Here is a 57671-nt window from a genome sequence, read left to right as displayed (position 1 = left end):
TATGTATTTGGTGAAGAACACGTTTTTCAATCACCTTTTCTTCAAGCATTTTTTACGACAAGCTTTTTAGAAGAATTTTTCAAATGGTTCATTTTATATTTCACGATTTATCAGCATGTGGAATTTGATGAGCATTATGATGGAATTGTTTACGGGGCAGCTGTTTCATTAGGTTTTGCTACCGTTGAAAATATTTTATATTTATTTGCAAATGGTTTAGAATCAGCGCTAGGAAGAGCCTTTTTACCCGTATCTAGTCATGCTTTATTCGGCGTCATTATGGGGTATTATTTAGGGAAAGCAAAGTTTTCTGAAGGAAAGGAAAAAACGAAGTGGACGCTGTACTCCGTATTTGCGCCGCTCATTTTACATGGAACATATGATTATATTTTAAAAACAATGGATCATTGGGTATTTATTATTATTCCATTTATGATTTATTTATGGTGGCTGGCGTTAAGAAAAGTAAAAAAGGCCAAACAGCCATCGATTGTCTAGGCTCAGCTTGTAAATCTTTTTTGAGAGATTTACGAGCTGAGTTTTTTTCATTTCGGTAAATTTTGCGCATCTTGTATAAAAAAACAACCTTTACAAAAAATACTCCTATCATCTTATCAGTTACATACGATGTAGGAGGTTTTGTCATGTTATCATTTCGATGTTTTAAAAAGTATGCATGTCTCATATGCATATGTTCATTTATTGCAGCATCCGTTGTGAGTCCAAAGGCCGCTCACGCGTTTTCAAATCAAGTCATTCAACACGGAGCAGTTGGAGATGACGTTATTGAGCTGCAGTCGAGACTTCAGTATTTAGGTTATTATAATGGGAAAATTGACGGTGTATTTGGATGGAGCACATACTGGGCACTGCGCAATTTTCAATATGAATTTGGCATTAAAAAGATTGACGGTTTAGCAGGCTGGCAAACAAAGATTAAATTAGCCAACGCAACAAAATATCACGAAAACTATGTGAAAAATCAAATTAGAAAAGGGAATAAGTTTACGCACTATGGCGGTCAGCCTCTTGATCAACAGTCTAAAGGAAGCGGTAGCAGTGGGAAAAGCAGGGTGAACAATGGTCAGCAAAAAGCACAAAGCGGATCTTCTCAAGCAAAAAAACCTGCCAGTCAGCCGCAGCGTAATACGTCTAAAGGAAATTCTGAACAACAGAAAGAAAAAGCACAAAAGCCAACAGCGGTGAATGTACCAAGCGGTTTTTCACAAAACGATATTCAGCTCATGGCAAATGCCGTGCATGGTGAAGCACGGGGTGAACCATATAATGGCCAAGTAGCCGTAGCGGCCGTTATTTTGAACCGAGTTAACAGTCCGTCATTTCCAAATACAGTCGCTGGAGTTATTTTTGAACCGCGTGCATTTACTGCCGTAGCAGATGGGCAAATTTGGCTTGAACCCAATCCAACATCTAAAAAAGCGGTTATGGATGCGATTAACGGATGGGATCCTACTGGGAATGCTATTTATTACTTTAATCCGGATACAGCAACAAGCGCATGGATTTGGTCACGTCCTCAAATTAAGCAAATCGGGAAACACATTTTCTGTCGATAAAGAGAGGTGAAGGAAACATGATTCGAACAATTTTAATTGTATTATTAGCTATTGGTGTTGTAGGTGTAGGGTATTGGGGGTACAGCGAACATCAAGAAAAAGATGCTGTGCTGCTTCAAGCGGAGAATACGTATCAACGAGCATTTCATGATTTGTCATATCAGCTAGATTTATTAAATGATAAAATTGGTGGCACGCTCGCCATGAGTTCGAGAGATCAGCTTTCGCCCGCGCTTGCAGAAGTATGGCGTTTAACTTCTGAAGCTCATAACAATGTAGGACAGCTGCCTTTATCGCTTTTACCGTTCAATAAAACAGAAGAGTTTCTTTCAGATGTTGGTGACTTTACGTATAAAGTGGCGGTAAGGGATTTAAGCAAATCCCCCCTAACAGATAAAGAGTATAAAACGTTAAATTCGCTTTATGATCAGTCAGGCGAAATTCAAAATGAAATGCGCCAAGTACAGCATCTAGTCATTGATAACAACTTGCGCTGGATGGATGTTGAGCTAGCCTTAGCCACAAAAGAAAAGCAAGGGGACAATACGATTATTGACGGATTAAAAACCGTTGAAAAAAGTATGGATTCTTTTGCCGAAACAGATTTAGGCGTTATGAATGCAACGAATGAGCAGGAAAAAAACGCTTTTCATCAATTAAAAGGTAGAGAAGTTAGTGAAGATGTTGCAAAACAAGTGGCGCGTTCGTTTTTGAATTTAAAAGGAAATGAACAAATTCATATTGTAAAGAGCGGAAAAGATGCCGATTATGAGGTGTACAGCTTAACCATTACAGATCCAAAGACTAAACAAGAGACGTATATGGATATTACACAAAAAGGTGGATATCCGCTTTGGGTGCTCGAAGATCGAGATATTAAAAAACAAAATATTAGTTTAAACGATGCTATGAACAAAGCGACTAAGTTTTTAAAAGATCATCGTTTTGAAAGCCTAGTGATGGCTGAAAGCGCTCAATATGATAACATGGGAGTCTTTACATTCGTAGAGCAAACGGAAAGTGGAGTTCGGATTTATCCGGATTCAGTTAAAATGAAAATGTCTTTAGAAGATGGATCTGTGATTGGTTTCTCAGCTAAAGACTTCTTATTAAAACATCGTACAAGAGATATTCCAAAACCTAAAATTTCGAAAGAACAGGCAAAAACCAAGCTGAACTCGAATGTAAAAGTGATGGAAGAACGCTTGGCAATTATTACGAATGATTTAAACGAAGAAGTGCTATGCTATGAGTTTTTAGGGACAATAAAAAATGATACGTATCGTATTTTCATCAATGCCGATACGGGTTTTGAAGAAAAAGTCGAAAAACTGCAAAACTCAGAACCTTTATATAATGAAGTGTAAAGTTGATAAAAACCGGTGTCTATAGACACTGGTTTTTGTGTTTTGTAATATTTTATTGAGTCTAAATAACTAATTTATATTTACAAAATAAACATATTTGACTATGTTTAAATAAAGGGAAAAAGTGTATATAGTGGAACTGAAGGAGAGAGAAGATGATAAAAGCGGGAATGAGGTTGACGTTAGAGAGCGGGCACAGAGAGTCTACATTACAACAAACATATCGATGTAAAGTAGTTTAGTTTACCGAAGACGTGATTTATATTAGCTATCCGCTAAATGAAGAAACGCAGCGAAGTGCTTTTTTACTAAAAGGTACAAAATTGCTTGCTACGTTTATTGGATATGATCAAAATGTATATACCTTTCCAACTGAAGTAACAGGGCGTGAAATAAAAGGCATGCCTGTTGTGAAGCTCTTTTACCCGGGCGATAAAAAGTTAAAATCCATCCAAAGAAGAAATTTTTTCCGTGTGCCGCTTACAGTGAAGGCGGTGATAGAAAGTGAACAAGAACAGCAGGATGTAATGGAAATCATGACTAAAAACATCAGTGCAGGTGGAATAGCCGGCTCCTTCCATCACTCGCTGCTTTTTAATGAGAAAGATTCGGTTGTTGTACGATTAAGTCTTCCTAATCGTGAGGGAGCTTTGCAGCATCTTGAATTAAAAGGGGAAGTTGTACGAATTACCGCCCCGACTTCTTGTAAAGTAGGTCAGCTATCTATTAAATTTATGAATATGGAAAAACAAACGAAAGAAATGATGATTCGTTATACCTTAAAGCGTCAGCTCGACCTAAGAAGAAAAGGTCTTCTTTAGCGTATAAAAAAAACTTCTCTTTCCTAAACTGTAAGCAAAGGTATTACTTCTTACAAAAGGAGAAAAAAGGTGAATCGAATAGAACGAATTTTAATTAAATTAGTGGTTATTCAATTTGTGTTTTTAATAATTGCCCAATGTATTTTACTATCTAGCAGTCACAGTACATATTTCTCAAAGGTTATTCAGTATGAGGGAGTTAGCAAAAATAATTTTAATAAAATTATTGAAACATTCGACCAGTAGTCGGACGTATGGTAGAATAACTAGGAAAGAAACATGCAGTGAACACCAGGCAGGAGAAGACCCCCTGCTCTTTTTTTCGTTTATAAACGCTTCATATAAAATGGCTCATTGTATAAAAGATGAAAGTGGTTTGTTCCTGTTTTGAAATTAAGGGAGGCACTTATGGAAAAACAAATTTCAATCGCGATTGACGGTCCTGCAGCTGCTGGGAAAAGTACAGTGGCAAAGATTATAGCAGAAACCTTATCATATATTTATGTTGATACAGGAGCGATGTACCGTGCTCTAACGTATCAAGCGCAGAAAAACCAGGTAGATTTGCAAAATGAAGAAGAGCTATTGCATTTGCTTAACGAAACAGTAATCGATTTAAAACCGTCTGAATCTGGACAGGTAGTCATCTTGAATGGACAGAATGTTACAAGTGAAATTCGTTCCGCAGAAGTAACTAACTCTGTATCCATCGTAGCGAAACATCGTGCAGTTCGTGAAGAGATGGTAGCGAGACAGCAGGGCCTTGCTAAAGATGGAGGCGTTGTAATGGATGGACGTGATATCGGTACACACGTGCTTCCTCACGCAGAAGTTAAAATCTTTTTATTAGCGTCTGTGGATGAAAGAGCACAGCGACGCCACGACGAAAACATAAAAAAAGGTTTTGAATCAAATTTAGAGCGTTTAAAAGAAGAAATTGCCCGCAGAGACAAGCTGGATTCTGAGCGCGAAGTAGCACCTCTTAAAAAAGCTGAAGATGCAATTGAAATCGATACAACTTCCTTATCGATTGAAGGAGTTGTAGAAAAAATCCTTTCTATTACAAAAGAAAGGATTGGATGATTTTGAGCTTTTATATGTTTGCACGTGCCATTGTAAAAGGCATTTTAACACCAGTTTATCGTTATGAAGTAATCGGTGCAGAAAATATCCCTTCAGAAGGCGGAGTGTTGCTTTGTTCAAATCATATTGACAACTTAGATCCGCCTACTGTAGGTGTGACATGTCCAAGGCCTATTTCGTTTATGGCAAAAGCAGAGCTGTTTAAAGCACCTTTTCTGAAGACGGTTCTGCCAAAGTTAGAAACATTCCCTGTAAAGCGCGGGATGGCAGATCGTGAAGCTTTGCGCCAAGGGTTAAAGATTTTAAAAGAAGGAAAAGTGCTTGGATTATTTCCCGAAGGAACAAGAAGTAAAGATGGGAAATTAGGAAAAGGGATGGCTGGAGTAGGCTTTTTTGCTTTGCGTTCAAAAGCAGCTGTTGTGCCTTGCGCTGTTATTGGTCCATATAAGCGTTTTGCAAGGTTAAAAGTAGTATACGGACCGCCAATTCAGATGGATGAGCTTCGCGAACGAAAAGCATCAGCCGACGAAGTAACCGAAGTTATTATGAAAAGCATTGGTAAATTAATTGAAAAATATCAATAGTTTGTAACCTTATGACTTGACAAAAGATTCTATTTATTAGAAGTTAGTAACAAAGAGAGTTTTTTCTATACAGAGCTATATACAATAATGATGAGCTAAAAGAGTGAAGAACTCTTACAAGGGAATACATATTGTAGATGGATATTGGAGGAGGAAAAGACGATGACAGAAGATATGAATCAAGTAGAGGTAACGTCATTAGAAGTAGGAGAAACAGTAAAAGGTACTATTACAAAAGTAGAAGAAAAGCAAGTGTATGTAGATGTACCTAACAGCAAACTAGACGGTATTATTCCAATTAGTGAATTAGCGAGCTTACATATTGAAAAAGCAGGCGATGTAATCCAAGAAGGTGCCGAAGTCGAAGCGAAAGTAATTAAAGTGGAAGACGATTTGCTTGTGCTATCTAAACGGGCTGTAGATGCTGAAAAAGCATGGGATGGTTTAGAAGCAAAACTTTCTTCAGGTGAAGTGTTTGAAGCGGTAGTCAAAGAAATTGTCAAAGGCGGATTAGTAGTAGATATTGGTGTAAGAGGGTTCATTCCAGCTTCTCTTGTTGAAACTCATTTCGTTGATGATTTTGCAGAGTATCAAGATCAAACTCTTACGGTCAAAGTAGTGGAATTAGATAAAGAAAAAAATCGTGTGATCCTTTCGCATCGTGCAGTTGTAGAAGAAGAGCTTGTACAACAAAAAGAAAATGTTCTTGAGTCATTAAAAGAAGGTCAGGTTTTAGAAGGAACCGTTCAGCGCTTAACAGACTTTGGTGCGTTTGTAGATGTAGGCGGAGTAGATGGGTTAGTGCACATTTCTCAGCTTTCACACACGCGTGTAGAAAAACCTTCAGACGTAGTAGCTGAGGGAGATGCTGTGAAAGTCAAAGTATTGTCTGTTGACAAATCAACGGGGCGTGTTTCATTATCTATTAAAGATACTTTAGAAGGTCCATGGTCCAACATTTCTACGAAGCTTCGCCAAGGTGATGTAGTAGATGGAACCGTTAAAAGACTTGTATCTTTTGGAGCTTTTGTGGAAGTTCTACCTGGAGTAGAAGGACTTGTACACATTTCTCAAATTTCCCATAAGCATATCGGGACACCGCATGAAGTGCTTTCTGAAGGCGAAAAAGTGACGGTGAAAGTACTTGATGTGAATGAACAAGAACGACGCGTTTCGTTAAGCATTCGGGATCTTGAGGAAGAAGAACAAGAAGATTACGGTGACTATGAATTACAAGAAGAGTCAAAAGGTTTCCAATTAGGTGATATGATTGGGGATCAATTAAAAAAATTAAGATAAGTAATGGTGATGATTTGTGAGCAGAGCAAAACGTAAAATTGATCACATTCATCATGCGATTCAAACGGGACAGCATCGGCTGCACGGGCTAGATGATATTCGCTTCGTTCATAATAGCTTACCAAATACAGGCGTGCAAGATGTTCATATTGATACAAAAATTGGCGAACTTTTGTTAAGTTCGCCAATTTTTATAAATGCTATGACGGGTGGAGGCGGACAAGAAACGGAACGGATTAACCGTTCGTTTGCTCAAATTGCTCATCATGGTCAATTAGCAATGGCCGTTGGATCGCAGATGGCTGCGATTAAAGATGAAAAGGAAGAACAATCATACAGAGTAGTGCGTCAAGAAAACCCTAACGGAATTATTTTTGCCAACCTAGGCAGTGAAGCTACAGTTGAACAAGCTAAAAAAGCGGTTGATATGCTTGAAGCAAATGGACTTCAAATTCATTTAAATGTTATACAAGAACTGGTCATGCCAGAGGGAGATCGTGATTTTACCGATGCATTACGTCGTATTGAACGCATTGTCCGAGAAGTAACCGTTCCTGTAATTGTCAAAGAAGTAGGTTTTGGGATGAGCGCTCAAGCAGTGCAAAAACTTAAAGATGTTGGTGTTGAAATCGTTGATATTGGTGGGTACGGCGGTACCAATTTTTCGAAAATCGAAAATGAAAGACGAGCAAAACATTTTCACTTCTTTAATGATTGGGGAATTTCCACAGCAGCTTCTTTAGCGGAAGTATCTCAGCACGTAGAAGGTATGTCCATTATTGGTTCAGGAGGTATTCAAACCTCTATGGATATTGCTAAGTCTATTGCGTTAGGAGCTTCTGCAACGGGAATGGCAGGATATTTTTTATCCATTTTAATGAAGTCTGGTTTAGAAGCAGTTGTAGAAGAGATAGCCGAGCTGCATGAGGAGTTAACGTTCATCATGGCTGCGTTAGGAGCAACTTCTATTGCTAAGCTTCAGCAAATGCCTCTAGTTATTACAGGGGATACCCATAGCTGGCTGACTCAGCGAAATGTATCTATAGAAACATTTAATAACAGATCATAAAAAAGCATGCAGTTGACTGCGTGCTTTTTTATTTCTTTAGAAGATGAATGATCGCGTTTTCATTTTGAAAAACAAAAAATGTTGGCAGAAGAAGTGACAAAAAGCATGAAATCCCAAACGTTAGCCCCTTATAATAAGTTAAATGAACAGAAAAATCAGAAAAAAGAGGTGGCGTAATGAAAAAGGGACATCCTATATTTACAATTTTTCTTTTCTTTTTAGGCTGGGTTTTCATGTATGCAGATCGTAATATTTTATCTCCGGTTATGGGAGATATCGGTGCGCAGTGGGATCTTAATAAAGCTGAACTTGGACTAATGTCTACCGTGTTTTTTGCAGCGTATGCAGCTATGCAAATTCCAACGGGTTTTTTGGCAGATCGATTTGGTCGCGTTAAGATCTTAGTAGCTGGATACATCTTGTTTGGAGTTGCCACATTTTTCACAGGACTTACAACTACTTTCGGTATGTTCTTACTCATGCGGGCGCTGACAGGGCTTGGAGAAGGAACGTATTATGGTTCACAATACGGAATTTCTTCAAGCATCACGTCCGAACGATACCGAGGTTTAGTGTCTGCGCTCATTAATAGTGGAATGGCTTTTGGTATATCACTTGGTTTTATCGGTTCTACATACATTACATATACGTTAGAAAAAGACTGGCAGTTTACTTTTTACTTATTTGCTATTCCGACTATAGTAATAGCTATTTTAATAGCTTTCTTTGTAAAAGATAAGCAAAGGGATCAAGAAAAAAATGCGCCAAATAAAGAAACAAAGCAGTCGCTAAAAGTATTATTTACAAGAAATCATATTTTCGTATACATTTTAATCTTCTGCTCTCTTTACGGATTTTTTGGGATGCTGACGTGGCTTCCGTATTATTTACAGCACTCGCGAGGCTTAGAAGGGTCTCAAACAGGCATCATAGCATCTTTAGTACCTTGGGCGTCTATTCCAGGAGCAATCTTCTTTGGGTATATATCTGATCGAATTGCAAATAAAAAAGCATTAATTGTGAGTTTGTCAGTAGCGGGCGCTTTATGTCAATTTTTTATTCCCTATACAGAGAGTTATTCTTGGCTATTAATCGGCTTAATTGTGTACGGTCTGATAGGTAAATTAGCATTAGATCCGATTTTGATTTCGTATATGGCGGATATTACTCCATCGTCCATGTACTCTAAAGTGTACGGTTTTTTCAACTTCAGCGGCATGCTGTCATCCATCTTTGCACCTTACATTACCGGATATTTTGCAGATAAACTTGGAAGTATGGAATTCGGATTTTATTTGTCAGGAGCACTATTGTTAGTGGGAGGAGTTCTCTTTTTGTTTACAGGAAAGAAAGAACGTTCCTATCCTGTTTCACATCCAGTTTTAAAATAAAAAATGCGCTGACTAAGTCAGCGCATTTTTTTATTTGTGCTCATTTAACTCGCGCGCTTCTTCAGGACTTTGCAAGCTAGTTGCTCCCGGATAGTGAAGTCCTTGATCACGGTCAGATTCAACTCGTTTTGATTCTTTTAATTTTTTCTCTTGACGATCTTTTCCCATTTTAGTTTCCCTCCTTTTTTCTGATAGGTTGTCCAAAATAAAGGGTTCTATTCTAAAACTCCGATTAAGTTTTACCAAATTGATACATACTGATGACAGGTAGAGGAGGTGCCATATTCAGTGGACGGAATTTTCTTTTATTGGCTTTCGTGGATGGGATGGATTGTTGCGACTTTTCTTATGCCCAAAACACCTAGGCGTTGGAAGGTAGCAGCCATTATATTAATCAGTATACTCCTAAGCGGAATGAACATGCATATGGTTCAGTTTTCATGTAGCTACACCGCTTTGTTTTTAGTGGGAGTAGCGTGTGTTTATGCTTCAGGCTACAGCAGGTTTCAGCAGTTATATTATGTTATTGTATGCGGCATTATAATAATTGCCTATGCTGGTTTTTGTTTACTTGAGCTCTATGATCCTGTATGGATTTTTATTGATCGTAAGTGGATTTTGACTGGACTTATCTTATATATTTGCTTTATGGTGATTAAAGATGCTGAAAAAAGATTCGCAGCGATCATTTTAGGTGTAGTTGGAGGAGATTTTTTATACGCAGTTGTTATTCGAGATATTGCATCTTATGAAGTAGGGTCTCTTCGGACACTCGACGTTTTAGCAACAGCAGTAGGAACTATGTTTATTTGGGAGATGCTGGTTTATTTTTCTGCTTATTTAGATTTGTACGTGCTGAAGTCTCACAGGCAAAAGCAAAGTACTTACAAATAGAAGAAGAGATTTCGTAAAATTATATTGTTGTTAACGGTGATTTTTGATAAAATTGTTTGATTGAAAGAGTAATGCTTATTCAGCGGATAGGCAGTTAATCAGCTTGGTGTAAAATAGAGCTGATAAAAAGCCTGCTTTATCGCTTATGATCGATTAGTAGAGGTCATGCCACGCTGCATGGCCTCAATTTTTGAAAAAAGAATGATCTTATTTATTTGTACATGTAGATAAATACCTTTAGTCGATTAAAGACTGGTTGCCGATACATAAAAAAGATCAAGGAAAGGGAAGAATCGTATGCCAAAACCAATTATTGCGATTGTTGGTCGTCCCAACGTAGGAAAATCAACAATTTTCAACCGAATTGTAGGAGAGCGAGTATCTATTGTAGAAGATATTCCGGGTGTAACTCGTGATCGTATCTATAGTTCAGGTGAGTGGCTGAATGTGGACTTTAACATTATTGATACTGGCGGTATTGATATTGGAGATGAGCCATTTTTAGAACAGATCAAACAGCAGGCAGAAATTGCAATTGATGAAGCGGACGTAATCATTTTTCTAGTGAATGGACGCGATGGAATTACTGCAGCTGATGAAGAAGTGGCGAAAATTTTATACAAATCCAAAAAGCCTGTGGTCCTAGCTGTTAATAAAGTAGATAATCCTGAAATGAGAGAATTAATCTATGATTTCTACGCACTAGGATATGGAGAACCGTTCCCAATCTCAGGAACGCATGGTTTAGGTTTAGGTGACCTGCTAGACGAGGCAGCTAAGCACTTTCCAAAAGAAAAAGACGAAGACTACGGAGAAGACGTCATTAAATTTTCATTGATTGGTCGTCCTAACGTAGGGAAATCTTCATTAGTTAATGCTCTTCTAGGTGAAGACCGTGTTATTGTCAGTGATCTTGCCGGCACGACACGCGATGCCATTGATACAAAGTTTACAAAAGAAGATCAAGAATATGTTGTTATTGATACAGCTGGAATGAGAAAGCGTGGAAAAGTGTACGAGAGTACTGAAAAATACAGCGTACTGCGCGCATTAAAGGCAATTGAACGCTCAGATGTTGTCTTAGTTGTATTAAATGCTGAAGAGGGTATTATTGAACAAGATAAGAAAATTGCCGGCTATGCACAAGAAGCTGGAAAAGCTGTTGTCATCGTTGTGAACAAATGGGATACAGTAGAAAAAGATGAAAAAACAATGAAAAAATTTGAAGAAAATATACGTGAGCATTTTCAGTTCTTAACATATGCTCCAATTGTATTCCTTTCAGCTAAAACGAAAAAACGTACGCATACGCTATTGCCAATGATTGATCTTGCAAGCGAAAGCCATGCGGTACGTGTAGAAACAAGCATCTTAAATGATGTGATTATGGATGCAGTAGCAATGAACCCTACGCCTACTCACAACGGCAACCGCTTAAAGATCTATTACACAACTCAAGTAGCAATCAAGCCGCCAACTTTTGTTGTGTTTGTAAATGATCCTGAGCTAATGCATTTTTCATATAAACGTTTCTTAGAAAATAAGCTTCGTGAAGCTTTTGGATTCGAAGGAACTCCAATTAAAATTATTGCAAGACCAAGAAAATAACAGAGGATGTGATCGGCGTGGAAAGAATAGCTGTACTAGGAGCAGGAAGCTGGGGAACTGCATTAGCTTTCGTATTGGCGGAAAATGGACACGATGTTCGCATTTGGGGACATAGACAACAAGTCATTGATCAAATCAACGAGACGCATCAGAATGAAAAATATTTGCCTGGTGTAGAGCTTCCTCATCAGATTAAAGGTTTTACGTCATTAGAAAAGGCAATAGAGGGTGTTGAAACCCTTATTTTAGCTGTTCCAACGAAGGCCATTCGTGAAGTGTTGCAGCAGCTAAAATCCCTTACCGATGAACTGTTTACAATTGTTCACGTGAGTAAAGGGATTGAACCGGATTCTCTTTTACGTATATCTCAAATGATTCAACAAGAAATTGATACAAAAGACATCGTTGTCTTATCAGGTCCGAGTCATGCTGAAGAGGTAAGTAGAAGGCAACCGACAACCGTGACGTCAGCTTCAACAAATATACAAGCAGCAGAAAAAGTACAGGATTTATTTAATAATCAACAGTACTTCCGTGTTTATACAAATCCTGATGTGATTGGTGTGGAAATTGGGGGAGCGTTAAAAAATATTATTGCTCTTGCTGCTGGTATCACGGATGGACTTGGATATGGTGACAATGCGAAGGCCGCTCTTATGACTCGTGGCTTAGCTGAAATCGCTCGTTTAGGTACTGTGCTTGGCGCCAATCCTCTGACGTTCTCAGGTTTAACCGGGATTGGGGACTTGATTGTAACGTGTACAAGCGTTCATTCTCGAAATTGGCGCGCTGGTAATCTTCTTGGGAAAGGCAAAAATTTAGACGAAGTATTAGAAAATATGGGAATGGTTGTAGAAGGTGTACGCACGACGAAAGCAGCTTACCAGCTATCTCAAAAATATGACGTAAAAATGCCGATTGCTGATGCTTTATATAATGTACTGTTTAATGATGTGAAGGCAAAGGATGCAGTAGACGCGCTTATGTCTCGTACTAAAACACATGAAATGGAAGATTTAGCGAATGTTTTAGGAGAAAAATTAAATTAAGTGCAAAGAAATATGAAAAAATAGGCAATTGGCGATACCCAAAATCATTTACTTGCATAAAATAACGTGTAAATAAAGATGAGTAGAACTGTTAGTATGGGAATATTTAGTTACGATCGAAGCGAAGAGCCCCCTTCGCTTCGATTTTTTTTATGTGAAAAAGCAGGAATTTGTCAATTTAATAGGAAAGTAATTACTATAGAGCATGAATCACTGGAAGGTAAATAAATAGTGAATTTAGAAAGTTCTATCAATATCCATCTTAACTATAAGTCCTTATGTTATAATAACGGTGAAAAAAGGAGTGGATGCAATTTGTCGCCAGGTTTGTTAAAGATGTGGATTTCATTGGGTTCCATTGTATTTATGTTTATTTCGGTATTTTCTATTTACTTTAGTCGTTATAAAATTACTAACCGCATTGGTAAAATTGTACTCGCTTTCATTGCCTATTCGCTTATGATTGTAGCAGGTCTTATTATGGTAATTGTTGTATTCAGCGGGCCGACAGATGCTTAATGTACATATGGTAGGGTGAGAAAAATGAAAAAATTCATGCTAACGTCTATTGTTGGGTTAACCATTTTTATATTATCCGGTTGTTTGTACCCGGCGGAAAGAATGTCTCAAAATCAAGTTCCTTATAAAGATCAAGTTGCTTCCGTGCAAACGGCGGTTGATCAATTTAAACAAGAAAGCGGAGGCTTATTGCCGATAAAAACGAAAGATATGGACACTCCGATTTATCAAAAATATCCGATTGACTTTACGAAAATTGTTCCTAGATACATGCAAGACGCACCTGGGAATTCGTATGAAAGCGGAGGGATATTTGCGTACGTGCTTGTGGATGCAGAAACAAAGCCGACGGTTAAATTATTAGACTTACGGATGGCGGATACGATTCAAGATGTTAACGTACATTTGAATATATACCGTCAAAATCATAAAGGGTACGTACCGTTTAAAGACGTCATCGCTCCCGGCGTATTCTCTATTAATTATAAAAAATTGAATATGAAAGAGCCTCCTGTCGTTACTAGCCCATATACAGGGAATAGTCTTTCTTTAATTGTTAATGGACAGGGAGATGTATTTGTAGATTATCGCCCTGATTTGTATGATGCCATTCAAAAGCATAAAAGCTCCTACAAACCTGGTGAAGATATACGAAAGCTCCTTGTGGAAAACAGTGATTTTGTACCTGCTTACTCTCTTCCTTATACAGTCAACGATAAGAATGAACCAACATTTTTTAAAAAATAAGTCATGAACCCCTTCTCCTTGAATAATATTCAGAGAGAAGGGGTTTTCTCTTTCTTGTACACCAATAATGATAATCAGAATGACTAAGTCAGCATGTGCATGAAAAAAATCATAAATTTTTCTATCAAAAGTCATATTTTAATAGGACAACGTCATAACTATATAGTGTCCTAATTTACTCTCGCAATGGATGTCATATTCCATGAACTCATAGATCGGAGGGGATCTTTTGGAAAAGGTGGATGTATTTAAAGATATCGCTGAACGTACAGGAGGCGATATATATTTAGGTGTGGTGGGAGCAGTTCGAACAGGAAAATCTACATTTATTAAAAAATTTATGGAGCTGGTGGTCCTGCCTCACATCGAGAACGAGGCAGAAAGAGCTCGCACACAAGATGAACTACCACAAAGTGCAGCTGGAAAAACGATTATGACAACTGAGCCGAAATTCGTACCGAATCAAGCAGTTAATGTTTTGGTAGATGACGGGCTAGAAGTTAACATACGGTTAGTAGATTGTGTAGGATATACGGTGCCTGGCGCTAAAGGGTACGAAGATGAAAACGGACCTCGAATGATCAATACACCTTGGTATGAAGAACCAATTCCATTTCACGAAGCGGCTGAAATTGGAACGAGAAAGGTAATTCAAGAACACTCAACGATTGGTGTCGTCATTACAACAGATGGCTCAATTGGAGATATACCTCGTCAAGATTACGTGGAAGCAGAAGAGCGCGTCATTAATGAGCTAAAAGAAGTAGGCAAACCATTTATCATGGTTATTAATACCGTACAGCCATATCATCCTGATACAGAAAAGCTTCGTGCAAAGCTTAATGAAAAATATGATATTCCAGTATTAGCGATGAGTGTGGAAAGCATGCGCGATACTGATGTGATGAACGTATTAAGAGAAGCACTCTACGAGTTCCCTGTATTAGAAGTCAACGTTAATCTACCAAGCTGGGTAATGGTTTTAAAAGATAAACATTGGCTGCGTGAAAGCTATCAAGAAGCCGTTAAAGAAACGGTAAAAGATATTAAGAGGCTGAGAGACGTTGAACGGGTAGTAGAGCAATTTAGCCAGTTTGAGTTTATCGATCAGGCTCGATTAGCCGGAATTGAGATGGGGCAGGGAATTGCCGAAATTGACTTATATGCTCCAGATGACTTATACGATCAGATTTTGAAAGAAATCGTGGGAGTAGAAATTCGCGGAAGAGATCATTTGCTGCAGTTAATGCAAGATTTTGTGCATGCAAAAACCGAGTATGATCAAGTCTCTGATGCCCTTCGTATGGTTAAACAAACGGGTTATGGTGTAGCTGCACCTTCGCTTTCGGATATGAGCCTTGATGAACCTGAAATTATTCGCCAAGGATCGCGTTTTGGGGTTCGTTTAAAAGCAGTGGCACCTTCTATACACATGATTAAAGTGGATGTAGAATCAGAATTTGCGCCGATTATCGGAACGGAGAAGCAAAGCGAAGAATTAGTTCGTTATTTGATGCAAGACTTTGAAGATGATCCGCTTTCAATTTGGAATTCAGATATATTTGGCCGCTCTCTAAGTTCAATCGTAAGAGAAGGGATTCAAGGAAAGCTGTCGCTGATGCCTGAAAATGCGCGATATAAGTTAAAAGAAACGCTAGAACGGATTATTAACGAAGGATCTGGAGGTTTAATCGCGATTATTTTATAAGAATGTAACGTTAGGCTCCTGATAAAGGAGCCTCTTCTTTTTGGATAGAACATACAAAACTTTACATATATTGTGATAGATCGCGTGGTTATCCTATTCCTGCGTTATTTTCTGCTTGCTATGCCTTGTTCAATATGTTAATCTTTTAACAGAAATCGATCGATCATACTGTTTTCATTACATACATACGGCAGATGAATGAAAAACATTGAATTATTTAGTTCAATCGTTTATGATTAGGCTTGTCGATACATAGGTTATGTATAATATCCATTTGTTTTGTTAAAGAATGAGATATAACGAATTACTAGATTCCTTTTCTAACAAGGTTTTTAGTTATTATATGATCCGATTTTGGGAGGAGGTGAATGGCATGAACAAGACAGAATTAATTAATGCTGTTGCAGAAGCAAGTGAGCTTTCAAAAAAGGATGCTACAAAAGCAGTTGATGCTGTTTTCGATACAATTTTAGAAGCTTTAAAAGCTGAGGACAAAGTTCAACTTATCGGTTTTGGTAACTTCGAAGTACGTGAACGTGCTGCTCGTAAAGGACGCAATCCACAAACTGGCGAAGAAATCGAAATTCCTGCTAGCAAAGTTCCTGCATTCAAACCAGGTAAAGCTCTTAAAGATGCTGTAAAATAATATCTACATAAAATGGCTTTATTCATAGCCGTTGATGAAGAGCTTTGAAAGGTCGCACATTTGCGACCTTTCTTTTTTGCCTTTGGTATATACATATGCTAGAATTTTTTTCATAAAGTCGTAATGCAACGAATTGGAGGGCAACAACATGTCATCTGTAAATAAACCACAGATCGAACAAGCCGTGAGACTAATTTTAGAAGCAATTGGCGAAGATCCAAACCGTGAAGGATTATTAGATACCCCAAAGCGAGTAGCTAAAATGTATGAGGAAGTCTTTTCCGGGTTGAATGAAGATCCAAAAGAGCATTTTAAAACAGTTTTTGGAGAAGACCATGAAGAGCTAGTGCTTGTAAAAGATATTCCTTTTTACTCTATGTGTGAACATCACTTAGTGCCTTTTTATGGAAAAGCTCATGTTGCGTATATTCCAAAAGGCGGACGAGTGACCGGTTTAAGTAAGCTGGCAAGAGCGGTAGAAGCTGTTGCGAAACGTCCTCAGCTTCAGGAGAGAATTACATCTACAGTGGCGGATTCTATTGTAGAAACATTAGAGCCGCACGGGGTAATGGTAGTAGTGGAAGCAGAGCACATGTGTATGACCATGCGAGGCATTAAAAAGCCTGGAGCTATGACAATCACTTCTGCTGTACGTGGAGTGTTAGAACACGATGCAAGTTCTAGAGCTGAAGTTTTATCACTGATTAAATCATAATGTGGATGATGAAGGAGAAGAGAATATGACACAAAAAGGAACGCCGGAGTATATTGTCATTAAAGCGGTCGAAGATGGAGTTAACGTAATTGGATTAACGCGAGGAGCAGATACGCGATTTCATCATTCAGAAAAACTAGATAAAGGCGAAGTAATGATTGCGCAGTTTACTGAGCATACATCCGCAATTAAAATTCGTGGCAAAGCTGTCATTCAGACTGTTCACGGAGAAATTGAATCCGATACGAAAAAATAAGCAGGGATTTTCCTGCTTTTATTTATATTTAAAATAAATGAATAAGAACAGGAAAAACATGGTGAAACTAAAAGCAATATCTTAAATTACTGTCTGAGAAATCCAGATGGTATGTAGATGAACGGTGTTCAAGCGGATGAGCAGCTAAATGATTTAAACCGTGAAAAAGCTTCAAAAGAATTTAAAGGATATTTTATAATGTAATTATGTTATAATTGACACTATCGATTTGGAGTTAAAAGAACTTTAAACAAATAGTGATGGAAAGGGAGACAAGGATGATGAGCGTAAAAACCATCTATGATATTGTGGCCAACATGAAAGAACAGCTTCATGTTGAATTAAGTCATCCATATGTAAAAAAATATATTCATCATCCGCGTATTGATGAAAATAGATTACTGTACATGTGTTCGTTCTTAGATACTCTTTCAATGGAAGAAGAAAAAAAGAACAGCTCTGTGCTATCTGTGATGCTCGTTCAAACCGCACTTGATACCCACGATCTAGTCTCCACTCAAAATGTTAGCGGAAATGAAGGAAAGCTGCATGAGCGGCAGCTGGTAGTTTTGGCCGGAGATTATTACAGCGGCCTGTACTATTACTATTTAGCTCAAAGCAACCAGCTGAATTTAATGAAAGTTATAGCATCTGCTATTAAAGAAATTAATATCGCTAAGATACACATTTATAACAATCGCTCTACTAATCCACACGACGTTATGAATAGTTTTTTAGCAGCAGAATCATCGTTTGTAAGATGCTTATGTGACTATTTTGAACGTGAAGAGTGGAAAGAACTTTTAAAACATGCAGCGTATTTGAACGGGATATTAAAGCAATTAAAGTCATTACAGCATAAAGAGCCTACTCTCTTGCTAAACTATTGCAAACAAATTGGCATGAATCAAGAGCAAATAAAAGAACACCTTTATTCGTATACTCAACAGTCTGTAAACATTGTTAGAGGATACTTACGAAGTGAATTTGTGATGAATGAGTTTTTAAGAGAGCACTTAGATGAACTTACATCTAGCTTAGAAGTGCTGAAAAATGTCGTAGGAGAAGGATAGAGATATGCAGCAATCAAAAGAACAGCGTGTCCATGGCGTATTTGAAAAAATATACAAAAATTATGATCAAATGAATTCTGTTATTAGTTTTCAGCGTCATAAGGCATGGCGCAAAGATACGATGAAGCGAATGAATGTTCAAAAAGGAACAAAAGCTTTAGATGTTTGTTGCGGAACTGCGGATTGGACGCTAGCTATGGCTGAAGCAGTTGGAGAAACAGGAGAGGCAGTTGGCCTGGATTTTAGTCAAAATATGCTAAAGATTGGTGAAGAGAAAGTAAAAAACTCACCTTTTTCAAATATTACCTTACTACATGGCAATGCAATGGAACTTCCTTTTGAAGATAATTCATTTGACTATGTAACGATTGGATTCGGACTGCGCAACGTGCCCGATTACCTTCAAGTTTTAAAGGAAATGCAGCGCGTCGTGAAACCTGGCGGAAAAGTGGTTTGCCTTGAAACGTCTCAGCCCACGATGATCGGCTACCGACAAATGTACTTGCTTTACTTTAAGTATATTATGCCTGCGCTTGGAAAGATGGTCGCTAAAAGCTATGATGAATATTCATGGCTTCAAGAGTCAGCAAGGGACTTTCCAGGTCAAAAGCAATTGGCTGATATGTTCCGTGAAGCCGGTTTGACAGATGTTGAAGTGAAATCTTACACAGGTGGAGTAGCAGCGATGCATCTAGGGTACAAACGATAAAAGAGAAAAAGCTTGTCCTACAGGTGCAACAGCCTGTAGGATAAGGAGTAAAGAATGAATATATAATGCAAGGTGAGTCCAATGAAACTAAAAATGATGTACGCTTTTTTGAATACGGATATTACCCTTATTGAGAAAGAACTTGAACAAACTGTTCATACCGATGAAACACTTATCACAGATGCTTCTCTTCACCTTTTACAAGCAGGGGGGAAACGAATTCGCCCTGTATTTGTTTTGTTGGCAGCTAAATTTGGGCATTACAACATCGACCAAATCAAACACGTGGCAGTAGCGCTTGAGCTGATTCATATGGCGTCTCTTGTTCATGATGATGTTATTGATGACGCTGATAAGCGACGCGGAAAACCAACAATTAAGGCAAAATGGGACAATCGTATTGCTATGTATACAGGGGATTACATCTTTGCTCGTGCGCTTGAAGTTATGAGCGAGGTTAAAGATGTGGAAGCACATAAAATTTTATCTAATACGATGGTGGAATTAACGCTCGGTGAAATTGAACAGATTAAGGACAAATACAACCTAAACCAAAACTTACGCGTGTATCTGCGTAGAATTAAACGTAAAACGGCACTGCTAATTGCTGCAAGCTGTCAGTTAGGCGCAATTGCAGCGGGAGCTCCTGAAGATATACATAAACGTTTATTTTGGTTTGGATATTACGTGGGAATGTCATTTCAAATTACCGATGACATTTTAGATTTTATCTCATCAGAAGAACAGCTTGGGAAACCAGTTGGCAGCGACTTACTGCAAGGAAATATTACGCTGCCAGTTTTGTATGCCATTGAAAATGCTGAGTTTCGAGATAAAGTAGAACAGCTTTTCGAGAGGGAATATGAGCAAGAGCTGATCAATGAAATTATTTCTGATATTAAATCTTCTAACGCCATTGAACGTTCATTTGAGATGAGCGATCGTTATCTGCAAAAAGCGATGAGCATTTTAGAAGAACTGCCGCCAAACAAGGCGAAAAAAACGCTGCATCAAATTGCGAAGTACATTGGAAAACGGAAATTTTGATTTATTTACTTTCATAAGTTGTAAACTGCTCGAAACAATGTTAATATCTTCATGAGGTGTGATTGCGCTTTCAAAACTTGTTTACATATCATGAACTTCAGGGGTGGAGAGTAAAATGATACAAAAAACGTTTTTAATGGTCAAACCAGACGGGGTACAAAGAAGCATTATTGGTGAGGTTATTTCTCGCTTTGAGAAAAAAGGTTTTCAATTAGTCGGAGCTAAGCTTATGCATATTTCGCAGGAATTAGCTGAAACACACTACGGTGAACATAAAGAGAAACCTTTCTTCGGTGAGTTAGTGAAATTTATCACATCAGGTCCAGTTTTTGCTATGGTATGGGAAGGTGAAAACGTGATTTCAGTATCACGTCAAATGGTGGGGAAAACTAACCCTCAAGAAGCGCTTCCTGGAACTATTCGAGGTGACTATGGACTGATTGTCGATAAGAATATTATTCACGGCTCAGATTCACCAGAAAGTGCGGAGCGTGAAATCAGCTTATTCTTTGAAAGTGAAGAGCTGACTTTCTATAAAAAAGACGCAGACGCTTGGATTTACTAATTTAGATAGCGCAAGGAGACGAATGAATTTTCATTCGTCTTTTTTATTGTGTTTATACATAGGTCCTAAGCTATTGATTGCGAATATCTCTCTACATAAACATTTTCACAATGTATTCCGATATATTAGTAAGAAGATAAGCGTATATAAAGGTTTTATTTCTTTATACGTCTAACATCAACGTATAGAAATGAGAAAGGAGAGTCAAAAATGATAGATGAATACGACGCGTTTGTGGAGAAAATAAAAATAAAAACAGGCATTGATTTATCACTATATAAGCAGTCTCAAATGAAACGCCGCCTTACCTCCCTATATGAAAAAAAAGGTTTTTCTAGTTTTTTTGAATATTATCGAGCAATGAACAGTAACAACGAACTGCTTGAGGAGTTTTTAGATCGGATGACGATTAACGTGTCAGAGTTTTATCGCAACTATCAGCGGTGGGATATATTGGAGCAAAAAATTTTACCGACTCTTGTAAAAGGAAAAACAGACCTGAAAGTGTGGAGCGCTGCCTGTTCAACAGGGGAAGAGCCATATACACTAGCGATGGTTTTATCGACATTTTTTCCTCTTTCGCGTATTTCTATATTGGCGACCGATTTGGATGAAAAAGTGATAGAAAAAGCAAAAATAGGCTTTTATGATGAACGTTCACTTCAGGAAATGCCTGTTTCGATGAAAAATAAGTACTTTCAACAAAGAGGAACCGGGTACTTATTAGATGAAAAAATCAAAAAAACAGTTGTTTTTCAAAAACATAACTTACTGTCAGACTCTTTTCCAAAAAACGTTGACTTGATTGTTTGTCGCAATGTGCTTATTTATTTTACAGATGAAGCTAAGCATGCTTTATATGAAAAATTCAGCAGAGCTTTAGCACCTGGCGGCATCTTATTTGTAGGTAGCACAGAACAGGTTTTTACTCCGCAAAAGTATGGATTTGAAACGGCTGATACGTTTTTTTACAGAAAAGTAAAGATCATTTAATCGAGATAACCTGAAGCGGTTTCTTAAAAGCTAGGGTGAAACTTTTTGTACATTCTTATGTTATAGTATGGTATAGTCATATTTAAAAATGGAAAAATTCTGACGAATAATACATATTAAGCGGAGGTACGATTATGCGATATTTAACAGCAGGAGAATCACATGGTCCACAGTTGACTACTATTTTAGAGGGTGTTCCGGCAGGGCTTCCTTTAACAGCCGAAGACATCAATACAGATTTAGCGCGAAGACAAAAAGGTCATGGTCGCGGAAGACGTATGCAAATTGAAAAAGATCAAGCGGAAATTTTAAGTGGTGTCCGCCACGGCTATACGCTAGGATCTCCTATTACGTTAGCGGTAGAAAATAACGACTGGAAACACTGGACAAAAATTATGGGCATCGAGCCAATTTCTGAAGAAGAATCAGAAGAAGTAAAGCGTAAAATCTCAAGACCAAGACCAGGGCATGCCGATTTAAACGGCGCTATTAAATATGGTCATCGCGATATGAGAAATGTATTAGAACGTTCTTCAGCTCGCGAAACAACTGTAAGGGTAGCAGCAGGTGCTGTCGCTCGTCAAATCCTTGCTCAGTTCGGGATTTCTGTAGCTGGACATGTATTAGAAATTGGCGGCGTACAGGCAAATCCGCCTCAATACAAAAGCTTAGAGGAACTTCAAGAAGTCACTGAAGCTTCTCCAGTAAGATGTTTTGACTCAGCTGTTGAGAAAGACATGATGCAAGCAATCGATGATGCTAAGAAAAATGGCGATTCTATCGGAGGCGTAGTAGAAGTTATTATTGAAGGCGTGCCAGTAGGAGTAGGCAGCTATGTTCATTACGATCGTAAATTAGATGCGAAGATTGCTGCAGCTGTTATGAGCATTAATGCATTTAAAGGCGTTGAGTTTGGGATTGGATTTGAAGCGGCTCGCAGACCAGGAAGCGAAGTTCATGACGAAATTCTATGGGATGAAAAGAATGGGTATACCCGTAAAACAAACAACTTAGGCGGCTTTGAAGGCGGCATGACAACAGGTATGCCAATTGTAGTACGCGGTGTAATGAAGCCTATTCCAACGCTTTACAAGCCGTTAAAAAGTGTTGATATTGAAACAAAAGAAGCCTTCGAGGCAAGCATTGAACGTTCAGACAGCTGCGCTGTGCCGGCTGCAAGCGTTGTAGCAGAAGCTGTTGTAGCTTGGGAATTGGCTGATGCGCTAATCGAACAGTTTGGACAAGACCGAATTGATTTAATTGCTGAAAATATTGAGAAAATGCGTGCACATGCGAGGGAGTTTTAATGTTGCAAATTGATATTCAAACTTTATCCAAAACATATCCTCTTTATTTAGGCAATGGATTAATTGAAAAGCTGCCTTCTATTATCGAGAGTGTAAAATCTAATCTGTCGTCCGTGTTAATCATCACCGATTCAGCTGTAGATTCATATTATGGAGAAGCGGTTGTAAAAGCGATTGAGACAAAGTTTAAAGTGGCTAAATACGTAGTGCCAAGCGGTGAACATGCAAAGTCATTTCAACATTACTACGATTGTCAGACATTTGCGCTCGAACAGCAGCTTGACCGCAATGCACTCGTTATTGCTTTTGGCGGAGGGGTAGTAGGCGATTTAGCTGGATTTGTAGCCGCTACTTATATGAGAGGAATTTCTTTTATTCAAGTGCCAACGACGCTTCTTGCTCACGATAGTGCTGTAGGCGGTAAAGTAGCCATTAATCATGAGCTTGGAAAAAATATGATTGGTGCTTTTTATCAGCCTGAAGCGGTTGTTTATGATATTGATCTTCTTAAAACGCTTCCCGAAAGAGAATGGCGTTCCGGTTTTGCAGAAGTGATTAAACACGCTTTTATTCACGATGAAGCATTTTATGAATGGCTTCAGCAAAATATACAATCGCTGACTGATTTACAAGATGAAAAATTAATTTATGCTATTCAAAACGGTATTTTAGTCAAAGCATCTGTTGTAAAAGAAGATGAGACAGAAGCTGGCGTTCGCGCTCATCTGAACTTTGGACATACGCTAGGACATGCGATCGAAGCAGAGTGCGGCTATGGACAAATCAGCCACGGAGAAGGCGTAGCGATTGGTATGCTGTTTGCTATGAAAGTCAGCAATGTTCTTGAGAAAAGTCAGTTCTCTGTGGACGACATTGCGAAATGGTTTGAAAAATTTGGCTACAAGACGTCTGTCCCAAACCATCTTTCAGCTGAAAAACTGCTCGTAAGAATGAAAGCGGACAAGAAGTCTAAATCAAGCAATGTTCACATGGTACTGCTTGAAGGCATAGGCAAACCTTTTGTTCAACAAGTAGAAGATGAAGTGATTCTTAAACTGCTGAATGAAGAGCTTAAAGCTTAGTTTCGTCTAAAGCCAAGTAGATAGTAGTTGACAAATGAATTTGAAACGTACTACAATTGGTAACAAGTTAGTTTAGAGATTTTAGTTATGAGAAAACAATAGACAGTTTAGTTGAGATTAGGGTAGACGAGAATGAGACAGTTGAGCAGAGTTTAGTTGAGTGAATTTTACCATTCGTATACCCAAAGACCCATTTTTGATGTGTCTTTGGGTTTATTTATTATATCCTCTTTTATATAACCTCATCTATTCTCATTCTCCATGAAATGGAGGATTGAAAGATATGACGAACACGTATACTTCTTTTTTAGAAGACTCTACAGAGTATTTAACCATTCCAATTATCAAAAAAATATTTATCGATAGCATGACACCTGTTGATCTTTTTCAACAAGTAAAAGATGAAGCCGTATATTTGCTTGAAAGTAATGATGAATCATCACCATGGTCCAATTATTCTTTTATTGGCTTAAATCCATTTTTGTATGTTGAGGAAGAAAACGGAACCTATCTAGCAAAAAACAAGCAGCTTCAGCCTATGCTGCAAGGAGACAGCTTTAAAGAGGTGTTTTGTAAAATTCAGCAAGAGCTGAAAGTGAAAGTACCAGACCTTGCACTTCCTTTTAAAGGAGGAGCAGTAGGGTTTATCAGCTACGACGCAGTATCGCAAATTGAAAAAGTAAACGTACATGCCCAAAATGATTTGAACATGCCTACTTTTCACTTTATCTATTGTCAAACGATGCTTGCTTACAATCATCAAACAAAAGAGCTTATGGTGATTCACTACATTCAGCTTAATGAGCAAGACAAAGAGCAGCAGAAAAAAGAAAAATACGGTGAAGCTTTAGCAGAGATCAATAGATATGTTGAAAGAATAGCGCAGACGGTGAAAGAAAAGCCAATGATGTTTGAAAGCGAGCAGCGCGAAGTTAGCTTTGAAGGCGTGACATCGTCATACCAAAAAGATAAATTTGTGCAAGATGTGGAAAAAATTAAGGAATACATTAAAAGCGGAGATGTTTTTCAAGCCGTATTGTCGCAGAGATTTCAAATTGATACGACCGTAGCTGGATTTGATATTTACAGAGTATTGCGATTAGTTAATCCGTCTCCTTATTTATTTTACGTGAAAGTAAAAGGCGTGGAGTTAATTGGAAGTTCTCCTGAGCGGTTGATTCAAATTGAAAACGGCCATTTAGAAATTCATCCGATTGCAGGAACGAGAAGACGTGGCAGAGATGCAGAAGAAGATGCGCGCTTATACGAAGACTTAATTAACGATGAAAAAGAGCGGGCAGAACACTATATGCTCGTGGACTTAGCAAGAAATGACATCGGCCGAGTTGCACAGTATGGAAGTGTCCAAACACCAGTATTAATGCAGCAGGTTAACTTTTCGCACGTCATGCACTTGATTTCTAAAGTGACAGGGCGCCTTGACGAAAAAGTACATCCCATTGATGCGCTGCTTTCTGCATTTCCAGCAGGTACCGTATCTGGCGCTCCAAAAGTGCGAGCGATGCAAATCTTAAATGAAATTGAACCAGTTGCGCGAAATGTATATGCAGGAACCGTAGCATATCTCGGATTTGATGGAAACATTGATTCGTGCATTGCGATTCGGACCATTCTTTTGAAAGACCAGACCGCTTATATCCAGGCCGGAGCAGGAGTGGTTGCTGACTCAAAACCGGAGCTTGAGTGGAAAGAAACCCGCAATAAAGCTAGCGCTTTAATCAAAACAATTCAATTAGCCCAAGACATCTACGATAAAAAGGAGGATGTATATGTTTAAAGAATTGTTAAAAAAGTGTTTGCGCGGTGAGTCACTTTCAGCGGAAGAAGCAGAAAAAATTATGAATGATATTATGAACGGCAAAGTCCCGGCAGCTCAAATTGCTAGCGTGCTAACCATCTTAACGTACCGAGGAGAAACCGTCGATGAAATTGTTGGTTTTGTCCGAGGTATGAAAAATAATATGAATGCTATTTCTCTAGAAGAATTAAACGTAGTAGATACATGCGGTACGGGAGGAGACGGGGCCTCTACGTTTAATATCTCGACGGCTAGTGCGATTGTGGCATCTGCTGCGGGAGTAAAGGTTGCGAAACACGGAAATCGCGCCGTATCTTCTAAAAGCGGAAGTGCAGACGTGTTAGAACATCTGGATATATGGATTCAAGGAAATGAAAAAGAAGTGAAAAATGCGGTGGCTGACCTCAACATGTCCTTTTTATTTGCGCCTCTTTATCACCCTGCTATGAAACACGTTGCTGCTACTCGAAAGGAATTAGGGTTTAGAACCGTTTTTAATGCATTAGGTCCATTAGCAAACCCTACTAACTGCACAAAGCAAGTAATTGGCGTTTATTCCATTGAGCTTGCACGAAAATTAGCAGAAGCGCTTGTTGTACTGGGAGCTAACCACGTCCTTCTGGTTGCGGGCAGGGACGGTTTAGATGAAATTAGTGCCACGGATGTAACGGATGTTGTAGAAGTACAGGGCAATGTCATTACAGAATATACGCTTGCACCAGAGGATGTACACTTACAGAGAGGGAAGCTTGAAGACTTAGTGGTAGAAGATGCGAAATCGAGTGCCGAGCTTATTGAATCGCTATTTTTAAATAAAAGTAATGTAACTGCTAAAAACGCAGTCGTATTAAACTCTGCTGCAGCTATTTACGTTAGCGGAAACGTTTCTACTTTTGAAGAAGGAGTAGCTATAGCTTTAGAAACAATTGAATCAGGTGCTGCATACACGCAATTACAACGATTGAAATCGAAAAAGGTGGTTGAACATGCTCAATAAAATTATTGAAACAAAAAAAGAAGAAATTCAAAACCTACAGTTACCCGAACAGCAAAATGTTGCAAAACGATCATTTTTAGACGCTTTATCAAATCCGAATCGAGAGCTGGCTCTTATTGCAGAAGTGAAAAAAGCCTCGCCTTCTAAAGGATTAATAAAAGAGAATTTTCAGCCTGTGGAAATTGCTAAAGCCTACGAGAAAGGGAAAGCAGATGCTTTGTCTGTGTTAACAGATCAGCACTATTTTCAAGGACATCGAACGTTTTTAAGTGACATTAAACAGCATTTCTCTATCCCTGTGCTTCGCAAGGATTTCATCATTGATTCCATTCAAGTGGAAGAAAGTGCAAGAATCGGTGCTGATGCTATTTTACTCATTGGAGAAGCACTTGAACCATTAAAATTGCAAGAGCTTTATCTTCAAGCTGCTGAAAAAGAGTTAGATTGTTTAGTAGAAGTGCATTCTCTAGAAACGCTTGAAAAGCTGCTAGCTGTATTTACCCCGAAGATTATTGGAATTAATAATCGAAATCTTCACACGTTTGAAACCAGCTTGCAGCAGACAAAAGAAATCGCCAAGCATGTTCCGAAAGATCAGCTGTTAGTGAGTGAAAGCGGAATTTACTTATACGATGATGTTTCCTACGTAAAAGAAGCGGGAGCAAAAGCTATTTTAGTAGGGGAGTCGCTTATGAGGCAGGATAATCAAACCAAAGCGATTGAAAAGCTGTTTGGGGAAAGTGAATATGCTCATTAAGTACTGTGGTATTCGATCAAAACAAGATATAGCTTTAATCGAAAAGTCGGCTGCTACTCACATTGGCTTTATTTTCTATCCCAGAAGTAAACGATATGTAAAGCCTGAACGAGTAAATGAGTTTGTAACGGATGAAATAAAAAAACAAGTCTCGCTAGTAGGGGTATTTGTTAATACACCGGTAGATCAAATACTTGAAATTGTCTCCGTAACAAATTTAGATGTAATTCAGTGCCACGGGCAAGAAACAGCTGCGGACGTACGTCAGTTAAAGCAGCGTGGATATGAAGTGTGGAAAGCGCTCCCTCACAATAAAGAAACGCTGCAGCAAATGCATGTATATGAAGAGGCTGACGGGTATGTAATTGATAGCAAGGTTAAAGAACAATTTGGAGGAACAGGCGTCGCTTTTGATTGGAGCTTCGTTCCTCAGTATGAATCAGCTGCCCAAAGGTTAGGTAAAAAATGCTTTATTGCTGGAGGAATCAATGCTTGTAACATTGAGAACTTGTTACCCTACCAGCCTGGGGCGATTGATATTTCTGGCGGTATTGAAACAAATGGAACGAAGGACTATACAAAAATTATAGAGATTGAAAGGAAGATCATACTATGACATACAATCATCCTGATGAATTTGGCCGCTTTGGTGAATTTGGCGGAAAATACGTACCTGAAACATTAATGAAACCACTTGAAGAAGTAGAAGCAGCTTTGAATCAAGCAATGAAAGATCCGGCATTTAAAGATGAGTATCTATCCTTACTTGTTAACTACTCTGGGCGACCAACAGCTTTAACATATGCTGATAATATTACCGAAACGCTCGGCGGGGCAAAAATTTATTTAAAGCGTGAAGACTTAAATCATACGGGTGCTCACAAAATCAATAATGCCATTGGACAGATTTTACTTGCTAAACGGATGGGAAAAACAAAAATTATTGCTGAAACAGGAGCGGGTCAGCACGGGGTAGCCACAGCTACAGTAGCTGCAAAGTTCGGAATGGAATGTAAAGTATTCATGGGAGAAGAAGATATTGAACGTCAGGCGTTGAACGTTTTTCGCATGAAGCTTCTAGGAGCGGAAGTCATTCCCGCAACTTCTGGAACAAAAACGCTAAAAGATGCAACAAATGAAGCAATTCGCTACTGGGTTCAACATTGTGAAGATCATTTTTACTTAATTGGTTCGGCCATTGGACCGCACCCTTATCCTAAAATGGTTCGAGATTTCCAAAAAATTATTGGAGAAGAAGCAAAAGAACAGTTTACAGCGGTAGAAGGCAAACTTCCGAATGCTGTCGTGGCATGCGTCGGAGGCGGCAGTAATGCAATCGGAATGTTTTATGATTTTATTAAAGAAGAAAATGTACGCTTGATCGGCGTAGAAGCAGGAGGGAAAGGACTAAATACAGCCCTTCATGCTGCTAAAATGGCTAAAGGCACAAAAGGTGTTATTCACGGAACGCTCACGTATTTACTTCAAGATGAAAATGGTCAGATTACAGAGCCTTATTCTATTTCAGCAGGTTTGGATTATCCAGGTATCGGTCCAGAGCATTCTCACCTTTCATCTATTGGAAGAGTGGAATACGAAAGTGTAACGGATGATGAGTCAATCGAAGCTCTTCAGCTGCTGGCGAAAACAGAGGGAATCATCCCGGCTATTGAGTCCGCCCATGCGCTGGCAAAAGCATTTGAACTGGCTAAAAGCATGACGAAAGAAGAAACAATTTTAATTTGCTTGTCAGGTCGAGGAGATAAGGACGTTCATACATTAGTAAACTTGCTAGAAGGGAAGGAAGAAGAACATGAATACGTTTGAAGCGAGACTACCTAAACATGAAACATTGTTTATTCCATTTATTACAGCAGGAGATCCTCATGAAGATGCAACGGTGGATATTGCTTTGTCTTTGCAAAAGCAAGGTGCTTCTATTTTAGAGCTGGGCGTACCATATTCCGACCCTTTAGCAGATGGTCCAATTATTCAAGAGGCGTCCAAAAGAGCTTTATCTGGCGGTATGTCTATTTCAAAAGCCATTAAGCTTGTATCGGTGATGAGAAAAAAAGGTGTGAAAATACCGGTAATTCTCTTTACCTATTTTAATCCTGTGTTACAATTAGGTTTAGAATCCTTTTTCGCGTTAATGCGAGAAAATGAAATAGATGGAGTGCTAATTCCGGATTTACCGTACGAAGAGAGTGGCCGTATCCGGGAGCTTGCCGCTGAAAATGAAGTTGCGTACATTTCGATGGTTGCTCCTACATCTAAAGAGCGTATTCAAAAAATCGCTGCAGATGCAACGGGCTTCTTATACTGCGTGTCGTCTTTAGGCGTTACTGGGGTTCGCTCTACGTTGCCAGCTGATATTGGCACCTTTTTAGAAGATGTGAAAGCAGCAGCTTCTATACCGGTTGCCGTGGGTTTTGGGATTTCAACAAGTGAACAAGTAGAGGTGTTAAAAGAACATAGCGACGGCATTGTAATTGGAAGTGCAATTGTTAATAAAATTGGCCAGCTTGAACAAGTTCTTTTAAATAAGGATACACGCCGAGACGGATTAAATCAAATTGAGGAGTATGTTGCATCCATCGTTTCGCCTATACAAAAATGCGAGGTGTAACACGTTGAAGGTAAAAGAACAATTACTAACTTTATCTCCATATAAACCAGGTAAGCCAATTGAAGAAGTAAAGCGTGAATTTAATTTAGATCGCGTCGTAAAATTAGCGTCTAATGAAAATCCTTACGGCAGTTCTGCTTTAGTAAAAGAGGCGATTGCTGCAGAAATCGAAAATATGGCGCTTTATCCAGACGGCTATGCAGCTGAACTGCGTGCAGCAGTAGCAAAGCACGTAGGCGTAGAGCAAGATCAGCTGATTTTTGGAAATGGGTCTGATGAAGTCATTCAAATTATTTGCCGAGCTTTGCTATCGGCTGATACAAATACTGTCATGCCGACGCCGTCATTTCCTCAATATAAGCACAATGCCGTAATTGAAGGTGCAGAAATTCGTGAAGTACCGCTGCGCGGCGGAGATCATGATTTAGATGCTATGCTTCGTGCGATTGATGAAAATACGACAATTGTGTGGGTATGCAGTCCTAATAACCCAACGGGAACGTATGTGAAGGGCGATGAGTTAATTTCTTTTATGAAACAAGTTCCTAAGCATACATTAATCGTTATGGATGAAGCCTATTTTGAGTATGCAGCAGATCAAGCCGACTATCCGAATACGGTAGAGTTTTTGAATGAATACGAAAACTTAATTGTACTTCGCACATTTTCAAAAGCATACGGCTTAGCTTCTTTGCGTATTGGTTACGGTATTGCAAACGAATCATTGCTACAAAAAATTGAGCCGGCTCGTGAACCTTTTAATACAAGCCGCATGGCTCAAAAAGCAGCAATCGTTGCTCTTGAAGACCAAGCGTTCATTGAAGAGTGTAAAAAGAAAAATGAAGAAGGTTTGCAGCAATACTATGCTTTCTGTGATAAGAATGGCTTAAACTATTATCCGTCTTTCACTAATTTTGTTCTAATTGATTTTGGTCGTCAAGGCGATGAAGTGTTTCAATTTTTATTGCAACGCGGATTTATTGTTCGTTCAGGGAATGCATTAGGCTTCCCAACTTCCGTTCGTATTACAGTGGGAACAAAAGAACAAAATGAACAAATCATTGAATTGCTTCAGCAGTTTGTTAACCAAGCAGCAGCGAAAGCTTAATACCTAATATAGTAAAAGATGAGAGTGTGATTTCACACTCTCATCTTCATATGTACAATGAGGTGAAGGAAAGTGAAAGAAAATGTTTTTGTTATAGGTTTGGGGTTAATTGGAGGATCGCTGGCACTTAATATAAAAAAGACGCACCATCATCTTGATGTAATAGGTTTTGACATTAATCAAGAGCAGCTGGAGCTTGCCAAAACCCTAGGTGTAATTGACCAAGCGGCTTCTTCTTTACAACAAGGCGCGGAGCAAGCGGATTATATTGTTATTGCCATTCCGGTCACTCAAGCAGCTGAAGTGCTAAAACAGTTAGAACATTTTACGCTCAAACAGTCTGTTATCGTCACAGACGTAGGGAGTACAAAAGAAGAGGTAGTGAAGACAGCGGAAGCTCTTATCGCTAAAGGCATTGAGTTTATCGGCGGTCACCCAATGGCTGGGTCTCATAAAAGCGGAGTAGCTGCTTCTAAAGCTCATTTATTTGAAAATGCAATGTATGTATTGACACCTTCATCTTCTACTTCTTCGGAGGCTTTAGACAGTTTAAAGGAATTGCTAAGTGGTACAAAAGCTAAAATTATTGTGATGTCACCAAAAGAACATGATAAATTAGCGGGTGTCATCAGCCATTTTCCTCATATTATTGCTGCAAGCCTTGTTCATCAAGCAGAATATTACCAACAAGACAACCAGCTAGTTTCGCAGCTTGCAGCTGGAGGGTTTCGTGATATTACACGTATTGCTTCAAGCAGTCCAGCGATGTGGAGAGATATTTTGCTTCATAACCAGGATGCGCTTCTTTCAATGTTTGACCACTGGCTTGAAGAAATGAATGACGTGCGAAATATGATCGAACGAAAAGACGCGAACGATATCTATACATATTTTTCACAAGCAAAACAATTTAGAGATCAGCTTCCTGTACGAACCAAAGGAGCGATTCCATCCTTTTATGATCTCTATGTGGATGTTCCTGACTATCCGGGGATTATTTCAGAAGTAACGGGTTATTTAGCAGAAGATGAAATCAGTATTACAAACATTCGAATTTTAGAAACACGAGAAGACATATACGGAGTATTACGTTTGAGCTTTCAAACAGAGGAAGATAGAAAGCGGGCAAGAGCGTGTCTCCATCAGCATCAATATCAGACGTTTATTTCTTAATGTACGAAAGGTGTGAATGAAATGAGTGGAAAACAATTAAAAACTAATCTTTCATCTCTCCAAGGAGAAATTTCTATTCCTGGAGATAAATCGATTTCTCACAGAGCTGTGATGTTCGGAGCGATGGCAGAAGGGAAAACAACGATTAATCATTTTTTAGCAGGGGAAGATTGCTTAAGTACGATTTCGTGTTTTGAAAAGATGGGCGTATCGATTAAAAGAGAAGGCGAGTATGTCGAAGTGGAAGGTAAAGGTATCGAAGGGTTAAGTGAACCTACTTCCATCCTAGATGTAGGAAATTCAGGAACGACTACTCGTTTAATGCTTGGGATTCTTGCAGGTGTGCCATTTCATACATCTCTAATTGGAGATGAGTCGATTGCCAAGCGTCCTATGAGCCGCGTTACGGTGCCCCTGCGCTCTATGGGTGCAAAGATTGATGGGCGTGAACACGGCCAATATACGCCTTTATCCACTCGAGGAGGAGCTTTAAAAGCAATTCATTACCATTCTCCTGTAGCAAGTGCACAAGTAAAATCAGCGATTTTACTAGCGGGACTTCATGCGGAAGGCACAACAAAAGTAACCGAGCCTTTTACATCACGGGACCATACAGAGCGTATGCTTCGCGCCTTTGGAGTAGACGTAGAGGTAGATGGAACGACTGTAAGCATTGAAGGAGGACAATCTCTGCGCGGAACGGATGTATACGTACCTGGTGACATTTCTTCAGCCGCGTTCTTTCTTGTTGCAGGAGCCATTGTTCCAAACAGCCGAATCGTTTTGAAAAACGTCGGACTCAATCCTACAAGAACAGGTATTATTGATGTGCTTCAGCAAATGGGAGCACGCCTTACAATTTCTAATGAACGTATTCAAAATGGAGAGCCTATTGGCGATTTGACGATTGAAACGTCTCAGTTGAAAGGGATTGAAATTGGGGGGGATTTAATTCCTCGTTTAATTGATGAAATTCCAGTGATCGCTCTTTTGGCGACTCAGGCGAATGGGAAAACAGTTATTAAAGATGCCGAAGAATTAAAAGTAAAAGAAACGAACCGTATCGATACGGTTGCAACGGAGTTAAGCAAGCTCGGTGCCTCTGTTACTCCAACAGCTGATGGCCTCATCATTGAAGGCAAGACGGCCCTACAAAGCGGTGAAGTAGACAGCTATGGAGATCATCGAATTGGAATGATGCTTGCGGTCGCAGCAGCCATTGCAACGGGAGAGGTAACACTAATGAGAAGTGAAGCTATTCACGTATCCTATCCTACTTTCTTTGAAGATCTTGATAAACTAAGCGAATAAGAAAGAGGCTGGAACAAACGCATTTTGGTTGAAGGAAAATCCGAACGATGAATTGATATTCTTGATAGAGAATCAAACTCGTTCGGATTTTTATTGTTAGGGTGAACGTAGGTCTCATGTATGTAGGTGCTTCTAGCTGTTGATTAATGTAGTCATGCCTCAATCTCGTTTTTATTCGAAAATGTAAGCGTGTTCAAATTGATTTGTTGAACAAACGCTCAAACTATTTTATCATGGTGTATAGAAGCATGAGTTCTTGCTTCGGTTTGGAAAAAATAGAAAATTAATTCGTTTTATTTGTATATAAAAAGTGAATGTAATAATAAAGGAGAATTGTGTGTGAAAGAACTAGACCGCGCGATAGGTTACGTAGAATCCAATGAAATTGAAAAAGGTCTTGCCCTTATTCATGAATTGAAAGATAAAGCTACAGACGAAGAAAAATTTTTAATGGCTGAACAGCTTCAGGAGTGGGGACTAGTAAATGATGCGCTGCCTTTAATAGACGAGCTCATCGCTAAATACCCAGAAGAAGGCGAGCTGTATTTATTAAAAGCTGAAATGCTTATCGATTTAGAAGAAGAAGAAGAAGCAATTCATATTTTAAATCAAATTAGTAGCGAAGATGATAACTACGTGCCAGCTCTGCTTCTTGTAGCTGACTTATATCAAATGCAAGGCCTTAGTGAAGTAAGTGAGAAAAAGTTAATGGAAGCGAAAAAAATGCTTCCAAATGAGCCGGTTATAGATTTTGGGCTCGGTGAATTTTACAGCAGTCAAGGAATTTATCAAAAGGCGATTCCTTTTTATCAAACGCTGCTAAAAACAGAAAAAGAATTTAACGGCACGGATCTTCGTCAGCGATTAGCTGAAAGTTTAGCGGGTATCGGCCAGTTCGAAGAAGCGCTTCCTTACTTTGATCAAGCGCTAAAAGATAAGCTTGAGATTAACACACTATTTGAATATGCGATTTCAGCGTATCAAGCAGGTCATTATCAGACCGCTATTGAAAAGTTCACAGAACTAAAAGAGCTAGATCGTGAGTACCATTCTCTTTATTTATATTTAGCAAAATCATATGAACATGAAGAGATGCTAGAAGAGGCTGCGGTGGCTGTCAACGAAGGTATTGCCCAGGATGAATTTCAAAAAGAACTTTACTTTTTTAAAGGGAAGATAGCATTAAAGCGCGGTCTAGAAGAAGAGGCTGAATCGGCATTTCAACAAGCGATTGCACTAGATCCAGGGTACATTGAAGCCATTTTAACTCTCTCTAAACTTTATATGAGTCAAGAGAGATATGAAGATGTAGTAGAGAATATCGAGCACGCCAAAGAATATAATGAGCATGACCCTCATTTTGAATGGGATTTAGCAAAAGCTCACCAGGAATTAGAAAATTATGAAGAAGCGCTAAAATACTACGAATCTGCATACACTGTTTTTAAAGAAGAGTATGCGTTTTTAGAAGAGTATGGCTACTTCTTATTAGAAGAAGGACAGCGCTCGAAAGCGAAGGGGATTTTCCAAGCCTTATTAGCAATGGATCCAACAGTAGATGAAATTCAAGACATATTATTTCAATTAGAAGAATAAATAATAGTTCAGAGGATTTTATTGCTGCCGTGTGGAATAAATAACTGTAAAAGGTGTTTTAACTGAGAGTTTAAACACAGAGGAGGGAAGTGAGAATATGACGACCCCTGTTACTGTCAACGAGAAAAAAGAATTTGTTCGCTGGTTTTTAACGAATTATCAGCTGAAGCGAAGAGAATGTGTATGGATTTTAAATTATTTGATGAGCCATGATCAATTGATGAAACGAGTTCACTTCGTTGAGCAAGCACAGTTTTGTCCTCGCGGGATGGTGATGTCTACGCACTGTGTGGAAGACCCTCCATTTCGTTTTTATAAAGAAAATATCATGACAACCGATGCAGAAAAATCATTTCATGATATTCGTTTGAATCGAGAAGAAGACATTTATATTCAATTAAACTTCCGATCGTTGTATTCATCGCCTCAATATGTGGCTGTACTGGAAGACAATCCGTATATGCCAAAAGCTAATCAAACAAATGAAAAAGACAGAGTATTAGCTGAGCAAATATTGGAAGAATCTATTCAGAAGTTTCAGCGATCAAAAATCATGGAACTAATTGATAAAGCATTAGATGAAAACGATAAAGAGGAATTTCAGCGCTTAAGCGAATATTTAAATAACCATTATGTACAGTAGATAAACGAGGGATTGGCTAGCTTCTTAGAAAAAGGTCAATCTCTTTTTTTATCTCCTTATTCATTTTGGAAAATAAATAAGACAAGCTTTAGCAGGCTTGCTGAGAGGAGAAGGAAGTTGAAGCTTCAGGCCAAGGAAATGGATGTGTATCTACAATCCAAAAGTTATGTTGATACCGTATTGGTTCCACTCATTCCGATTGATTTCGGAGAAGATTTAAAGCTTACTGCATCTATGAGTGAATATACGACTGCTCTTACTGAAGAGTTAGAGAGGCAATTTAAAGGAAGAGTGATTTTAACACCTAGTTTTACATACTTAAAAAAAGATGGAGTAGCTGCTGTTTATGAAACATTACTTCGTTGGAATGAGCATATAAATGACAATGAAGTCAAACATCTTTTTGTGCTTACTAGCGACCGAGACTGGCTGCAGTTTGAAAAAGAAATAGGGGCGTACTGCATTTGGATACCTGCTTTACCGCTTGAGCATATAGATGAGTCGCATAAGTATACGCTCATACATGAACAAGTTCAACAGCTCTTACCGATTTTTATAGAGAAATGGAGTGTTTAAAAAGACTGTAGAATAAGTAATGGAAGCGCAAACAAAATAATGACAAAAAATTTAGAAAAATAAAGATTATTTCCATGTTTTAGGTTTTTATTGTATTGACCTTCCAGAAATATTAATATATCATGATTATGTCCTAGTTTAATAGAATGGTCCATCATGTGTCCAAAATTCTCTGGACTGAACTTTTTTAAAGGGGGGAAAAGCATGGGTGATCGGGTATCAAGACGACAGTTTTTAAACTATACGCTCACTGGTGTAGGGGGATTCATGGCTGCTGGAATGTTAATGCCAATGGTGCGCTTTGCAGTAGATCCAATTTTAGAAAAAGAAGCGGGTCAGGATTTAGTAGCTGTAGCGCAGGTTAAAGACATTACAAAAGAGCCGAAACGTGTCGATTTTAAAATCAAGCAAGTGGATGCGTGGCATAAATCAGAAGAGCCAAGATCGGCTTGGGTGTACAAAACTGATAAAGGTGAAATCGTCGCGCTGTCACCAATTTGTAAGCATTTAGGCTGTACGGTTAACTGGGCTGGTGACAAAAACTATCCACACCGTTTCTACTGCCCTTGTCATGGGGGAATGTATGAAAAAAGCGGTAAAAATGTACCGGGGACACCACCGATGGGACCGTTAGATGTATACGTTCAAAAAGTAAAAGGCGGTACGTTATATCTAGGAAAAGCCAAACCACAAGGAGGGGCATAGAAAATGTTGAATAAAATCTATGACTGGGTGGATGAACGGCTAGATATTACTCCTTTATGGCGAGATGTGGCCGATCATGAAGTGCCAGAGCACGTAAATCCTGCACATCACTTTTCAGCATTTGTGTATTGTTTTGGTGGATTAACGTTTTTTGTTACCGTTATTCAAATTTTATCAGGCATGTTTTTAACCATGTATTATGTACCAGATATAAAAAATGCATGGGAATCCGTTTATTATTTGCAAAATGAAGTCGCTTTCGGACAAATTGTTCGAGGTATGCATCACTGGGGAGCAAGTTTGGTTATCGTCATGATGTTTTTACATACACTTCGTGTTTTCTTCCAAGGAGCATACAAAAAACCCCGCGAGTTAAACTGGATTGTGGGTGTGTTAATTTTCTTTGTTATGTTAGGTTTAGGTTTTACAGGTTATTTGTTGCCGTGGGATATGAAAGCGCTATTTGCAACGAAAGTAGGTTTGCAAATTGCTGAATCCACACCAATTATAGGCCAGCAAGTGAAGACATTACTCTCAGGACATCCAGACATCGTTGGTGCTCAAACACTAACTCGCTTTTTCGCCATTCACGTATTCTTTTTACCCGGAGCCCTACTTGGCTTAATGGGTGCCCACTTCTTAATGATTCGTAAACAAGGAATTTCAGGACCACTATAAAATTTTATACGCTTTATTCAAGTATTCAATCACACTAGTCATTATATGCATCAAGCACATACTCCGTTGTTAGTACTTTCACTAGAACAGTGAGAAAAAGGAGGGAGAACATGCATCGTGGTAAAGGGATGAAGTTTGTTGGAGATTCACGTGTTCCTGCAGAACGAAAACCCAATATTCCAAAAGATTACTCTGAATTTCCAGGGAAAACAGAAGCATTCTGGCCAAACTTTTTACTAAAAGAATGGATGGTAGGGGCAGTTTTTTTAATCGGTTATCTATGTTTAACCATCGCTCATCCGTCTCCTCTTGAACGTATTGCCGATCCGACTGATACGGGGTACTTGCCTCTTCCTGACTGGTATTTTTTGTTCCTATATCAATTGCTTAAATATTCATTTGCTTCTGGTCCATATAATATTATAGGTGCATTTATTATTCCAGGGATTGCATTTGGCGCATTAATGCTTGCTCCGTTCATTGATCGAGGACCAGAAAGAAGACCAGCTAAGAGGCCGTTTGCAACAGGATTCATGCTTTTGGCTATAGCAGCAGTCTTTTTCCTAACGTGGCAGTCAGCGACACAGGTGGATTGGAAAGCGCGTGAAGAGCAAGGGAAAATTAGAGAAGAAGTAGCGATTGACAAAAATTCAGAAGGCTACAAAATCATGCAAGAGCAAACGTGCTTGACCTGTCACGGTGATAATCTACAAGGAGGCCCTGCGGCTCCGGCTTTAACAGGAATTGATTTATCTCCTGAAGAAATCGCCAATATCGCAAAAAATGGTAAAGGCAATATGCCAAAAGGTGTTTTCAAAGGTTCAGATAAAGAATTGAAAACGCTCTCGGAATTTGTCGGCAACTTAGGGAAAGAATAGTGAAAATCAGCCAAAGGGCTGGTTTTTTTTTGAATTTATTTAATGCTGTGTTTTACATCAATGAGATAGGTGCTTGCTATTGTTCAAAAACTGTACATAATAAAGAAGAGATTAAATGTAAAGGAGACTTTCTAAATGGCTTGGTTATGGTATACCTTAAAAGATAAGCGTTTTTTAACGCTTTTGCTGATTGTGAATATACTAGGAACAATCTACGGATATATTTGGTATGGAAGTCAATTAGCGGAAACACCTAAGAAGTTTTTATTATTTGTGCCTGATAGTCCAACGGCAAGCTTGTTTTTTGTTATTGTACTTATCGGTCTTTTACTTGGAAAGCATTTCTCACTGTTTGAAGCTTTAGCAATGATCACGCTGTTTAAATACGGGATTTGGGCCGTCGTAATGAATGTATTGGTCTATGTGTTAACAGGATACATTGATTGGATGATGCTTATGTTAATGGCTTCTCATGCAGCAATGGCTTTTCAAGGGCTTTTGTACGTACCGTTTTACCGGATTAAATTATGGCATGTAGCTGTTGCCGCTGTATGGGCTGTACATAATGATATCATTGATTACGTTTTTTCTATGATGCCAAGATACAGCATGCTCAATGCGTATATGTCTGAAATTGGTTATTTTACATTTTGGCTAAGCATTTTATCTATTTTCATTACATACTGGTTCACAGTTCGTGCTTCTTCAAAAAAACAGCTATAAAAAATTTTTGAAATAGGCGCACGAAACGAGCTCTCTTTTTCTAAGATATAGTAGGCTATATTTAAGTATGAGGTGAGTGACTGTGAAGGAAACCAAACGAGAGCTTCATCCGTCCGTTGTGGAATTTAAACAATTTGTAAAATCACATCCCAAATTAGTAGAACAGGTTCGAAAGCAGCAAAAAACGTGGAAAGAGCTTTATGAAGATTGGTATTTATTCGGTGCAGAAGATCCAATGTGGGAGGCATATCGTTCAGAAGAAAGTGCAAAGGCTGAACCAGCTGCTGCAACAGAGGAGAAAAAAGATATTATGGGTACAATTGTATCCTCACTGAAAAACATGGACTTGAATCAAATGCAAAATCATATCACAAATGTAAATTCAGCTATTTCCAATATTCAACAAGTACTGCAGCAATTTCAGCCATCTAAGCCATCCGGTGGAGGAGCAGCTTCCGGGCCAGGGAATCCATTTGGCTTTAGGAAAGATTAAACGCAATGAGAAAAGATATATACGAGTATATGCAGTCTCGTCCTAAACTCAACGACTTCGTTCGTGAACAGCCAATGTGGTACCGGCGTTTATCTAGAAATCCTGAAGAACTGGAGAAATTTGAATTAGAATCCAAGCACTACTACAAACAAACGATTCCTCATAAAGTCGAAAAGTTTTCGAATTCGATTCAAATGGCAAACATGATGTTTCATATGTTTCAGTCCATGAAAAATCAATGATCTCTGCATACATAGCGATGCAGAGATTTTTGCACGTCATGAGTAAAAACAAAGAGTTTGTAAACACTATGGAGAAACGAATGATAAAGGAATGGTATTATGCGCTTACTATTAACGACGGCCTTATGTGTAGTTTCTCTGCTAGGATGCAACCATGATAAACCAAAACCTGAAACTAAAATTTCCTCTCAACTGCGGGCAGCTGAGACGTTTGGTGCAATGAATACAAAACCTTCACTGATGGTACACCAGCATGTGAAAGGACAAAACGTATACGTCGAATGTATTCTAAGCGGGTTTTCATTTTCAACAGAGAGTGGATTCCTTCAAATCAAAGTAGATGGAAAACCATTTAAAGAAATGAAGCAAGCAGCCTTTGTTTTAAGTGATCTTCCAAAAGGATCTCATACTGTTACGATTGAACTGATGAAATCTAAAGAAGAAAGTTATCAAGTGAGGAATACCTTTACGGTTGAAATTATATAGTTAAAAAGTAGAACTTGTAGTAAATCAGTGTAAGCTGTTTTAGCAAGTTCTTTTTCTTTAGATCCAAAACGTGATAAGATAAAAACGGAGGTGCACAGCCATGCTGACAACAATGAGAACTGTTGAATTACTCGATGAGTCTGATCACGTAGCGAACATGGTGTTACAATCAGACGTAGCCGAGAACTATCGTCAATGTTTATATAGATTAAATAAAGATTCACATGCACAGGCATTAATTGCTGAATTTGTGAAAATAAAGGAACAGTATGAGGATGTTCAGCGATTTGGAAAATATCATCCTGATTATAAAACCATTACGAGACAAGTACGTGATGTAAAGCGTGAAGTTGATTTACACGCGACAATCGCTGCGTTCAAAAAAGCAGAAAATGAATTACAAAAGCTGCTTGATGAAATTAGCGTTATCCTTGGTCAAGCTGTTTCAGAGCACGTGAAAGTACCGACGGGAAATCCGTTTTTTGATACGGGAAGCAGCTGCGGCGGTGGCTGCGGATCTGGTGGAAGCTGTGGGTGCAGCGCATAAGCCGTTCACTGTATAAATCGAACGCAATCAGCACAGGAATTTCCGCAGCAGGCCATTTTACGCTGTGGAACGTAAAACCTGTGCTGATAGACATAAGTAAGATGCTGACTTCTGACAAAAGTCGAGCGCCACGTAGCATTTGTATTGGATGTAGCAAAAATAGATGAAGCTTCTAGAAGCTCATCTATTTTTCTACGCTTAATTGATGTGTTTATATACAAAAAGGGTATATTTGTGATTTTTTTGAAAATGACTTGTTCAATAGCTCTCTGCTCGTTAAAATGAGTAAGAAAGAGCATCCAGATATCATCTAAATTCATACATAAAGCACCTACTTCATATAAAAGAATTTATGATAAAGAAAACCAATATAACGTATGCAAAAGGGGAACTAAATATGTTTGTTGAACGTCAAGGAATTGTGGCGTATGTGCATTCTGTCAAGCAAGCAAAAGCATTGCGAAAGTACGGAAATGTACATTACGTATCTAAAGAATTAAAGTATGTTGTCTTATATTGCAACCAAGATGGCATTGAAAAAACAATCCATAAACTTCAGTCTCTACCTTTTGTGAAGAAAGTAGATCCTTCTTATCGGCCGTTTTTAAAAACAGAATTTGAAAATTCAAAGCCGGATAAGGCGAAGGAATATGACTATAAGATAGGAATTTAAACAAAAAAGGAATGTGATGTACATTCCTTTTTTTATTTTACTTGCCCTTAGTAAACGAATAGGCAGGGATGAGATTATTGCATTGGCGGAATAAAGCGGTTCATTCGCAAAATGCCAATAAGGTGCTGATAGTATAGTGCTGTTTCTGGAAATGTAGTAGATGGTTTGACATCGAGTACCACAATTTCTTTTCCCGCTTCCTCAGCAGCTTGTTTAAATAACTCAACGCGCTTGCTGTCGTTTTGTTTTAAAACAATTCCTTCTCGGCAAACGTAAAGCGGTTGGAAATTCCCTTCAGCTGTTGGATGCAAGACAGCGACAAAAGAAGCTACTTGTCGATCTTCTTTTACTGTTCGCAGCATAATAAGATGAGCAAGACGGTGTTTGTTGCTTTTGACAATCTCTAACAGCTCATAAATATCTGAATACCCTTCTCCGAGCTCAATAAAACGCTGAATCATATGTATTTCCCCCTTTATGTATTAAAAAAGCAAACTCACGTAGTTTAATGTATCACTGAATATTTTAAGAGTAAATAAAAAAATCCCTACAACTACTCATTGTAGGGCCCTTCAATAAAGGGGTGTAATCACCTCTGCGATTACAAGCACCTTGATGAAGGCAAAGGGAGAGGAGAAACCGGAGGAAGAACTTATGGGGAAACGTAAGTCTTCTCCGCGGTTGGCAACAACATCGGTTAGATGATGTTGTTACTAGTAAGTATGTCCGTTTTAAACGTTCATATACCTGTCTTGTGAAATTCACTTTTTAATACATAAAAGACTGATAACATGACAGAGAAAAAGGGTAAATTTACGTTTATTATGACATATTAAAGTAAAGGAATTCTTCTGTGAACGAAATGCCGAATGATCTTCATAGGTGTATCTTTTAGAAAAGAATCAGTGTATCTAAGGACACGGTCGTAAAAGTCCAGCATAAAAGCAAGCTGCTGGGTTATTGCACAGAATGTATACAGCATTGAATAAATTGAGGATTTTTGCTAGTCTTTGTAATTCAAAATATGTTAGGATAATGAAGAATAAGGAAGTAAAAGTAAGGTAGTGATAAGGATGAGAGTAGTAGCAGGTTTATATAAAGGCCATGCGTTAAAGGCGGTTCCAGGATACTCAACCCGCCCTACAACAGATAAGGTGAAAGAAGCTATTTTTAATATGATTGGACCGTTTTTTGAAGGTGGAACAGCTCTTGATTTGTTCGGTGGAAGCGGTGGCTTGGGAATTGAAGCTCTAAGCCGAGGAATAGATAAAGTCATTTTTGTGGATCGGGATGGCAAAGCGATTCAGACGATTAAAGCAAACTTAGCATCTTGCCGGTTAGAAGACCGCGCTGAAGTGTATCGAAATGATGCAGAACGCGCACTGAAAGCGATAAAGAAAAGGGAGCTGACTGTCGATTTACTTTTGCTTGATCCACCGTATAAAGCACAAAAGTTGAAAGCGCTTATCGAAACGGTAAGTGAAGAAAACCTTCTGGCAAAAACAGGAATTATTGTAGCGGAGCATTCTCATGATGTACAGTTAGATAATGAGATTGGTTTATTTGAAAAAATAAAAAGCGAAACGTACGGTATCATTGGTGTTTCTATTTATACATACAAAAAAGAAGAATCAGTTGACTAAATCAATGAGCTGTTAGATGTAGAAAGGGGATACGTATGGGCAGTATAGCTGTTTGTCCAGGAAGCTTTGATCCAGTTACAAATGGGCATTTTGATATTATTAAACGAGGCGCAAATGTATTTGATACGATTTATGTGGTTGTTTTAAATAACTCTTCAAAAAGTCCTCTATTTACAGGGGAAGAGCGAGTAGCTTTGCTGAAAGAAGTAACAAAATCACTTCCTAATGTGGTAGTAGAGTCGTACAGCGGATTATTAATGGAATATGCAAAAGAAAAGCAGGCAAAAACCATTTTAAGAGGTTTGCGTGCAGTATCGGATTTTGAGTACGAAATGCAAATCACATCTGTAAATCGCGTATTAGATAAAGAAATCGAAACGTTATTTATGATGACAAATAATCAATACTCGTTTTTAAGTTCTAGTATTGTAAAAGAAGTAGCTAAATATGGCGGGAATATTTCTGAATTAGTTCCTCCCCCTGTTAGAGAAGCGCTTGCGGAAAAATTTGAACAGCTGTCTCAAAAATAAGATAAAAAAGAACGTGACGTTTTCTTTGCCGATAAGAAAACGTCACGTTCTTTTTTTTACTAGGAACGATGAAGAAACGTTCGTTTTGAATATATATAAATATAGCAGCACAGCGTAAAAATCGTTAAGAGCGGACCGTACACGTTTAGCCACTGCGATAGAATCGTAACGGACTCCAAGTGAGAAAAAACCGGCAGTGCTCCTTCAGATGCTTGAAAAGTAGTAATGGATTCTCGAAGAGGACCCCATAGAAAGATAGTGAATACTACCGCAAAACAGCCGTGAAAAATGCGTGCAATAAAAAATGGGAAAAATCGAATATCTGTTTCGGCGAGTATGCTAGCCACTTGTGCTTGAACGGAGAAACCGCTGAAGCCTAATACAAAGCTAACGATGATAATTTGATGAAACAGCAGCGTGTCTGGAGCTTCGCTTGCTAGACGGCTTCCTAGTGTGATTTCAAAAAGCCCTGAAATAAAGGGAAGGCTCAGTTCAGTCCCTATATGACACAGGGAAAATAAATAAGCTAGACCGCTGCTTAAAACGGCCGTGATATGAGTAACATATAAAAGTTTGTTTAATACAGAAAATAAAATGATAAAACCGCCAATCATTAAGAGAGATTGAACAGCAGAAGTAACCGCATCTCCTAGAAGCTTCCCGATAGGACGCTTATCTTTTAAACGCGTTTTATGCATTTCATGAAAAGCTAACGATAAAGAAGGTTTTTGAGTTACTTGTCCTTTCGGTTTTGCTGATCCATAAAAACGCATCACCAGCCCTACACAAATATTCCCTATGTAATGAGAGAGAGCTAATATGATACCGACAGCTGGATTGTGAAAAAAGCCAACTGCCACAGCTCCAAAAATAAAAATAGGGTTAGATGAGTTAGTAAATGATACGAGTCTTTCAGCTTCGATAGCTGTTAGCTGCTTTTCTTGACGCAGCCGGGAAGTGATTTTTGCACCTGAAGGAAACCCAGAAGCCATGCCCATTGCTAAAGCAAAACCCCCTACTCCAGGTACTCGGAATAAAGGCCTCATAAACGGCTCTAATAAGATCCCAATGAACTTCACTACGCCAAACCCAATAAGCATTTCTGAAACAATAAAAAAGGGCAGCAGAGAAGGAAAGACGACCTTCCACCATGTGTTGAGACCTCTTACTGAACCTTCTAGCGCTTCTTTTGGATATACAATAAGCGCAATAGCGAGAAGCGTTACGCTCGTCCCGAGCAGAAGTGTTTTCACCATTGATTTATTCAACGAACGATTCATCTCCTTTTCTAAGCTCACGTCATCTTGATATGAATGAAATGAGGAGTTTTAGGCAAATGTACAAGTTCTTCTATATATCAATATACGAAGCTATGCATCGACTTTATGCCTATGAGTAAGGAGAAAATAAATTCATATTGAATAAAAAGGCGTCTTGTCACATTTGGAAATACAATTCATATACATAAATCAATGCACTTCTAGGATAGTCAAGGAGTAAAAAAACGTATACGCAGCAAGCGAAGAGTAAGAATTTCTTAAAACAACCTTCAGTATAGTATAATGCTTAATAACCACCGTGTATTGAGCAAAACATATCTTTAGCTTCATACTAAATGAACAAATAGAAAATGAAGAATAGTCCTACCGAATACAGGGCAACAATGATAGAGAAGCTCATCAAATGTTTTTACATTTTTAGAAGTCTATAAGGTAAAACGAGGGGGCAGGTAAAGTGGAAAGCCCAAAAATAGGAGTCGCGTTAGGCTCAGGTGGAGCTAGAGGTTTTGCACATTTAGGAGTAATCAAAACGCTAACAGAAAATAACATTCCTATTGATTTTCTAGCTGGCAGCAGCATGGGAGCTTTAGTTGGTGCACTATATGCGTCAGGTATTGAACTGGCAACTCTTTATAAAATGGCGCTAACGTTCAAACGAAAGTATTATTTGGATTTTACCGTGCCTAAAATGGGATTTATTACGGGCAACAGAGTAAAATCGCTGGTTCGCACCTTTACGCAAAATAGAACTATTGAACAGCTATCTATACCGTTTGCCATTGTAGCGACAGATTTAAAAACAGGAGAGAAAGTGGTGTTTAAAAAAGGACCTATCGCTGAAGCGGTCAGAGCAAGCATTTCAATTCCAGGAATCTTTGCTCCCGAAGTAATTGATGGACGATTGCTTGTAGACGGCGGGGTAGTGGACCGTATTCCTGTGTCAGTTGTAAAAGAAATGGGATCTGATATTGTCATTGGAGTCGATGTATCAAAAGCGAAAGTGAATGCAGAAATCAGCTCCATTTTTGATGTCATTATGCAAAGTTTAGATATTTTGCAAGATGAGCTAGTAGCTCATCGGACCATTGCTTCAGACATTATGATTCGTCCTAATCTCGATACTTTTAGTTCCAGAGCGTTTACAAACATTCAAGAAATGATTTCAATTGGTGAACAAGCAGCACATGAGCAGTTGCCTTCTATCCTGCAAGCAATTGATCATTGGAAGGAGAACAAAAAAAGTGAAATCTAGAATTAGAATTTTGGTATATTTGGCTGTTATTGCAGTGGTGGCAATGCTTTGTTTTTATCCTTTGCCATACTACATTACAAAGCCTGGAATGGCAGAAGAACTTGCGCCTATTATTAAGGTAGAAGATGGATACCATGAAAAAGGGACGTTTATGCTGACAACTGTAAGAATGGGCAGAGCAACTCCTCTTTCATATGGTCTTGCGAAAATACAGGACTTTCATGAAATTTTCCCTACAAAGCAAATTTTGCAGCAAGGTGAAAGCGATGAAGATTACTCGACAAGGCAATTACATATGATGGATACGTCAAAAAATGCCGCTATTTCAGTAGCATACGAAGCAGCTGGAAAGAGCGTTTCCTATCTCAATAAAGGCGTATATGTTACATATGTCGTAGAAAATATGCCTGCACATGGAAAACTTCATGTTGGAGATGTAGTGACGAAAGTAGACGAGAAAAAAATTCAAACTGCTGAGGACTTAATCAACTACGTATCGACTAAAAAAGCAGGAGATTCAGTATCAATTTATGTAAAAAGAGATGGCAAAGAAAGCAAACATACTCTAAAAGTTAAAGCATTCCCTGACGAGCCGAAACGAGTAGGCCTAGGAATTGCCTTAGAAACGAACCAAGAACTAAAAGTTAAGCCCGATATACATATTGATACTGAAAAAATAGGAGGGCCTTCAGCGGGACTGATGTTCTCGCTTGAAATTTATAATCAGCTTGTTAAAGAGGACATGACAAAAGGCCATCGCGTTGCAGGTACAGGGACTATCAATGATAAAGGAGAGGTAGGGCCAATCGGAGGTATTTCGCAAAAAATTGTAGCCGCAGATAAAGAAGGAGCAGAGATTTTCTTTGCACCAAATGAAAAAGGGGCTGCGGGCTCTAACTACCGAGAAGCAGTGAAGACAGCTAAAAAAATAGACAGTGATATGAAAATTGTACCCGTAGATTCATTTTCGGATGCGGTAACGTATTTAGAAAAGCTGAAACCATAAAAAAATCGTCTCTTGCAGACGATTTTTTTATGGCCAAATGATAGGAGGCTGCGTGTATTCTTGTTTCATAAATTGAGAGCGCAGAGGCTCTTGAAACGGCATACTATAAACATGTGTCGCTTTAATATCGGTATCAATTTCTTTTAGTTTACATTGCGATACAGTGGATACAATAGGAAGGGACAGCTTTTTCTTAATTGTTTTTAAATAGCCTTGTCCTGTCTTTGACATTCCCAATAAGCGAATGTAAGGATCAGCTTGTTGCATCTCACTTTTTGTTGTATTGGTTAAAAGGTGAACGCACATGCGCTGTAAACGGGTTCTCGTATATCGCTTCGTTTTAACATTTGTTAAAAAATCTTCAAATGAAGTAGCTGAAGAAATATAAGATAGGAGCCGATGTTCAATACCTTCTTCTATTTCATAAATACGCTGTAAGTCATAAAGCGGAGTAGTTAATAATTTGTATTTCAAAAATGGGAAATAATGCTCCCAATGATGAAACTGTCCGTGTGCTTGCTTGTAAGCTGTTAATTCATTTGCCGTACTAACTGGCATGTGCTTGCTCAGGTCCCCATGGCTGCTGCTGTCAAAAATAGCTTTACGTATGCTTGTAGCACTTGAAATAAAAGAGGAAGACAGGGAATCATCGTGATAATGTGATTGAATTCGAGTGATTGTATATGGTTTAATAGATGCATGCTGTTTTTTAATGGCAGCTACATAGCTCATTCCAAGCACATTATTTGGCTGAGATAGATCAATAGGAGCCTCCGTGAAAAGCTGTAAGAAAGCATTGGAAGCTGCTTTTGGATAACTGTTCCCTTTTTTCATCTCTTGTTGAATTAAAGCGGATAGTTCTGATTCATGAGCTTCGAGCAAATCAGCGGTGCGGGTAAATGAGTCAATATTGCCATTTTCGCTGCCAAAGCATACAAAGTCAGCGTGAAGGGATTCTAAAATAGAAATAGCGCCGCTTGCGAATGTTTCAGCTTTTTGAGTAGAAAAAGCATAGGGTAATTCAACGACTAAGTCTGCACCAGCGGCTAAAGCCATTCTTGTGCGGGACCATTTTGATACAAGAGCAGGCTCTCCGCGCTGCAAAAAGTGCCCGCTCATCACAGCAATCACACAATCTGCTCCGGTTTGTTGTTTCGCTTGCTGCAAATGATAAGCGTGTCCGTTATGAAAAGGATTATATTCGACAATTATTCCAACTGCTTGCATAATGTCTCCTTTTAATTTATTATTTTTAGTCTAGCTCTTTGTTTTAAAAACATTTTTTTATGAAAGTAAGAAATTTTTACAAAAAAGCATATTTAAGTACATTATAGTGTAAAGAAAAAATATTGACAAATAATCTTGTGAAAGCTATAATAACCTTTGTTGCCTTGAGGTGATTAACAATGAAATGGACAATACATCAATTGTATCAGTTGCAAAATAAAGGTCTAACATTCGATGAAGTGATTGACGGCAAAGAGTTTATGAATGCTGATCCTCAAATTCGTAGAATGTCAGATGTAAACGTGAAAGGAAGAGCCGACATTAGCTCTTCGAAAGTAACGTTTCACCTTAAAATTTCAGGAGAAATGACGTTGCCTTGTGCTCGTACATTAGTTGACGTTCCGTATCCGTTTGAAATTAACGCAACTGAAACGTTTTTATTGAATGTGAATGCTGATTATGAAGAAGATGCTGAAGTACGCATTGTAGAGGGAGAAACGGTTGATTTACAACCTTTGATTCAAGAGTTAATTATTGTTGAAATTCCTCTGCAGGTATTTAGTGAAAATCAGCAAGCGGCAGGAGCAGCTCCACAGTCAGGAAAAGACTGGGAAGTTGTTACCGAAGAAGAAAAGCAGGAAAAAGTAGATCCCCGCTTAGCCGTACTCGAAAATTTCTTTAAAGACAAAAAGAAATAAAAATGCGAAGATCCGGCTTTCGGGCCTTCATATGATTTTAAAATTCTTTTAAGGAGGTGGGAATAATGGCTGTACCTTTTAGAAGAACATCTAAAATGAAGAAAAGAACGCGTCGTACGCACTTTAAATTACAAGTTCCTGGTATGGTAGAGTGCCCAAATTGTGGTGAAATGAAACTATCACACCGCGTATGTAAAGCTTGTGGTACTTACAAAGGAAATGACGTAGTAAGCAAATAATTGCTTATTTAAATAAAAGACCCTCTTAAGGGTCTTTTATTTTTTTTGCCTTTTTTCCTTCTCTGCCCTTTGGAAGAGAAGGATTTTTCTTATAGAACAAGAACTCTTTTTAAATAAACAATTACTGTTGTAAAAGGATTCATACCTTGTCTATAGGGAGGAAAAAGCATGAAAAAAAGCGAGCTGTTTACTACAAGCCAAGGCATTGCTACGTTTGTGATTAATCGTCCTGAAAAGCGTAATGCCATTGATTATGATGTTATGAATGAACTGCAGCAAGCTGTAGATTATGTGAAACATGATCAGTTAGTAAAAGCTTTTGTAATTACAGGTGCTGGTTCAGATGCATTTTGCAGTGGAGGAGATTTAAGCGTATTTCATGAGCTCAAGACTTCGAAAGAGGCGTCTCAAATGTTAACGAAAATGGGGAAAATTCTTTATGAGATTTTAACACTCCCAAAACCAACAGTTGCTCTTTTGAATGGAACATCGGTTGGAGGAGGATGTGAGCTTGCGATTGCATGTGACTTCCGTATAAGTGCAACACATAGCGAAATGGGCTTTATTCAAGGGAATTTAGGGATTACAACAGGCTGGGGAGGAGGAACCATTCTTCTTGAAAAGCTGCGTTATCAAGAAGCGATGGAAATGATCTACAGTGCTCAGTTGTATGGAGTAGAACGAGCAAAGCAAATTGGATTTCTTTCCTATGTCACGTCGTTTAAAGAGCTAACTATGAGGTGTGAGGAGTGGTTAGCGCCTATCACTCATAAACCGACCCAGGTATTGCAAGCTTACAAAGAAATCGCTATTGAGAAATGGGAGCAAAGCCGGGTTTGGAATCGGATGGAACAAGAAATTCACCGCTGTTCGATATTGTGGGAGTCGCCTGAGCATGAAGAAGCGGTTCAAAAGGTCATCGTTAAAAAAACATAGTTATGAACTGCATTTCCATAGCAATATAGTTAATAAGCGAAAGATGAAAGAATCACGGGTTTCCCATTTTGCTTCAAAGTATATGAAAGATTTTCTTGATTGAGAAGAGGAACAATAGTCTATCTTATCTAGTAGGTGCATATTCATTTAATAAGTACGGATAAGGAGGGATAGAAAAATGACTTCTTCTCGTCAAGATGCATGGACTCATGATGAAGATTTATTACTCGCAGAAATTGTACTGCGTCATATACGTGAAGGTGGCACTCAGCTAGCTGCATTTGAAGAAGTGGGGAAGAAACTTACACGAACATCAGCAGCTTGTGGCTTCCGCTGGAATTCTTTTGTGCGCAAACAATACAAGACTGGTATTGATCTTGCGAAAAAACAGAGAAAAGAATTAAAAGCAAGAACTGTTTCAAAAGATGACGAGCAGCCTGCACGCTTATCATATATGGAAGCAGAGAAACATATTTCGCTTAATGAGGTAATTAAATATTTAGAAAATGTAGATCAAGGGCAAAGACATTCGTCAGAGCTTCTCGAAGCTAATGAAGAACTGCAGCAAAAGATTGAACGTTTACAAGAGAAAGTAACGATTTTGGAAAAAGAAAAAAAAGCTTTGCAAAACAACTTGTTAATTGTGGAAGATGACTATAAAGCTCTTATTGAAATTATGGAGAGGGCTCGTAAAATGGTTGTATTAAAAGAGGATGAAAAAAGTAGAAAAGTGAAATTTCAAGTGGATAAAAATTTAAATTTAGAAAAAGTTCAAAAGTAAAGCGATAGTTTGAATGCTCCCTACTTCATGTTGATCATATATACCACATAGATATAAAATAAACAGCTGGAAATCAGCTGTTTATTTTTGTTCGCTTACACCATTTGGTAGCCAAATAAGAGGGTTTTCTCCCAAATCGCGATCGATATCATACGTTACAGGTACGAACCCCATTTTTGACCAAAAATCACTCGATTTTACTCGTGGGCTTGTTTTGATAGGTAATTGAAAGGATTTGGCATATTCAACGAGTGTTTGACCTAATCCTTTGCGCTGAAAATCACTGAGCACTTCAAGTTTCCACACTTCAATATACGTTTGAGGCGGCTCGAAATATTGATCGTACTGTTTGTTTCGCTTATAGAGACTCATACGAGCCACTAAGCTATTTCCAAAATAAATGCCGTAAAACGGAGAATTTATTTCATTATCGGAAATCTTAGCATGTAATTCTTCTAGCATTGAAAGTTCTTGAATGCCATATTCTTTGAATTTCTTGAACTCTTCTAGCGTTTTAAAATTAATTTTTAAATGCTTCACTTCGTAATTCATCCTATATCCCCCTTGTTATGTCTCCTTGCTAGGCGAACGAACTGGCTTGGTTCGTTCATCTAATATTATATAACAAAAATACAAAATATTCTGTTTTCATGATTGGTGAACGAATGTTCAATGCGCATAAAGAAAAATGAATTCTTTCAGTTAAATACGAAGAATACATTACTATAAGCATCAATTTTTAGAAAGGAAGCAAAAGGAAAGGGAGATTCAAATAGAAAGCGTTTTCAAAAATTGTAGAGGAGTTTTAAAATTATTGTAGAATTATATGGGGGAAAGTAGAAATTTGAGGAAAGGGGAGAGAAAGGTGAAAAAAATACTGATTGCAAATCGAGGAGAAATTGCTCTTCGTATTATTCATACATGCAAACAAATGGGCATTGAAACGGTGGCTGTCTATTCCGATGCAGATGCAGAACTTCCTTATGTTCAAGCGGCTACAAAAGCACGTCGAATTGGAGAGCCTCCTGTGCAAAAGTCATATTTGAATGTAGAAGAATTGCTGCGAATTAGTCATGAAGAAAAGGTAGATGCCATTCATCCTGGATATGGATTTTTATCGGAAAATAGTGCATTTGCTAAAAGAGCGATTGATGAAGGTTTTTGTTTTATCGGTCCTTCTCCCGAAATCATTTCGATGATGGGCGACAAAATTGCTGCTCGTGCCGCGATGAAAGAAGCGGGTGTACCTGTTGTCCCCGGCAGCCAAGGCGATGTGACGTCAGTTGAAGAGGCTTGTAAAGTAGCGAGTCTAATTGGATATCCCGTTATGTTAAAAGCAAGCGGAGGCGGCGGAGGAATTGGGATGGTGCGCTGCGATAACGAAGAAGCAGTAAAACAAGTGTATGCCTCAACAAAAGCAAGAGCAAAAGCATATTTTGGTCAAGAAGGAATGTTTATTGAAAAGCTTATCACAAATGCAAAACATATCGAAGTACAGGTGTTTGGAGATCAGCATGGTAATGTCGTTCATCTTTTTGAACGCGATTGTTCCGTACAAAGAAGAAATCAGAAAGTGATTGAAGAAGCCCCTGCGCTTTCTTTAAAAGAAAGTACGCGACAAGCCATGCAAAACCAAGCCGTTCAAGCGGCTAAAGCAATCGGATATTATAATGCAGGTACGGTGGAGTTTATCGTGGATGAAGACGAAAATTTTTATTTTCTTGAAATGAACACGCGGCTGCAAGTTGAGCATCCGATCACCGAGCAAATTGCAGGGGTCGATTTAGTTAAGTGGCAGATCTTAGCTGCGCGCGGAGAAAAGCTTCCTCGTGTGCAAGAGGAAATAGCAGCAAATAACTATGCCATTGAATTTCGAATTTATGCAGAAGATCCGTTTACTTTTTTACCGGCTCCAGGAAAAATTACGGGTTATCACTTGCCGGAGCGAACCTATGCGCGCGTAGACAGCGGCTACAGTGATATGAATGCGGTTACACCTTTTTATGATCCAATGATTGCAAAAGTTATCATTACTGGTCGTACGCGTTCAAATGCAATTGAACTAGCTAAATCATATTTTACGGAAGCTGTTGTAGAGGGAATCAAAACGAATATTCCTCTATTTAAGCAGTTGTTAAATGAAGAGTTATATGAAAAAGGCACCTATAACACATCGTTATTATCAACAGTATTAAATAAAGGAGGAGCACCACAATGAGTGAAATCAAAGCGACAATGGCAGGCATGGTATTTAATGTGTTTGTTCAGCAAGGTGCAAGTGTAGCCAAAGGAGAAGTTGTTGTTGTATTAGAATCTATGAAAATGGAAATTCCTATTGAAAGCGATCAAGCTGGTATTGCAGAGACTGTCCATATAGCCGTGGGGGATTTTGTGAACGAAGGCGACGTTTTGGTGACTATTTCATAACTCATAAAGGAGAGATATCATGATACATACAGGTGAATCTCAGAAAAAATATGATGAAAATCGTCAAAAAGTAGAGCGTGGCAACGCGGAGAAGTACAAAGAGAAACTTGCAACACAACAGAAGCTGTTTGTAAGAGATCGTTTAGCGCTTTTATTTGATGACGGGAAATATGAAGAAGACGGCATGTTTGCAAATAATAAAGCCGAAGGGTTGCCGGCAGACGGTGTTGTAACTGCAATTGGAAAAGTAAACGGTGAAACGGTTTGTGTAATGGCTAATGACTCTACTGTAAAAGCAGGGTCTTGGGGGGCCAGAACAGTAGAGAAAATTATTCGGATTCAAGAAGTAGCAGAAAAACTGCATGTGCCTTTGCTGTACCTAGTGGATTCTGCAGGAGCACGTATTACGGATCAATTAGATATGTTTCCAAACCGCCGAGGCGCTGGACGGATCTTTCACAATCAAGTAAAACTTTCCGGCGTCATTCCTCAAATTTGTTTGCTTTTCGGTCCGTCAGCAGCTGGAGGGGCATATATCCCTGCATTTTGTGATATTGTTGTGATGGTAGATGGAAACGCTTCTATGTACTTAGGTTCGCCGCGTATGGCCGAAGCTGTTATTGGAGAAAAGGTTACGCTAGAGGAAATGGGAGGAGCACATATGCACTGCAGCATTAGCGGATGTGGAGATGTGTTAGCTTATTCTGAAGAAGAAGCTATTTCGTATGCCAAATCTTATTTAACCTACTTTCCACAAAACTATCAAGAGAAGCCTAAAGTACAAAAAGCTAAAGAGCCTAAGCAGACAAAGGATTTAGTAGAACTAATTCCGGAGAATCAAAATGTTCCATTTGATATCTATGAAGCAATTGATACCCTTATTGACGAAGGGAGCTTCTTTGAAGTGAAAAAACTGTTTGCCGCCGAATTGGTAACAGGGCTTGCACGAATAGATGGAAAAGTAGTAGGGATTATTGCCAATCAGCCGAAGGTCAAAGGAGGAGTGCTGTTTGTAGATTCAGCAGATAAAGGCGCAAAATTTATTCAACTGTGCGATGCCTTCCATATTCCTTTGCTATTTTTAGCGGATGTACCTGGATTTATGATTGGAACCAAAGTAGAAAGAGCAGGCATCATTAGACATGGAGCAAAATTGATTGCAGCGATGAGTTCAGCTACAGTTCCTAAAATTTCCGTAGTCATGCGCAAAGCTTATGGCGCAGGGCTTTACGCTATGGCTGGTCCAGCTTTTGAACCGGATTGCTGCCTTGCATTACCTACTGCTCAAATTGCCGTAATGGGTCCTGAAGCGGCAGTAAATGCCGTCTATTCTAATAAAATTAATGAAATTGAAGATCCCAAAGAGCGGTTTATGTTTGTTAAACAGAAACAGCAGGAGTATAAAGAACACATTGATATCTATACGCTGGCTTCTGAACTTATTATTGACGACATCGTTCCTACTAACGAACTGCGTCGAACTTTAATTGATCGCTTTCGATTATATGAAACAAAGAATGTGACCTTTAGCCGTCGTAAACATCCGGTGTATCCCGTATAATAGAAAAAAACGGGATCACTCTAAATAATTTACAATAAGCCCGGTGATTTTTAATCACACGGGCTATATGAATAGGTAAAATTTAAAGAATGCATTTAATTCAAAGCATTTTTTTGCTAAAATGAAACTCAATAATAGAAAGAGGAACAAAAAATACGATGAAAACTATAGGTATTATTGGAGGCGGATCATTAGGTCTGTTGTTTAGCGCGTATTTATCAGATTGTTATGATGTAACCTTGTACACGAAAACAAAAACTCAAGCAAAGTGTATTAACGAGAATGGAATTACCTTACATAGACAAGGGGAACATCACACTAAAAAAGTCAGTGCTATCCCTCTGGAAAAAAACATAAAAGAAGCAGATTTAATCATTATTACTGTAAAACAGTATCATTTAAAAGAGATAATTCCTTTTATCCAAACCCTTACTATACATACTCCCCTTTTGTTTATCCAAAACGGTATGAGCCATATTGAAATTCTCAAAAATCTCCCGCAGCGCACTCTCTATTTGGGTACAGTTGAACACGGGGCAATGCGTACAAATATGGATAGCGTCCATCATACAGGAATAGGAACAACCCGTATTGCTTCGTACAGAGGAGAAATGGAGTCTATCTTGCCAATTGTGAATTTTCCTTGGGTGATTGAAACAGATTGGTATGCGATGCTGGTGAAGAAATTAGTTGTAAATGCGCTCATCAATCCTCTTACGGCGCTGTATCGGGTAAAAAATGGGCAGCTGATTCACAACAGCTACTTTTATAAAACGATGCGTCTATTGTTTGAAGAGATTGCGGCTGTGTTAAAACTGGATTCAGCTTTTAATTATTGGGAAAATGCGCTGGGGGTTTGTTCACGCACGAGTACAAATCAATCTTCTATGCTAAAAGATATACAGGAGGGGCGGCAAACAGAAATTGATGCTATTTTAGGCTATATCCAAACACAAGCTGCTGAAAAAAGAACGTCGACGCCTATTGTTGACTTTTTATATGGGTCAATAAAAGGAATCGAAGAAGAAAAGGGTGATTAACATGGGAAGTTTTATTGCTGGAGTTTTTGCGACGTTTGTCACTCTGCCGCTCGTTGGTTTTTTTATTCTATACATGCTTTTACGCAAACTGACGAAAAATAAAAGGAAATCTGTCCACATAGCAACGTACATTACTACGGTTTTTCTTATTTTATCCGTGCATTATGCAGCTGTGGAAATTTTCGGGCACTCTTTTTTGTGGTTGATTGCGTTAGTCCTTTTAGTTGTAGCAATGATTATGATGTTTGTACATTGGAAAGTCAAACATGACTTAGAAATGAAGCTTATTGCGAAAGGGTTCTTTCGGATGAATTTTGTTTTGTTTCTTATTGCACATATTGTATTAAATATAGGTGGAATCGCTTTTCGTATTTCCTCTCTGTAAAGCATGTTACTAGACGTGAGCAGTTACATTATGGATAATGAAGCTATATGTAGAGAATATAAGTATTAGGAAAAGAAAGGAAGTTCTTTCATGGAGATTACAGACGTCTCTTTAAAGGCGGGAAACAAACTAACGAACGATTACATAAAAGGTGAAAAGCAAGCACTTTCCTTTTTTCATTATAATATACACGAAAAAGACGTATATGAAAAACGTTTAGCGGATGTTCAAAAGCAGTCTTATCCAAGAGAACAGCTTGCTGAGTATCTGCTTGATTTTAATAAGCGCTACGGAGCATCTTCTAAGACGATTGAAAATATTGAAAAGCTAAAAGATCCTAACAGCGTAGTGGTCGTTGGAGGTCAGCAAGCGGGGCTGCTTACGGGTCCTTTGTACACCATTCATAAAGTGATTTCAATTGTGCTCCTAGCTAAACAACAAGAGGAAGCTTTAAACGTGCCCGTGCTTCCGGTATTTTGGATTGCTGGAGAAGATCATGATTTTGCTGAGATCAACCATGTAT

The 57671-nt window shown here is 38.6% G+C and carries 66 protein-coding genes (2 of these 66 cut by a window edge); 61 read left to right on the top strand and 5 right to left on the bottom strand.

Annotated features, from left to right (window positions below; genetic code table 11):
* From prsW to ACFX4N_RS16195, 10 genes are all read left to right on the top strand, one after another.
* Positions 1-498, top strand: partial view of a glutamic-type intramembrane protease PrsW gene (gene prsW / locus ACFX4N_RS16240; protein ID WP_013059034.1) — the 3' portion only. It extends 153 nt beyond the left edge of the window; the window shows 498 of its 651 coding nt (coding positions 154-651); its start codon lies beyond the left edge, outside the window; it ends in the stop codon at positions 496-498.
* A gap of 146 nt (positions 499-644) precedes the next feature.
* A complete protein-coding gene (gene sleB, locus ACFX4N_RS16235; protein WP_013059033.1) occupies positions 645-1577 on the top strand; it encodes a spore cortex-lytic enzyme in 933 nt (310 codons plus the stop codon).
* A gap of 17 nt (positions 1578-1594) precedes the next feature.
* Positions 1595-2944: a germination protein YpeB gene (ypeB, locus tag ACFX4N_RS16230; protein ID WP_029320395.1), complete on the top strand. Its 1350-nt coding sequence runs from the start codon at positions 1595-1597 to the stop codon at positions 2942-2944.
* 254 nt (positions 2945-3198) lie between these two features.
* Positions 3199-3765, top strand: a complete 567-nt coding sequence (locus ACFX4N_RS16225) for a flagellar brake protein (protein WP_377261790.1) — start codon at positions 3199-3201, stop codon at positions 3763-3765.
* A 69-nt stretch (positions 3766-3834) separates the two neighbouring features.
* On the top strand, positions 3835-4011 hold the full coding sequence (locus ACFX4N_RS16220; protein ID WP_013059030.1) for a YpfB family protein: 177 nt from the start codon (positions 3835-3837) through the stop codon (positions 4009-4011).
* 162 nt (positions 4012-4173) lie between these two features.
* On the top strand, positions 4174-4848 hold the full coding sequence (gene cmk / locus ACFX4N_RS16215) for a (d)CMP kinase (protein WP_013059029.1): 675 nt from the start codon (positions 4174-4176) through the stop codon (positions 4846-4848).
* Positions 4845-5432 (top strand): lysophospholipid acyltransferase family protein, encoded by a 588-nt coding sequence (locus ACFX4N_RS16210; protein WP_057273985.1) that lies wholly within the window; start codon positions 4845-4847, stop codon positions 5430-5432. Before cmk ends, ACFX4N_RS16210 begins: the two co-directional genes overlap by 4 nt.
* 162 nt (positions 5433-5594) lie before the next feature.
* Complete coding sequence (gene rpsA / locus ACFX4N_RS16205; protein ID WP_013059027.1) at positions 5595-6731, top strand: 30S ribosomal protein S1; 1137 nt, start codon at positions 5595-5597, stop codon at positions 6729-6731.
* Between the two features lie 16 nt (positions 6732-6747).
* On the top strand, positions 6748-7800 hold the full coding sequence (gene fni / locus ACFX4N_RS16200; protein ID WP_013059026.1) for a type 2 isopentenyl-diphosphate Delta-isomerase: 1053 nt from the start codon (positions 6748-6750) through the stop codon (positions 7798-7800).
* 176 nt (positions 7801-7976) lie between these two features.
* Positions 7977-9191, top strand: a complete 1215-nt coding sequence (locus ACFX4N_RS16195) for an MFS transporter (RefSeq protein WP_053487717.1) — start codon at positions 7977-7979, stop codon at positions 9189-9191.
* Between the two features lie 30 nt (positions 9192-9221).
* Here the strand turns inward: ACFX4N_RS16195 and ACFX4N_RS16190 are convergent, their stop codons facing one another.
* Positions 9222-9359 carry a YpzI family protein gene (locus ACFX4N_RS16190; RefSeq protein WP_013059024.1) on the bottom strand — a complete coding sequence of 46 codons (138 nt, stop codon included), beginning with the start codon at positions 9357-9359 and terminating at the stop codon, positions 9222-9224.
* A gap of 120 nt (positions 9360-9479) precedes the next feature.
* Between ACFX4N_RS16190 and ACFX4N_RS16185 the strand changes: the two genes are divergently transcribed.
* The 37 genes from ACFX4N_RS16185 to ACFX4N_RS16005 all read left to right on the top strand — a co-directional run bounded on the left by ACFX4N_RS16185 (position 9480) and on the right by ACFX4N_RS16005 (position 42143).
* Complete coding sequence (locus ACFX4N_RS16185; protein WP_057273984.1) at positions 9480-10085, top strand: YphA family membrane protein; 606 nt, start codon at positions 9480-9482, stop codon at positions 10083-10085.
* Positions 10086-10382: 297 nt separating this feature from the next.
* On the top strand, positions 10383-11693 hold the full coding sequence (der, locus tag ACFX4N_RS16180) for a ribosome biogenesis GTPase Der (protein WP_013059022.1): 1311 nt from the start codon (positions 10383-10385) through the stop codon (positions 11691-11693).
* A gap of 17 nt (positions 11694-11710) precedes the next feature.
* Complete coding sequence (locus ACFX4N_RS16175) at positions 11711-12742, top strand: NAD(P)H-dependent glycerol-3-phosphate dehydrogenase (RefSeq protein ID WP_013059021.1); 1032 nt, start codon at positions 11711-11713, stop codon at positions 12740-12742.
* A gap of 315 nt (positions 12743-13057) precedes the next feature.
* Positions 13058-13261, top strand: coding sequence for a DUF2768 domain-containing protein (locus ACFX4N_RS16170; RefSeq protein WP_013059020.1), 204 nt, complete (start codon positions 13058-13060; stop codon positions 13259-13261).
* 24 nt (positions 13262-13285) lie between these two features.
* Positions 13286-14008 carry a hypothetical protein gene (locus ACFX4N_RS16165; RefSeq protein WP_057273983.1) on the top strand — a complete coding sequence of 241 codons (723 nt, stop codon included), beginning with the start codon at positions 13286-13288 and terminating at the stop codon, positions 14006-14008.
* A 229-nt stretch (positions 14009-14237) separates the two neighbouring features.
* Positions 14238-15716, top strand: a complete 1479-nt coding sequence (gene spoIVA, locus ACFX4N_RS16160; protein WP_013059017.1) for a stage IV sporulation protein A — start codon at positions 14238-14240, stop codon at positions 15714-15716.
* Positions 15717-16089: 373 nt separating this feature from the next.
* A complete protein-coding gene (locus tag ACFX4N_RS16155) occupies positions 16090-16362 on the top strand; it encodes an HU family DNA-binding protein (protein WP_013059016.1) in 273 nt (90 codons plus the stop codon).
* A gap of 148 nt (positions 16363-16510) precedes the next feature.
* Positions 16511-17077 carry a GTP cyclohydrolase I FolE gene (folE, locus tag ACFX4N_RS16150; protein WP_013059015.1) on the top strand — a complete coding sequence of 189 codons (567 nt, stop codon included), beginning with the start codon at positions 16511-16513 and terminating at the stop codon, positions 17075-17077.
* 25 nt (positions 17078-17102) lie between these two features.
* Entirely contained in the window at positions 17103-17333 is a 231-nt protein-coding gene (gene mtrB / locus ACFX4N_RS16145; protein ID WP_013059014.1) for a trp RNA-binding attenuation protein MtrB, read from the top strand.
* Positions 17334-17614: 281 nt separating this feature from the next.
* Entirely contained in the window at positions 17615-18406 is a 792-nt protein-coding gene (locus tag ACFX4N_RS16140) for a heptaprenyl diphosphate synthase component 1 (RefSeq protein ID WP_223268968.1), read from the top strand.
* A gap of 4 nt (positions 18407-18410) precedes the next feature.
* Positions 18411-19115 (top strand): demethylmenaquinone methyltransferase, encoded by a 705-nt coding sequence (locus ACFX4N_RS16135; RefSeq protein WP_013059012.1) that lies wholly within the window; start codon positions 18411-18413, stop codon positions 19113-19115.
* Between the two features lie 81 nt (positions 19116-19196).
* Positions 19197-20162 carry a heptaprenyl diphosphate synthase component II gene (gene hepT / locus ACFX4N_RS16130; RefSeq protein WP_013084891.1) on the top strand — a complete coding sequence of 322 codons (966 nt, stop codon included), beginning with the start codon at positions 19197-19199 and terminating at the stop codon, positions 20160-20162.
* A 115-nt stretch (positions 20163-20277) separates the two neighbouring features.
* Positions 20278-20727, top strand: a complete 450-nt coding sequence (ndk, locus tag ACFX4N_RS16125; protein WP_013059010.1) for a nucleoside-diphosphate kinase — start codon at positions 20278-20280, stop codon at positions 20725-20727.
* 210 nt (positions 20728-20937) lie between these two features.
* The gene (locus ACFX4N_RS16120) at positions 20938-21720 is read left to right on the top strand and encodes a CheR family methyltransferase (protein ID WP_029320432.1); all 783 of its coding nucleotides are present in this window, start codon (positions 20938-20940) and stop codon (positions 21718-21720) included.
* 134 nt (positions 21721-21854) lie between these two features.
* Positions 21855-23027, top strand: coding sequence for a chorismate synthase (gene aroC / locus ACFX4N_RS16115; RefSeq protein WP_192100008.1), 1173 nt, complete (start codon positions 21855-21857; stop codon positions 23025-23027).
* Complete coding sequence (gene aroB / locus ACFX4N_RS16110) at positions 23027-24109, top strand: 3-dehydroquinate synthase (RefSeq protein ID WP_013059007.1); 1083 nt, start codon at positions 23027-23029, stop codon at positions 24107-24109. Before aroC ends, aroB begins: the two co-directional genes overlap by 1 nt.
* Positions 24110-24392: 283 nt before the next feature.
* On the top strand, positions 24393-25907 hold the full coding sequence (trpE, locus tag ACFX4N_RS16105) for an anthranilate synthase component I (RefSeq protein WP_057233632.1): 1515 nt from the start codon (positions 24393-24395) through the stop codon (positions 25905-25907).
* Entirely contained in the window at positions 25900-26925 is a 1026-nt protein-coding gene (trpD, locus tag ACFX4N_RS16100; protein WP_057273982.1) for an anthranilate phosphoribosyltransferase, read from the top strand. The genes trpE and trpD overlap by 8 nt, the downstream gene beginning before the upstream one ends.
* Positions 26915-27682 (top strand): indole-3-glycerol phosphate synthase TrpC, encoded by a 768-nt coding sequence (trpC, locus tag ACFX4N_RS16095; protein ID WP_377261783.1) that lies wholly within the window; start codon positions 26915-26917, stop codon positions 27680-27682. The genes trpD and trpC overlap by 11 nt, the downstream gene beginning before the upstream one ends.
* Positions 27672-28298: a phosphoribosylanthranilate isomerase gene (locus ACFX4N_RS16090; RefSeq protein WP_057273980.1), complete on the top strand. Its 627-nt coding sequence runs from the start codon at positions 27672-27674 to the stop codon at positions 28296-28298. The genes trpC and ACFX4N_RS16090 overlap by 11 nt, the downstream gene beginning before the upstream one ends.
* Entirely contained in the window at positions 28295-29509 is a 1215-nt protein-coding gene (gene trpB / locus ACFX4N_RS16085; protein ID WP_013059002.1) for a tryptophan synthase subunit beta, read from the top strand. The genes ACFX4N_RS16090 and trpB overlap by 4 nt, the downstream gene beginning before the upstream one ends.
* Positions 29496-30311, top strand: a complete 816-nt coding sequence (trpA, locus tag ACFX4N_RS16080; protein ID WP_013059001.1) for a tryptophan synthase subunit alpha — start codon at positions 29496-29498, stop codon at positions 30309-30311. The genes trpB and trpA overlap by 14 nt, the downstream gene beginning before the upstream one ends.
* A gap of 4 nt (positions 30312-30315) precedes the next feature.
* Positions 30316-31419: a histidinol-phosphate transaminase gene (gene hisC, locus ACFX4N_RS16075; RefSeq protein WP_013059000.1), complete on the top strand. Its 1104-nt coding sequence runs from the start codon at positions 30316-30318 to the stop codon at positions 31417-31419.
* 72 nt (positions 31420-31491) lie between these two features.
* The gene (locus tag ACFX4N_RS16070) at positions 31492-32592 is read left to right on the top strand and encodes a prephenate dehydrogenase (RefSeq protein ID WP_013058999.1); all 1101 of its coding nucleotides are present in this window, start codon (positions 31492-31494) and stop codon (positions 32590-32592) included.
* 21 nt (positions 32593-32613) lie between these two features.
* Positions 32614-33903 carry a 3-phosphoshikimate 1-carboxyvinyltransferase gene (gene aroA, locus ACFX4N_RS16065; RefSeq protein WP_029320453.1) on the top strand — a complete coding sequence of 430 codons (1290 nt, stop codon included), beginning with the start codon at positions 32614-32616 and terminating at the stop codon, positions 33901-33903.
* 333 nt (positions 33904-34236) lie between these two features.
* The gene (locus tag ACFX4N_RS16060; protein ID WP_199866381.1) at positions 34237-35499 is read left to right on the top strand and encodes a tetratricopeptide repeat protein; all 1263 of its coding nucleotides are present in this window, start codon (positions 34237-34239) and stop codon (positions 35497-35499) included.
* A gap of 97 nt (positions 35500-35596) precedes the next feature.
* Positions 35597-36142: a ReoY family proteolytic degradation factor gene (locus ACFX4N_RS16055; RefSeq protein ID WP_013058996.1), complete on the top strand. Its 546-nt coding sequence runs from the start codon at positions 35597-35599 to the stop codon at positions 36140-36142.
* Between the two features lie 138 nt (positions 36143-36280).
* The gene (locus tag ACFX4N_RS16050; protein ID WP_257128613.1) at positions 36281-36718 is read left to right on the top strand and encodes a YpiF family protein; all 438 of its coding nucleotides are present in this window, start codon (positions 36281-36283) and stop codon (positions 36716-36718) included.
* Positions 36719-36922: 204 nt separating this feature from the next.
* Positions 36923-37423 carry a QcrA and Rieske domain-containing protein gene (locus ACFX4N_RS16045; RefSeq protein WP_013058993.1) on the top strand — a complete coding sequence of 167 codons (501 nt, stop codon included), beginning with the start codon at positions 36923-36925 and terminating at the stop codon, positions 37421-37423.
* A gap of 3 nt (positions 37424-37426) precedes the next feature.
* Positions 37427-38101, top strand: coding sequence for a menaquinol-cytochrome c reductase cytochrome b subunit (gene qcrB, locus ACFX4N_RS16040; protein ID WP_013058992.1), 675 nt, complete (start codon positions 37427-37429; stop codon positions 38099-38101).
* A gap of 110 nt (positions 38102-38211) precedes the next feature.
* Positions 38212-38979 carry a menaquinol-cytochrome c reductase cytochrome b/c subunit gene (locus ACFX4N_RS16035; protein WP_013058991.1) on the top strand — a complete coding sequence of 256 codons (768 nt, stop codon included), beginning with the start codon at positions 38212-38214 and terminating at the stop codon, positions 38977-38979.
* Positions 38980-39114: 135 nt separating this feature from the next.
* Positions 39115-39702, top strand: coding sequence for a lipoprotein heptaprenylglyceryl N-acetyltransferase LhaT (gene lhaT, locus ACFX4N_RS16030; RefSeq protein ID WP_013058990.1), 588 nt, complete (start codon positions 39115-39117; stop codon positions 39700-39702).
* An 82-nt stretch (positions 39703-39784) separates the two neighbouring features.
* Complete coding sequence (ylbD, locus tag ACFX4N_RS16025; protein ID WP_013058989.1) at positions 39785-40195, top strand: YlbD family protein; 411 nt, start codon at positions 39785-39787, stop codon at positions 40193-40195.
* A 5-nt stretch (positions 40196-40200) separates the two neighbouring features.
* Positions 40201-40437, top strand: a complete 237-nt coding sequence (locus tag ACFX4N_RS16020) for a YlbE-like family protein (protein ID WP_013058988.1) — start codon at positions 40201-40203, stop codon at positions 40435-40437.
* Between the two features lie 99 nt (positions 40438-40536).
* Positions 40537-40923 carry a carbohydrate-binding protein gene (locus ACFX4N_RS16015; RefSeq protein WP_192100014.1) on the top strand — a complete coding sequence of 129 codons (387 nt, stop codon included), beginning with the start codon at positions 40537-40539 and terminating at the stop codon, positions 40921-40923.
* 100 nt (positions 40924-41023) lie between these two features.
* Positions 41024-41470 carry a YlbF/YmcA family competence regulator gene (locus ACFX4N_RS16010; RefSeq protein ID WP_013058986.1) on the top strand — a complete coding sequence of 149 codons (447 nt, stop codon included), beginning with the start codon at positions 41024-41026 and terminating at the stop codon, positions 41468-41470.
* 397 nt (positions 41471-41867) lie between these two features.
* The gene (locus ACFX4N_RS16005; RefSeq protein WP_013058985.1) at positions 41868-42143 is read left to right on the top strand and encodes a YlbG family protein; all 276 of its coding nucleotides are present in this window, start codon (positions 41868-41870) and stop codon (positions 42141-42143) included.
* 74 nt (positions 42144-42217) lie between these two features.
* Here ACFX4N_RS16005 and ACFX4N_RS16000 read toward each other — a convergent pair whose 3' ends face one another.
* Positions 42218-42604, bottom strand: coding sequence for a DUF7147 family protein (locus ACFX4N_RS16000; RefSeq protein ID WP_014458362.1), 387 nt, complete (start codon positions 42602-42604; stop codon positions 42218-42220).
* Between the two features lie 612 nt (positions 42605-43216).
* On the opposite strand from ACFX4N_RS16000, the gene rsmD reads away from it, so the two are divergent.
* A complete protein-coding gene (gene rsmD / locus ACFX4N_RS15995; protein WP_013058983.1) occupies positions 43217-43786 on the top strand; it encodes a 16S rRNA (guanine(966)-N(2))-methyltransferase RsmD in 570 nt (189 codons plus the stop codon).
* A gap of 35 nt (positions 43787-43821) precedes the next feature.
* Positions 43822-44316, top strand: a complete 495-nt coding sequence (coaD, locus tag ACFX4N_RS15990; RefSeq protein ID WP_013058982.1) for a pantetheine-phosphate adenylyltransferase — start codon at positions 43822-43824, stop codon at positions 44314-44316.
* Between the two features lie 59 nt (positions 44317-44375).
* On the opposite strand, the gene ylbJ is transcribed toward coaD, so the two are convergent.
* Entirely contained in the window at positions 44376-45584 is a 1209-nt protein-coding gene (gene ylbJ, locus ACFX4N_RS15985) for a sporulation integral membrane protein YlbJ (RefSeq protein WP_014458363.1), read from the bottom strand.
* A 466-nt stretch (positions 45585-46050) separates the two neighbouring features.
* Between ylbJ and ACFX4N_RS15980 the strand changes: the two genes are divergently transcribed.
* On the top strand, positions 46051-46848 hold the full coding sequence (locus ACFX4N_RS15980; RefSeq protein WP_013058980.1) for a patatin-like phospholipase family protein: 798 nt from the start codon (positions 46051-46053) through the stop codon (positions 46846-46848).
* A complete protein-coding gene (locus ACFX4N_RS15975; RefSeq protein WP_272812415.1) occupies positions 46838-47854 on the top strand; it encodes a SepM family pheromone-processing serine protease in 1017 nt (338 codons plus the stop codon). Before ACFX4N_RS15980 ends, ACFX4N_RS15975 begins: the two co-directional genes overlap by 11 nt.
* A 27-nt stretch (positions 47855-47881) precedes the next feature.
* Here the strand turns inward: ACFX4N_RS15975 and ACFX4N_RS15970 are convergent, their stop codons facing one another.
* Entirely contained in the window at positions 47882-49081 is a 1200-nt protein-coding gene (locus ACFX4N_RS15970) for a nucleotidyltransferase (protein ID WP_025750385.1), read from the bottom strand.
* Positions 49082-49260: 179 nt separating this feature from the next.
* On the opposite strand from ACFX4N_RS15970, the gene ACFX4N_RS15965 reads away from it, so the two are divergent.
* The 4 genes from ACFX4N_RS15965 (at position 49261) to ACFX4N_RS15950 (ending at position 51735) form a co-directional block, all read left to right on the top strand.
* Positions 49261-49779 (top strand): YceD family protein, encoded by a 519-nt coding sequence (locus ACFX4N_RS15965; protein WP_013058977.1) that lies wholly within the window; start codon positions 49261-49263, stop codon positions 49777-49779.
* A gap of 65 nt (positions 49780-49844) precedes the next feature.
* On the top strand, positions 49845-50018 hold the full coding sequence (gene rpmF / locus ACFX4N_RS15960) for a 50S ribosomal protein L32 (RefSeq protein ID WP_013058976.1): 174 nt from the start codon (positions 49845-49847) through the stop codon (positions 50016-50018).
* A 168-nt stretch (positions 50019-50186) separates the two neighbouring features.
* Complete coding sequence (locus ACFX4N_RS15955; RefSeq protein ID WP_013084864.1) at positions 50187-50954, top strand: enoyl-CoA hydratase/isomerase family protein; 768 nt, start codon at positions 50187-50189, stop codon at positions 50952-50954.
* Between the two features lie 178 nt (positions 50955-51132).
* Complete coding sequence (locus ACFX4N_RS15950) at positions 51133-51735, top strand: RsfA family transcriptional regulator (protein ID WP_013058974.1); 603 nt, start codon at positions 51133-51135, stop codon at positions 51733-51735.
* Positions 51736-51816: 81 nt separating this feature from the next.
* Here the strand turns inward: ACFX4N_RS15950 and ACFX4N_RS15945 are convergent, their stop codons facing one another.
* The gene (locus tag ACFX4N_RS15945) at positions 51817-52287 is read right to left on the bottom strand and encodes an N-acetyltransferase (RefSeq protein WP_013058973.1); all 471 of its coding nucleotides are present in this window, start codon (positions 52285-52287) and stop codon (positions 51817-51819) included.
* Between the two features lie 313 nt (positions 52288-52600).
* Between ACFX4N_RS15945 and ACFX4N_RS15940 the strand changes: the two genes are divergently transcribed.
* The 6 genes from ACFX4N_RS15940 to bshC all read left to right on the top strand — a co-directional run.
* On the top strand, positions 52601-53953 hold the full coding sequence (locus tag ACFX4N_RS15940; RefSeq protein ID WP_013058972.1) for an acetyl-CoA carboxylase biotin carboxylase subunit: 1353 nt from the start codon (positions 52601-52603) through the stop codon (positions 53951-53953).
* Positions 53950-54162, top strand: a complete 213-nt coding sequence (locus ACFX4N_RS15935) for a biotin/lipoyl-containing protein (RefSeq protein WP_013058971.1) — start codon at positions 53950-53952, stop codon at positions 54160-54162. The genes ACFX4N_RS15940 and ACFX4N_RS15935 overlap by 4 nt, the downstream gene beginning before the upstream one ends.
* 19 nt (positions 54163-54181) lie before the next feature.
* Complete coding sequence (locus ACFX4N_RS15930; RefSeq protein ID WP_377261777.1) at positions 54182-55723, top strand: acyl-CoA carboxylase subunit beta; 1542 nt, start codon at positions 54182-54184, stop codon at positions 55721-55723.
* A 158-nt stretch (positions 55724-55881) separates the two neighbouring features.
* Positions 55882-56763 carry a 2-dehydropantoate 2-reductase gene (locus ACFX4N_RS15925; protein ID WP_057273977.1) on the top strand — a complete coding sequence of 294 codons (882 nt, stop codon included), beginning with the start codon at positions 55882-55884 and terminating at the stop codon, positions 56761-56763.
* Position 56764: 1 nt separating this feature from the next.
* Entirely contained in the window at positions 56765-57148 is a 384-nt protein-coding gene (locus tag ACFX4N_RS15920; protein WP_013058968.1) for a DUF3397 domain-containing protein, read from the top strand.
* Positions 57149-57238: 90 nt separating this feature from the next.
* A protein-coding gene (gene bshC / locus ACFX4N_RS15915) for a bacillithiol biosynthesis cysteine-adding enzyme BshC (RefSeq protein WP_057273976.1) crosses the window boundary here: on the top strand, positions 57239-57671 show its start. 1193 nt of this gene lie beyond the right edge of the window; only the first 433 of its 1626 coding nucleotides appear in the window; the start codon lies at positions 57239-57241; its stop codon lies off the right edge, out of view.

Origin of the sequence: Priestia sp. YIM B13551, from assembly GCF_042787905.1 — a bacterium.
In the GTDB taxonomy this organism is placed as follows: Bacteria; Bacillota; Bacilli; order Bacillales; family Bacillaceae_H; genus Priestia.
The sequence above is the reverse complement of the archived record's forward strand: the minus strand, read 5'-3'. Positions and strand labels throughout refer to the sequence as shown.

Coding starts and splice junctions, on each gene's coding strand:
- sleB (WP_013059033.1), top strand. CDS start 645: ATGTTATCATTTCGATGTTTTAAAAAGTATGCATGTCTCATATGCATA.
- ypeB (WP_029320395.1), top strand. CDS start 1,595: ATGATTCGAACAATTTTAATTGTATTATTAGCTATTGGTGTTGTAGGT.
- cmk (WP_013059029.1), top strand. CDS start 4,174: ATGGAAAAACAAATTTCAATCGCGATTGACGGTCCTGCAGCTGCTGGG.
- ACFX4N_RS16210 (WP_057273985.1), top strand. CDS start 4,845: ATGATTTTGAGCTTTTATATGTTTGCACGTGCCATTGTAAAAGGCATT.
- rpsA (WP_013059027.1), top strand. CDS start 5,595: ATGACAGAAGATATGAATCAAGTAGAGGTAACGTCATTAGAAGTAGGA.
- ACFX4N_RS16195 (WP_053487717.1), top strand. CDS start 7,977: ATGAAAAAGGGACATCCTATATTTACAATTTTTCTTTTCTTTTTAGGC.
- ACFX4N_RS16190 (WP_013059024.1), bottom strand. CDS start 9,359: ATGGGAAAAGATCGTCAAGAGAAAAAATTAAAAGAATCAAAACGAGTT.
- der (WP_013059022.1), top strand. CDS start 10,383: ATGCCAAAACCAATTATTGCGATTGTTGGTCGTCCCAACGTAGGAAAA.
- ACFX4N_RS16165 (WP_057273983.1), top strand. CDS start 13,286: ATGAAAAAATTCATGCTAACGTCTATTGTTGGGTTAACCATTTTTATA.
- ACFX4N_RS16155 (WP_013059016.1), top strand. CDS start 16,090: ATGAACAAGACAGAATTAATTAATGCTGTTGCAGAAGCAAGTGAGCTT.
- folE (WP_013059015.1), top strand. CDS start 16,511: ATGTCATCTGTAAATAAACCACAGATCGAACAAGCCGTGAGACTAATT.
- mtrB (WP_013059014.1), top strand. CDS start 17,103: ATGACACAAAAAGGAACGCCGGAGTATATTGTCATTAAAGCGGTCGAA.
- ACFX4N_RS16140 (WP_223268968.1), top strand. CDS start 17,615: ATGAGCGTAAAAACCATCTATGATATTGTGGCCAACATGAAAGAACAG.
- ACFX4N_RS16135 (WP_013059012.1), top strand. CDS start 18,411: ATGCAGCAATCAAAAGAACAGCGTGTCCATGGCGTATTTGAAAAAATA.
- hepT (WP_013084891.1), top strand. CDS start 19,197: ATGAAACTAAAAATGATGTACGCTTTTTTGAATACGGATATTACCCTT.
- ndk (WP_013059010.1), top strand. CDS start 20,278: ATGATACAAAAAACGTTTTTAATGGTCAAACCAGACGGGGTACAAAGA.
- ACFX4N_RS16120 (WP_029320432.1), top strand. CDS start 20,938: ATGATAGATGAATACGACGCGTTTGTGGAGAAAATAAAAATAAAAACA.
- aroC (WP_192100008.1), top strand. CDS start 21,855: ATGCGATATTTAACAGCAGGAGAATCACATGGTCCACAGTTGACTACT.
- aroB (WP_013059007.1), top strand. CDS start 23,027: ATGTTGCAAATTGATATTCAAACTTTATCCAAAACATATCCTCTTTAT.
- trpE (WP_057233632.1), top strand. CDS start 24,393: ATGACGAACACGTATACTTCTTTTTTAGAAGACTCTACAGAGTATTTA.
- trpD (WP_057273982.1), top strand. CDS start 25,900: ATGTTTAAAGAATTGTTAAAAAAGTGTTTGCGCGGTGAGTCACTTTCA.
- trpC (WP_377261783.1), top strand. CDS start 26,915: ATGCTCAATAAAATTATTGAAACAAAAAAAGAAGAAATTCAAAACCTA.
- ACFX4N_RS16090 (WP_057273980.1), top strand. CDS start 27,672: ATGCTCATTAAGTACTGTGGTATTCGATCAAAACAAGATATAGCTTTA.
- trpB (WP_013059002.1), top strand. CDS start 28,295: ATGACATACAATCATCCTGATGAATTTGGCCGCTTTGGTGAATTTGGC.
- trpA (WP_013059001.1), top strand. CDS start 29,496: ATGAATACGTTTGAAGCGAGACTACCTAAACATGAAACATTGTTTATT.
- aroA (WP_029320453.1), top strand. CDS start 32,614: ATGAGTGGAAAACAATTAAAAACTAATCTTTCATCTCTCCAAGGAGAA.
- ACFX4N_RS16055 (WP_013058996.1), top strand. CDS start 35,597: ATGACGACCCCTGTTACTGTCAACGAGAAAAAAGAATTTGTTCGCTGG.
- ACFX4N_RS16050 (WP_257128613.1), top strand. CDS start 36,281: ATGGATGTGTATCTACAATCCAAAAGTTATGTTGATACCGTATTGGTT.
- ACFX4N_RS16045 (WP_013058993.1), top strand. CDS start 36,923: ATGGGTGATCGGGTATCAAGACGACAGTTTTTAAACTATACGCTCACT.
- qcrB (WP_013058992.1), top strand. CDS start 37,427: ATGTTGAATAAAATCTATGACTGGGTGGATGAACGGCTAGATATTACT.
- ACFX4N_RS16035 (WP_013058991.1), top strand. CDS start 38,212: ATGCATCGTGGTAAAGGGATGAAGTTTGTTGGAGATTCACGTGTTCCT.
- lhaT (WP_013058990.1), top strand. CDS start 39,115: ATGGCTTGGTTATGGTATACCTTAAAAGATAAGCGTTTTTTAACGCTT.
- ACFX4N_RS16020 (WP_013058988.1), top strand. CDS start 40,201: ATGAGAAAAGATATATACGAGTATATGCAGTCTCGTCCTAAACTCAAC.
- ACFX4N_RS16015 (WP_192100014.1), top strand. CDS start 40,537: ATGCGCTTACTATTAACGACGGCCTTATGTGTAGTTTCTCTGCTAGGA.
- ACFX4N_RS16010 (WP_013058986.1), top strand. CDS start 41,024: ATGCTGACAACAATGAGAACTGTTGAATTACTCGATGAGTCTGATCAC.
- ACFX4N_RS16005 (WP_013058985.1), top strand. CDS start 41,868: ATGTTTGTTGAACGTCAAGGAATTGTGGCGTATGTGCATTCTGTCAAG.
- ACFX4N_RS16000 (WP_014458362.1), bottom strand. CDS start 42,604: ATGATTCAGCGTTTTATTGAGCTCGGAGAAGGGTATTCAGATATTTAT.
- rsmD (WP_013058983.1), top strand. CDS start 43,217: ATGAGAGTAGTAGCAGGTTTATATAAAGGCCATGCGTTAAAGGCGGTT.
- coaD (WP_013058982.1), top strand. CDS start 43,822: ATGGGCAGTATAGCTGTTTGTCCAGGAAGCTTTGATCCAGTTACAAAT.
- ACFX4N_RS15970 (WP_025750385.1), bottom strand. CDS start 49,081: ATGCAAGCAGTTGGAATAATTGTCGAATATAATCCTTTTCATAACGGA.
- ACFX4N_RS15965 (WP_013058977.1), top strand. CDS start 49,261: ATGAAATGGACAATACATCAATTGTATCAGTTGCAAAATAAAGGTCTA.
- rpmF (WP_013058976.1), top strand. CDS start 49,845: ATGGCTGTACCTTTTAGAAGAACATCTAAAATGAAGAAAAGAACGCGT.
- ACFX4N_RS15955 (WP_013084864.1), top strand. CDS start 50,187: ATGAAAAAAAGCGAGCTGTTTACTACAAGCCAAGGCATTGCTACGTTT.
- ACFX4N_RS15950 (WP_013058974.1), top strand. CDS start 51,133: ATGACTTCTTCTCGTCAAGATGCATGGACTCATGATGAAGATTTATTA.
- ACFX4N_RS15945 (WP_013058973.1), bottom strand. CDS start 52,287: ATGAATTACGAAGTGAAGCATTTAAAAATTAATTTTAAAACGCTAGAA.
- ACFX4N_RS15935 (WP_013058971.1), top strand. CDS start 53,950: ATGAGTGAAATCAAAGCGACAATGGCAGGCATGGTATTTAATGTGTTT.
- ACFX4N_RS15930 (WP_377261777.1), top strand. CDS start 54,182: ATGATACATACAGGTGAATCTCAGAAAAAATATGATGAAAATCGTCAA.
- ACFX4N_RS15925 (WP_057273977.1), top strand. CDS start 55,882: ATGAAAACTATAGGTATTATTGGAGGCGGATCATTAGGTCTGTTGTTT.
- ACFX4N_RS15920 (WP_013058968.1), top strand. CDS start 56,765: ATGGGAAGTTTTATTGCTGGAGTTTTTGCGACGTTTGTCACTCTGCCG.